The organism is Paenibacillus sp. FSL R5-0517 (assembly GCF_037974355.1).
Lineage (GTDB): Bacteria > Bacillota > Bacilli > Paenibacillales > Paenibacillaceae > Paenibacillus.
In genome coordinates, this window is the sequence record NZ_CP150235.1 from 1153428 (window position 1) to 1211098 (window position 57671).

At 47.3% G+C, this 57671-nt stretch carries 45 protein-coding genes (2 of these 45 cut by a window edge); 35 read left to right on the forward strand and 10 right to left on the reverse strand.

The window, feature by feature from the left end; all coding sequences use genetic code 11:
* Nucleotides 1–1431, reverse strand: partial view of a spore germination protein gene (locus MKX40_RS05110; RefSeq protein WP_339239945.1) — the 5' portion only. 78 nt of this gene lie to the left of the window's left edge; only the first 1431 of its 1509 coding nucleotides appear in the window; it begins with the start codon at nucleotides 1429–1431; its stop codon lies off the left edge, out of view.
* The gene (locus MKX40_RS05115) at nucleotides 1394–2524 is read right to left on the reverse strand and encodes an endospore germination permease (protein ID WP_339239947.1); all 1131 of its coding nucleotides are present in this window, start codon (nucleotides 2522–2524) and stop codon (nucleotides 1394–1396) included. Before MKX40_RS05115 ends, MKX40_RS05110 begins: the two co-directional genes overlap by 38 nt.
* A gap of 202 nt (nucleotides 2525–2726) precedes the next feature.
* Between MKX40_RS05115 and MKX40_RS05120 the strand changes: the two genes are divergently transcribed.
* The 5 genes from MKX40_RS05120 (at nucleotide 2727) to MKX40_RS05140 (ending at nucleotide 9726) form a co-directional block, all read left to right on the forward strand.
* Complete coding sequence (locus tag MKX40_RS05120) at nucleotides 2727–3620, forward strand: NAD(P)-dependent oxidoreductase (RefSeq protein WP_339239949.1); 894 nt, start codon at nucleotides 2727–2729, stop codon at nucleotides 3618–3620.
* A gap of 275 nt (nucleotides 3621–3895) precedes the next feature.
* The gene (locus MKX40_RS05125) at nucleotides 3896–4627 is read left to right on the forward strand and encodes a nuclease-related domain-containing protein (RefSeq protein WP_339239950.1); all 732 of its coding nucleotides are present in this window, start codon (nucleotides 3896–3898) and stop codon (nucleotides 4625–4627) included.
* Nucleotides 4628–4889: 262 nt separating this feature from the next.
* Entirely contained in the window at nucleotides 4890–5747 is an 858-nt protein-coding gene (locus MKX40_RS05130; protein ID WP_339239952.1) for a hypothetical protein, read from the forward strand.
* A 351-nt stretch (nucleotides 5748–6098) separates the two neighbouring features.
* Nucleotides 6099–7907, forward strand: coding sequence for an ABC transporter ATP-binding protein (locus tag MKX40_RS05135; RefSeq protein ID WP_339239953.1), 1809 nt, complete (start codon nucleotides 6099–6101; stop codon nucleotides 7905–7907).
* Entirely contained in the window at nucleotides 7888–9726 is a 1839-nt protein-coding gene (locus MKX40_RS05140) for an ABC transporter ATP-binding protein (protein WP_339239955.1), read from the forward strand. The genes MKX40_RS05135 and MKX40_RS05140 overlap by 20 nt, the downstream gene beginning before the upstream one ends.
* Nucleotides 9727–10512: 786 nt before the next feature.
* Here MKX40_RS05140 and MKX40_RS05145 read toward each other — a convergent pair.
* Entirely contained in the window at nucleotides 10513–12498 is a 1986-nt protein-coding gene (locus tag MKX40_RS05145; RefSeq protein WP_339239956.1) for a DUF4832 domain-containing protein, read from the reverse strand.
* Nucleotides 12499–13136: 638 nt separating this feature from the next.
* On the opposite strand from MKX40_RS05145, the gene MKX40_RS05150 reads away from it, so the two are divergent.
* The 5 genes from MKX40_RS05150 (at nucleotide 13137) to MKX40_RS05170 (ending at nucleotide 18728) form a co-directional block, all read left to right on the forward strand.
* Nucleotides 13137–14237, forward strand: a complete 1101-nt coding sequence (locus MKX40_RS05150) for a Gfo/Idh/MocA family oxidoreductase (protein WP_339239957.1) — start codon at nucleotides 13137–13139, stop codon at nucleotides 14235–14237.
* 11 nt (nucleotides 14238–14248) lie between these two features.
* The gene (locus tag MKX40_RS05155; RefSeq protein ID WP_339239958.1) at nucleotides 14249–15139 is read left to right on the forward strand and encodes a sugar ABC transporter permease; all 891 of its coding nucleotides are present in this window, start codon (nucleotides 14249–14251) and stop codon (nucleotides 15137–15139) included.
* Nucleotides 15140–15151: 12 nt separating this feature from the next.
* Nucleotides 15152–15985, forward strand: a complete 834-nt coding sequence (locus MKX40_RS05160; protein ID WP_339239959.1) for a carbohydrate ABC transporter permease — start codon at nucleotides 15152–15154, stop codon at nucleotides 15983–15985.
* Between the two features lie 70 nt (nucleotides 15986–16055).
* Nucleotides 16056–17405, forward strand: a complete 1350-nt coding sequence (locus MKX40_RS05165; RefSeq protein ID WP_339239960.1) for a sugar ABC transporter substrate-binding protein — start codon at nucleotides 16056–16058, stop codon at nucleotides 17403–17405.
* Nucleotides 17406–17699: 294 nt separating this feature from the next.
* Nucleotides 17700–18728, forward strand: coding sequence for a LacI family DNA-binding transcriptional regulator (locus tag MKX40_RS05170; protein WP_278296594.1), 1029 nt, complete (start codon nucleotides 17700–17702; stop codon nucleotides 18726–18728).
* A gap of 59 nt (nucleotides 18729–18787) precedes the next feature.
* Here the strand turns inward: MKX40_RS05170 and arr are convergent, their stop codons facing one another.
* Together arr and MKX40_RS05180 are read right to left on the reverse strand one after the other, a co-directional pair.
* Nucleotides 18788–19204, reverse strand: a complete 417-nt coding sequence (arr, locus tag MKX40_RS05175) for an NAD(+)--rifampin ADP-ribosyltransferase (protein ID WP_339239963.1) — start codon at nucleotides 19202–19204, stop codon at nucleotides 18788–18790.
* Nucleotides 19205–19448: 244 nt separating this feature from the next.
* Nucleotides 19449–20354: a helix-turn-helix domain-containing protein gene (locus MKX40_RS05180; RefSeq protein WP_339239964.1), complete on the reverse strand. Its 906-nt coding sequence runs from the start codon at nucleotides 20352–20354 to the stop codon at nucleotides 19449–19451.
* A gap of 187 nt (nucleotides 20355–20541) precedes the next feature.
* Here MKX40_RS05180 and MKX40_RS05185 point away from each other — a divergent pair, with 187 nt between their 5' ends.
* The 3 genes from MKX40_RS05185 (at nucleotide 20542) to MKX40_RS05195 (ending at nucleotide 23154) form a co-directional block, all read left to right on the forward strand.
* Nucleotides 20542–21183 carry a carbohydrate-binding family 9-like protein gene (locus tag MKX40_RS05185; protein ID WP_339239965.1) on the forward strand — a complete coding sequence of 214 codons (642 nt, stop codon included), beginning with the start codon at nucleotides 20542–20544 and terminating at the stop codon, nucleotides 21181–21183.
* Nucleotides 21184–21233: 50 nt separating this feature from the next.
* Nucleotides 21234–22079, forward strand: a complete 846-nt coding sequence (locus MKX40_RS05190; RefSeq protein WP_339239966.1) for a sugar phosphate isomerase/epimerase family protein — start codon at nucleotides 21234–21236, stop codon at nucleotides 22077–22079.
* A 61-nt stretch (nucleotides 22080–22140) separates the two neighbouring features.
* Nucleotides 22141–23154, forward strand: coding sequence for a Gfo/Idh/MocA family oxidoreductase (locus MKX40_RS05195; protein WP_339239967.1), 1014 nt, complete (start codon nucleotides 22141–22143; stop codon nucleotides 23152–23154).
* A 532-nt stretch (nucleotides 23155–23686) separates the two neighbouring features.
* Here the strand turns inward: MKX40_RS05195 and MKX40_RS05200 are convergent.
* Nucleotides 23687–25345, reverse strand: a complete 1659-nt coding sequence (locus MKX40_RS05200; RefSeq protein WP_339239968.1) for a bifunctional UDP-sugar hydrolase/5'-nucleotidase — start codon at nucleotides 25343–25345, stop codon at nucleotides 23687–23689.
* A gap of 195 nt (nucleotides 25346–25540) precedes the next feature.
* Here MKX40_RS05200 and MKX40_RS05205 point away from each other — a divergent pair, with 195 nt between their 5' ends.
* The 4 genes from MKX40_RS05205 to phnE (MKX40_RS05220) all read left to right on the forward strand — a co-directional run bounded on the left by MKX40_RS05205 (nucleotide 25541) and on the right by phnE (MKX40_RS05220) (nucleotide 29151).
* Nucleotides 25541–26524, forward strand: coding sequence for a phosphate/phosphite/phosphonate ABC transporter substrate-binding protein (locus MKX40_RS05205; protein WP_339239969.1), 984 nt, complete (start codon nucleotides 25541–25543; stop codon nucleotides 26522–26524).
* Between the two features lie 178 nt (nucleotides 26525–26702).
* On the forward strand, nucleotides 26703–27500 hold the full coding sequence (gene phnC, locus MKX40_RS05210) for a phosphonate ABC transporter ATP-binding protein (RefSeq protein ID WP_062837418.1): 798 nt from the start codon (nucleotides 26703–26705) through the stop codon (nucleotides 27498–27500).
* A complete protein-coding gene (gene phnE / locus MKX40_RS05215) occupies nucleotides 27497–28348 on the forward strand; it encodes a phosphonate ABC transporter, permease protein PhnE (RefSeq protein ID WP_339239970.1) in 852 nt (283 codons plus the stop codon). Before phnC ends, phnE (MKX40_RS05215) begins: the two co-directional genes overlap by 4 nt.
* Complete coding sequence (gene phnE / locus MKX40_RS05220) at nucleotides 28348–29151, forward strand: phosphonate ABC transporter, permease protein PhnE (RefSeq protein WP_036661541.1); 804 nt, start codon at nucleotides 28348–28350, stop codon at nucleotides 29149–29151. The genes phnE (MKX40_RS05215) and phnE (MKX40_RS05220) overlap by 1 nt, the downstream gene beginning before the upstream one ends.
* Nucleotides 29152–30283: 1132 nt before the next feature.
* On the opposite strand, the gene MKX40_RS05225 is transcribed toward phnE (MKX40_RS05220), so the two are convergent.
* On the reverse strand, nucleotides 30284–33031 hold the full coding sequence (locus MKX40_RS05225) for a DUF5689 domain-containing protein (protein WP_339242927.1): 2748 nt from the start codon (nucleotides 33029–33031) through the stop codon (nucleotides 30284–30286).
* A 257-nt stretch (nucleotides 33032–33288) separates the two neighbouring features.
* A complete protein-coding gene (locus tag MKX40_RS05230) occupies nucleotides 33289–33765 on the reverse strand; it encodes an RNA polymerase sigma factor (RefSeq protein ID WP_339239971.1) in 477 nt (158 codons plus the stop codon).
* Nucleotides 33766–33976: 211 nt separating this feature from the next.
* Here MKX40_RS05230 and MKX40_RS05235 point away from each other — a divergent pair, with 211 nt between their 5' ends.
* The 8 genes from MKX40_RS05235 (at nucleotide 33977) to MKX40_RS05270 (ending at nucleotide 46876) form a co-directional block, all read left to right on the forward strand.
* Nucleotides 33977–34690, forward strand: a complete 714-nt coding sequence (locus MKX40_RS05235) for a response regulator transcription factor (RefSeq protein ID WP_253430918.1) — start codon at nucleotides 33977–33979, stop codon at nucleotides 34688–34690.
* The gene (locus MKX40_RS05240) at nucleotides 34687–36153 is read left to right on the forward strand and encodes a HAMP domain-containing sensor histidine kinase (protein ID WP_339239973.1); all 1467 of its coding nucleotides are present in this window, start codon (nucleotides 34687–34689) and stop codon (nucleotides 36151–36153) included. Before MKX40_RS05235 ends, MKX40_RS05240 begins: the two co-directional genes overlap by 4 nt.
* Nucleotides 36150–37319 (forward strand): hypothetical protein, encoded by a 1170-nt coding sequence (locus MKX40_RS05245; RefSeq protein WP_339239974.1) that lies wholly within the window; start codon nucleotides 36150–36152, stop codon nucleotides 37317–37319. The genes MKX40_RS05240 and MKX40_RS05245 overlap by 4 nt, the downstream gene beginning before the upstream one ends.
* A gap of 202 nt (nucleotides 37320–37521) precedes the next feature.
* Nucleotides 37522–38205, forward strand: coding sequence for an ABC transporter ATP-binding protein (locus MKX40_RS05250; RefSeq protein ID WP_339239975.1), 684 nt, complete (start codon nucleotides 37522–37524; stop codon nucleotides 38203–38205).
* Nucleotides 38206–38223: 18 nt separating this feature from the next.
* Nucleotides 38224–39594 (forward strand): ABC transporter permease, encoded by a 1371-nt coding sequence (locus tag MKX40_RS05255; protein ID WP_339239977.1) that lies wholly within the window; start codon nucleotides 38224–38226, stop codon nucleotides 39592–39594.
* Nucleotides 39595–39622: 28 nt separating this feature from the next.
* A complete protein-coding gene (locus tag MKX40_RS05260) occupies nucleotides 39623–40699 on the forward strand; it encodes an efflux RND transporter periplasmic adaptor subunit (RefSeq protein WP_339239979.1) in 1077 nt (358 codons plus the stop codon).
* A gap of 525 nt (nucleotides 40700–41224) precedes the next feature.
* Nucleotides 41225–43669: a glycoside hydrolase family 6 protein gene (locus MKX40_RS05265; protein WP_339239980.1), complete on the forward strand. Its 2445-nt coding sequence runs from the start codon at nucleotides 41225–41227 to the stop codon at nucleotides 43667–43669.
* A 795-nt stretch (nucleotides 43670–44464) separates the two neighbouring features.
* A complete protein-coding gene (locus MKX40_RS05270; RefSeq protein WP_339239981.1) occupies nucleotides 44465–46876 on the forward strand; it encodes a rhamnogalacturonan lyase in 2412 nt (803 codons plus the stop codon).
* Between the two features lie 222 nt (nucleotides 46877–47098).
* Here the strand turns inward: MKX40_RS05270 and MKX40_RS05275 are convergent, their stop codons facing one another.
* On the reverse strand, nucleotides 47099–47725 hold the full coding sequence (locus MKX40_RS05275; RefSeq protein ID WP_339239982.1) for a histidine phosphatase family protein: 627 nt from the start codon (nucleotides 47723–47725) through the stop codon (nucleotides 47099–47101).
* A 181-nt stretch (nucleotides 47726–47906) separates the two neighbouring features.
* Between MKX40_RS05275 and MKX40_RS05280 the strand changes: the two genes are divergently transcribed.
* The 10 genes from MKX40_RS05280 (at nucleotide 47907) to MKX40_RS05325 (ending at nucleotide 56085) form a co-directional block, all read left to right on the forward strand.
* Nucleotides 47907–48920 carry an AraC family transcriptional regulator gene (locus MKX40_RS05280; protein WP_339239983.1) on the forward strand — a complete coding sequence of 338 codons (1014 nt, stop codon included), beginning with the start codon at nucleotides 47907–47909 and terminating at the stop codon, nucleotides 48918–48920.
* A 188-nt stretch (nucleotides 48921–49108) separates the two neighbouring features.
* Nucleotides 49109–50614: an alpha-glucosidase/alpha-galactosidase gene (locus MKX40_RS05285; RefSeq protein WP_339239984.1), complete on the forward strand. Its 1506-nt coding sequence runs from the start codon at nucleotides 49109–49111 to the stop codon at nucleotides 50612–50614.
* A gap of 270 nt (nucleotides 50615–50884) precedes the next feature.
* Entirely contained in the window at nucleotides 50885–51244 is a 360-nt protein-coding gene (locus MKX40_RS05290; protein ID WP_339239986.1) for a PadR family transcriptional regulator, read from the forward strand.
* The gene (locus MKX40_RS05295) at nucleotides 51241–51936 is read left to right on the forward strand and encodes a permease prefix domain 1-containing protein (RefSeq protein ID WP_339239988.1); all 696 of its coding nucleotides are present in this window, start codon (nucleotides 51241–51243) and stop codon (nucleotides 51934–51936) included. The genes MKX40_RS05290 and MKX40_RS05295 overlap by 4 nt, the downstream gene beginning before the upstream one ends.
* A complete protein-coding gene (locus tag MKX40_RS05300) occupies nucleotides 51933–52490 on the forward strand; it encodes a DUF4825 domain-containing protein (RefSeq protein ID WP_339239990.1) in 558 nt (185 codons plus the stop codon). The genes MKX40_RS05295 and MKX40_RS05300 overlap by 4 nt, the downstream gene beginning before the upstream one ends.
* A gap of 131 nt (nucleotides 52491–52621) precedes the next feature.
* Entirely contained in the window at nucleotides 52622–53392 is a 771-nt protein-coding gene (locus MKX40_RS05305) for an amino acid ABC transporter substrate-binding protein (RefSeq protein ID WP_036672520.1), read from the forward strand.
* A gap of 111 nt (nucleotides 53393–53503) precedes the next feature.
* Complete coding sequence (locus MKX40_RS05310; RefSeq protein ID WP_339239992.1) at nucleotides 53504–54163, forward strand: amino acid ABC transporter permease; 660 nt, start codon at nucleotides 53504–53506, stop codon at nucleotides 54161–54163.
* Nucleotides 54164–54196: 33 nt separating this feature from the next.
* Nucleotides 54197–54952, forward strand: a complete 756-nt coding sequence (locus MKX40_RS05315; RefSeq protein ID WP_339239993.1) for an amino acid ABC transporter ATP-binding protein — start codon at nucleotides 54197–54199, stop codon at nucleotides 54950–54952.
* Nucleotides 54953–55336: 384 nt separating this feature from the next.
* Entirely contained in the window at nucleotides 55337–55684 is a 348-nt protein-coding gene (locus MKX40_RS05320; protein WP_339239994.1) for a DUF4190 domain-containing protein, read from the forward strand.
* A 23-nt stretch (nucleotides 55685–55707) separates the two neighbouring features.
* A complete protein-coding gene (locus MKX40_RS05325; protein ID WP_339239995.1) occupies nucleotides 55708–56085 on the forward strand; it encodes a hypothetical protein in 378 nt (125 codons plus the stop codon).
* A gap of 107 nt (nucleotides 56086–56192) precedes the next feature.
* On the opposite strand, the gene MKX40_RS05330 is transcribed toward MKX40_RS05325, so the two are convergent.
* Nucleotides 56193–57671: the 3' portion of a YhgE/Pip domain-containing protein gene (locus MKX40_RS05330; RefSeq protein ID WP_339242929.1), read on the reverse strand. 708 nt of this gene lie beyond the right edge of the window; 1479 of the gene's 2187 nt are visible here — the last part of the coding sequence; its start codon lies beyond the right edge, outside the window; it ends in the stop codon at nucleotides 56193–56195.

Below are 57671 nucleotides of genomic sequence, written 5' to 3' on the forward strand. Positions count from 1 at the left end.
TTTGAATAAAGATGAGAGGGCTTGTTTGAAACTCAGTGGGGTTAAAGGCGTCAGATAGGGGATGCCAAATGACTTGAGATCAGTCAGGTAGATGAGAAACAAAATCATTGACAGAATGAACCCGTAGATGCCCAGTGTTACCCCTAAGACAAAACATAGAAAACGAAGAATCAGGATGGAACTTGTCATGACTTGATTGACAATGGTTGCTCCAGCAACCACCGTTACTGCAATAACGACAATCATCAACGGGGATACCATACCGGCACGGATGGCTGAGTCCCCGATAATCAAGCCACCCACGACCGTTAAGGTCTGACCGATGGCGCTTGGCAAACGAACCCCGGCTTCCCGGAACAATTCCATCAGCAACATGATTAGAAACATTTCTATGCCCGATTCCATAGGCAAACCCATCCGTCCAACAGATATTGTTGCCACGAGTGGAAAAGGAATCTGATCCATATGAAAAGAGGTTAACGCAATATAAAATCCGGGCAAAAATATGGTGACCAACAGACCGATAAACCTCAACATGCGACCTACATTGACAGGTAAAAAAGGAAAGCTGGCATCTTCTGGTGATTTGAGCAACAGAAACAGATTAACGGGTCCGATGATTGCACTGGGATTACCATCTACAATAAGAATGAAGCGACCATTGAGCAAGCATTCTGCTGCAAAGTCTGGCCTGCCGGTATAGTGAGTTAACGGAAATAAGGTGATCTTGGCAGGTGATAACAACTCTTCAAGTTCATTGGCCGTCATGATACGCTCTGTTTGGATTGTGCGTAGACGATGCTTGACTTCATCAATTAATTCCGAATTGGCAATGTTCTTGATATACATCAATGCTACCTTGGTGGCTGACCGTGAGCCAATAAGTTCGATATTGCAGGCTAATTGGTTGGTACGCAGTCTGGTACGAATCAAAGCGACATTCACTGCAAGAGGTTCGATAAAACCGTCCCTCGCTCCACGGATGGATACTTCTGTCGTGGATTCTTCCGGTGTCCGTGTAGGTATGTTGGAAATGTCTAGACTCCACATGGCTTGAAGAGAGGGGAGGCAGATGAGAATATGTCCTTCAAATACACGTAGGGACATGAGTTCAGTCCCATACGCCGGATCATTCAGATCAAGAGTGCTCCACTGGAGGCTGATATTTTTTTCGATGTCAGAAATGCGAACAAAATGAGTTGATTCATAGGTCCTTTTCAAATCTGGCAGAATGATATCATAGATGGCTTGAGTATCGACCATACCGCTGCAATAGCACATAATCAGCTTCATTTGCGAATCGCCAAATATATGTTTATCGATGATGACATCATCAGACCCGGCAAAAAAGGTTGTCAGATTGTGTTCGGTCATATGGAAAGGTGTATTCGGTTCAGGTTTTGTTGGTGTTGTTTTGGGTGGATTCGACATGTTGAGCAACCTCCTTGTCCTTTTTGTGAATGAGAGCGGCCAGCGTTAACAGGACAGTAACGATTGCCACATAAGCGAGCATGACGGGAAACTGGATATGGTCCACATAATAATCCACATAATCAATGCGCCACCACTGGATGGCAAAAGCGCACATAACGAATGAGATACAGAGAATGGTGATATATCGCTTCTTCGGTCTGCGGATATCCAGCAGGTCCACGATAAGATATATCGAGATGGCTACTCGGGCGAATGAACCGCTCAGCCATTGGTATATGGAGAGAAAATCCACGTGCTGAAACAACTTGCCGATATTCACAAGTTTCCATTGTTCATAGGGACTGTTTCGCTGTTTGGCAGCCTCTTCCGGGCCAAATTCCACAATGGCTCCCATGGTAGGTCCAATGGCCATACTGATCATGAAAATTCCAAGTAACAGGACATGCCACCAGCGCAGTTTGCTTTTGATCTCATGCTGGAATAACATTAGAATCCAAATCTCCATTAGTCCGGCAAGAGAATAGATCATACCCCGCATAATCGGAGCGAAGCCGTGTTCCATCATGGGGAATAACTGACCATAATCTTTATACTTCATATTGGCAGACATGACGAAGTAGCCAAGCAGAATAACTAGTGGCAGAAGGATGCTCGAAGTCATGGCAATAGAACGGATTCCTTTAGCTGCTGACCATGCTGCAACGAGTACACCGACTCCGGCTAACACATAGGTGGGTGTGAACGGTAGATAGGTAGATACCGTCCAGTTCGTTGTTTCATATAAAGTATGTGTCCCTAACGCAAGCAGCAAAATTGCAGCGGTTATGCGAAAAATCCACGATGGAATAATGCCAAACTCTCGGGTGATCCAATCGGTCAACCGCTGTCCACGCACGCGCCGAATAACGATAAACATCATGCATAGAAACAACATGAAGAGCGGTGCAGCTACAACAACTGACAACCAGCCGTCCCGACCAGCCTCTTCAAGAATTGCAGGAATGGACAAGACGTGACAGACCAGTCCGGCACTTAATAAAATGATGGAAAAGGATAGCCAGATCGTAATTTGACCTTTTTCCTGGCTCATGGCATTCACCGTCCGCTCAAGGTAGTTTCCGTTAGGTTGCACAGCATATGGGAAATTGATTCCTTTTTCAGATTTTTTCACAAAAAGCTGCAAACGAGATGGACGGACTAACCAGAAAGCTATAACATACAGATATAGCAATGTCGAAGACAAGCACTGAGCGAAGCATAGAGAAATAGGGAAAATAGGGAGGAAACCTGCGATGACAAATACAACGAAGGCACCTGGAGAGACGAAAGTTGGCTTTATTGGTACAGGCGTGATGGGGAAAAGCATGGCTGGGCACATCCAGCAAGCGGGATATCCGCTGCATGTGTACACGCGAACCGCTGCCAAGGCGGAAGCGTTAGTGAAAGAAGGCGCCGTATGGCATGATACACCAGGCAAACTGGCTGCCGCGTGTGATGTCATCATCACGATGGTGGGTTATCCCAAGGATGTGGAGGAGATCTATCTCGGTGAAGATGGTCTCGTAGCCAATGCTAAACCGGGGTCATATCTGATTGATATGACAACATCCAGTCCGCTTCTGGCGGCAAGAATCTCTGAAGCTGCGGAAGCCAAAGGACTGCATGCACTGGACGCGCCTGTATCGGGCGGCGATATCGGAGCGCAGAATGCCAAGCTGTCCATTATGGTTGGAGGAAGCTCGGCGGCCTTTGAAGCAGTGCGTCCGCTATTTGAGCAGATGGGCAGCAACATTGTGCTGCAAGGCAAGGCAGGAGCCGGGCAGCATACCAAAATGTGCAACCAGATTGCCATTGCCTCTGGCATGATGGGCGTATGCGAAGCACTCGCCTATGCCAAGACGTCTGGTCTGGACGCGGAGACCGTGCTGAAGAGCATTGCTACCGGGGCAGCCGGAAGCTGGTCACTCAGCAATCTCGGTCCGCGCATGATCGCAGGCGATTATGAGCCTGGATTCTATGTGAAACATTTTATCAAAGACATGGGTATTGCACTGGAGTCTGCAAAAGAGATGGGCATGAACACGCCTGGGCTGGCTCTGGCCGAATCCCTGTACCAGGAAATAGCGAATAATGGTCTGGAAGAGAAGGGGACACAGGTGCTCTACATCTATTATCTTCAGGCTTAACAACCAAGAGAACAGCAGCGCATTCTTTTTCGATTCAGGAAAGGTTGCGCTGTTTTTTTTATTTTACGGCTTATTTATGCGTCTAAAGTCACGGAATTGGTTAAATGTTCATATGTACTTTGCGTAATAGAGAGATTTTGGTCGTTAACCCTTTATTTTAACCCCTCTTTATCCGACATAAGTAATAGAAGTTTACATAATGAATGTGTCAAAGGATGTTATTCCTCCTGTAATGGTCACCCGTAACCCACACTATAATAGAACGGAGCTTGCCCATGTTCAAGAAAATCCTGTCTCTGTTCAAGACACAGCCAGAGCTTGCGAACCCGATTACAGCCTCCGCTTCAGCTTTACCATCGACGACAGCCATTCCTCCGCGTATGGTCCGCAGTAAACGCAAGAAAAAAGCGGAAGGGGACTGGACACGCCCGCCGGAGGAGCCTAGTACAGCAGATCAGCTGATGGGTCTTCCAAGTGAATATAAAGTGCTGAACGATCTACTTATTACCAATCCGAAGTCACGCTCTGGTTATTCGCAGATCGATCATGTTGTAATTGGACCTCGGGCCATCTTTGTAATCGAAACCCGAAATCTGACGACAGGTGAGATCCGCGGCGGAAGAAGAGAGGCCAATTGGTCGGTCAGCAGCAGCCGGGTCAAAATGTACAATCCACTCATGCAGCATCGTGCACATGTGGAAGCCATTCATGCACACCTCGGAGACTACAAAAGAGTGCGTCTCGTCTCCATGGTGACCTTCACGAACCGTTGCCGCATTAGTGTTGATCCTGCTGTAAGATATGTGAATTCGGATGAACTGATCATCTATGACCATGAATTGGTGGAGACAATTCAGCGCAAGACGGAACGACTTGAGTCTGAAGTTCCCGAGACTGTATTTCAAGAGAAGGATATTCAGGCGATTCACGCCCTTTTATCATCGGTGAACTCGACCGATCCTCAGATTCGGTCAGAACACATGGAGAAGGCCAAAGGAATTAAATAATCACACTTCATGAACACTGTTGTCCATACGGATGGCAGTGTTTTTGTGTCGATCTTGTCAGTTAATACACGAGTAGTAAAAGGCTTTAGACACAGGTATATCGTCGTATACACCCCATTTTTGACTTATGATACAATGTAGAACGTGTTCAGTTGTGAATCGATTATGTTATCCGAAAGGATATTTTTGTAAATAAGTTGTTCAAGGGTTGGAGTAGAGGTTAATGTTTCTCAGGAATATACATACGATAGGGGAAGATCATATGATGAAATGGAATGATACGATAAAGACGTTTACGGTCATGTTCAGTGTGGCAGCGATACTGACAGCTTGTGGTGGTGGAGCGAAAGAGACGTCATCAGAAACAAGCAGCTCGAATGCTGCTGTAACCGAAACGGTAGCAAACGGTTCGACTGCTGGTAAGGAGACAGGTTCAGACGCCAAAGAAACTTCTTCGACTGATGACGGTAAGATTGGAAAGGACTCTACACTGGAAGAGCTGAAGCAGCAGTATTCTGATCAACTTGGCTATATCCGTATACCGCTTAATGATCATCCGGTGCGCCGGGTTAGTGAAAATGATTCCAAAAATATAAATGTGGCCAACTATAGTGATGCTGTTGTGGACATGAACGCAGAGGTGCCGATTCATTCCGATTCACAGCGGTTGATTGATGATGCCTTTCCTTATTTCACAACTGTACAAGCACCTGATGAATCCTATGTTACTTGGGAAGAAGCAACCAATCTGGAGCGTGCCATGGTGAAAACGCTGTTTATCGCCCGTGAAGGTCTGTTGATTACGGATGATGCAATGAAAAATAAGGATTACAGCAGTACATCGTTCCAGGACTCTATGGATTTCTTCCGTGTGACAGCAAAATTCGAATCCATGGCACCTGTTGCTCAGCATCCGCGTGACATCACGCTTAGTACACTATACGACAAAGCCCGTACTTCGTGGGGCAAGCTTGCAGAGATGGACCCGGAGCAGGATGAAGCGGCGTTTGCCGAGATGTATAAGACGGCGAGAAGTGATGCCAATAATGCCATGGGGCTGCTCAATGTTCTGCTGTCTACAAATGAGGAAGAACGTGTAGAGGAGATCTACGGAAAGTGAAAGTAGTAAAGTCATAGTAGTGATGAACAGAATTGGAATGCGTTGAACGAATGAGCTATATGCCTAGGTCTCACATAGAACCCTGACTACCGGGATAATCGGTGGTTAGGGTTCTATGCGTTGTAGCGAAGGGGTGCTTCATTTTTTGCTGCCAAAATGATGATAAGTTTGTTGTTTGGGAAAAGTAGGGTAATAAGAATAGAAGCGGCATTGTAAAATACGCTATAATAACCATATGTGTACATAGAAATGATTACATATTGGACGCAGTGGAGAAATCAACATGTCTAATGGAGGCTCTGAGCTGGAACGTGTTATCGGTTTAGGGTGCTCCGAGCCGGAGGAATGCTTATGATCAAGCTGTTGTACTACTTGAAGAAATACCGAGTTGCCGCGATTGCAGCCCTGGTCATGATGTTAATTGAGCTTGCGGTGGAGCTGGCTCAGCCTTATCTGATCTCCAAGATCATTGATAATGGTATTCAGCAGGGAGACCTGTCTGTTGTCTGGTTATGGGGTGGTGTGCTGGTTGGCAGTGCTGTCGTGGCTTTTGCTGCCGGAATTGCCAGTTCGTTCTTTGCATCCCATGCGAGCCTGGGGTTTGGATACGATCTGCGGGAGAAGTTGTATGACAAAGTGCAAACGTTCTCTTATGCCGTCTTTAACCGGTTCGCGACATCGTCCCTGATTACCCGATTAACGGGAGATGTGACCCAGGTTCAGGACACGGTCTTCATGAGTCTGCGCTTCATGACACGTGTACCGCTGGTGGTCATTGGCAGCATGATTATGGCAGTGATCGTGAATCCGAGGTTGGGTTTGCTGCTGGTTGTCATGGTACCTGTACTGCTCATTGTTGTGGTGTGGATGATTAAAAAGGCAGCGCTGCTGTTCCGCAATGTGCAGCGCAGACTGGATGCCGTCAATGGAGTCATCCAGGAGAATCTGACAGGCATTCGGCTGATCCGTGTCTTCGTACGGATGGGCCATGAGATTGAACGCTTTGCCGGATTCAGCGGCAAGCTGATGAAAGGCACAATCTCCGCGCTGCGCCTGACGGAGACCACGATGCCGTTCATGCTGCTGATGATGAATGTCTGTATCATCGCCGTGTTATGGTTTGGACGAGTTGACATCGCCTCCGGTAATGCAACCGTAGGTGAAGTGGTTGCGGTCATTAACTATCTGCTTCGCACCATTGGTGCCATGTCTGCATTATCATGGATTCTGGTGACGTTCTCCAGAGCAAGCGCTTCGGCACAACGACTGAATGAAGTATTTAATACGGAGGATACGTCAGAGACTGAACAGAATAAGGCGGTATCAACGACTACACCAACTGCTGGATCTGTACAATCTTCGCATTTTCCGCAATCTGTATACTCAGCGAAGAAACAGCGCACTGTGCAGGGAGCGGTTGAATTCCGCAGCGTAGGTTTCAGTTATCCGAATAGTGAAATTACAGTGCTGGACAACATCACATTCACCGCAAAAGCGGGGGAACGTATTGCCATTATGGGAGCAACAGGCTCAGGCAAATCTTCACTGGTGCAGCTTATTCCACGGTTATACACGGAGGATCAAGGTAAGGTCCGGATTGATGGTACGGATGCAACAGAACTGGATCTGTCCATGCTGCGTGGTTCGATTGGTTATGTGCCTCAGGAGGTTGTGCTGTTTACCGGTTCCATACGGGAGAATATAGCCTGGGGCCGAGAAGATGCCACATTGGAAGAGATCGTGGAAGCCGCCAAGCGCGCCCAGATTCACGAAACAATTGAGAATTTACCCAACGGTTATGATACCTTGCTGGGTCAACGGGGCGTCAATCTCTCCGGTGGTCAGAAGCAGCGTCTTTCCATTGCGCGAGCACTGGTTCGCCGACCAAGTATTCTGATTCTGGACGATAGCACGAGCGCACTGGACGTGGCGACAGAAGGCAGACTGCTGGATGCACTGGAAGAATTGTCGTGTACGACGTTTATCATCACCCAGAAGATCAGTTCAACGACATCTGCGGATCTGATTCTGCTGCTGGATGATGGACAACTCATTGGACAGGGAAAACATGAAGACCTGATGGAATCATCAGGGCTGTATCGTCGAATTCATGAATCACAATACGGGGAGGGTGCACAGCATGTTCAAAGCATTCATTGAGCCTTTCCGTCAGCCGCCACCGCCGATTGACCCGGAGACGCTACGATCAGGCGGTGGTCGCAAACCCAAGGCAAGAGCGAAGAACTGGTCCGGTACACTTGGTCGGATCTGGACCTATCTGGCACGGCGCAAGGTCAAGCTGTCCATGGTATTGCTGATGGTTCTTGCCAGCTCCGCACTCGCTTTGCTTGGCCCCTACATGGTAGGAGTGGCCGTGGATGATTTCATCGCGGGTGAAGCCGGTTCAAGCTGGACACGGTTTCTGATTGGATTAACCGCAGTGTACGTCTTGTTCTCTCTAACATCCTGGTTACAAAACATATGGATGATCGAAATTGCACAGGAAACCGTGTTCCGCATGCGGTATGATCTGTTCTCCCATCTGCACAAGCTGCCGATTCCATTCTTCGGTAAACGCCAGCAGGGGGAGATTATGAGTCGGGTGACCAATGATATCGAGAATGTCAGCGGTACGCTGAACAGCTCAGCCATCCAGATTTTTTCGAGTGTATTAACACTACTAGGGACATTTGGCGTTATGCTGTGGCTCAGCCCGCTATTGACCCTGCTTACCTTTATCGTTGTGCCTTTGATGGCCATTGGTATGCGTTGGATTACACGCAGAACGGGACCACTCTTCAAGGAGCGTCAGCGCAATCTGGGTGAACTTAACGGTTATATTGAAGAGACGTTATCCGGACAAAAGATCATTAAGGCATTCTCCCAAGAGGAGCGGGTGATTCGCGGTTTTGAGGAACGGAATACCCGCATCCGGATTTCCGGATTCTGGGCACAGACCATCTCCGGTTTTATTCCGAAACTGATGAATGGATTGAATAATCTGAGCTTTGCAATTGTTGCGGGTATCGGTGGTATTCTGGCGATTCAGGGTTCCGTTACGGTCGGGGTGATCATTATCTTTGTGGAATATGCCCGTCAGTTTACCCGTCCGCTCAACGATCTGGCGAACCAGTGGAATACGTTATTGTCCGCAATTGCGGGGGCTGAGCGTGTATTCGAGGTGCTGGACGAAGATGAGGAAGCGAAGGATGAAGGGGCAGCGGTATCTCTGGATAAGGTGGAGGGAGCCGTTCGTTTCGACAAAGTATCCTTTGGATACGATGAAGGACGTAACATTTTGCATGACATCAGCTTTGAAGCCAAACCGGGTGAGATGATTGCCCTGGTAGGTCCGACCGGAGCGGGGAAAACAACATTGATTCAGCTGTTATCCCGTTTCTATGATCCGACAGGTGGAACATTAACGGTAGATGGTCGTGATATGACCACCATTCGACGTGAGAATCTGCGGTCTCATATGGCGTTTGTGCTTCAGGATTCCTTCCTGTTTCAGGGTACGATCCGGGAAAATATTCGGTTTGGCCGTCTGGACGCGACGGATGAAGAGGTGGAAGCCGCTTCACGGTTGGCGAATGCCCATTCGTTCATTGTGCGAATGAAGGATGGGTACGACAAAGTGCTCCAGGCCGACGGAAGTGGTATCAGTCAGGGACAGAAGCAGCTGCTCGCCATTGCCCGGGCAATTCTGGCGGACCCTTCCATCCTCGTTCTGGACGAAGCGACGAGTAGCATCGATACTGTTACGGAGATTAAAATCCAGGAAGGACTGCAACGTCTGATGCAGGGACGGACCAGTTTTGTCATTGCCCACAGACTGAACACGATCCGTCAGGCCAACCGAATTCTGGTGCTGAAGGATGGGCATCTACTGGAGCAAGGCTCGCATGATGCACTGCTGGAACAAGGCGGTTTCTACAGCGAGCTGTATTACAGCCAGTTGCGTAAAAAGGCGCAATAGAGCAATAAGTAAGGTGCAGCAGTAAGGGAAGGCAAGGTGACGAAGGAATACAGGAATCGGTCCTGCTGACGATCCCTTTGCGCTCAAGTTTGGGAAATGACTTGAGCTGTACCTTTTATTCTGGTGAGGACGTTAACGTGTACAAGGCTCAATATTGACAAAAGGATTGGAGACCCTAGAAGGGGGCCCTAATCCTTTTTTTATATGTGTGATATGAAATGGAGAGCGTTCGAAGTTGTCATATCGTCAACATACTCGATGTTACTACAATGCAGGCTCAGCAAAGGCTGTACCAATTTTAACGAACACGACAGACAGCTATTTGCCGAAATACAAAGGTTGTGAGATTCTAACGAACCACAGAGATGTTATTGACCTGAATGAGCGTATTTTAAGTTGATTCTGACCTGGGAATTTGAATATAAGGTTTCTGGTGTTCGTTACATTTTGAGATCATGCAAAAAACCTCGAATAAGGTGCCTGATGTTCATTAGCGTTCGGACCTACCCACGAGTTGCCCTTGTCGGAAGCTGAAGCTGAGGAAATCAAAGTATACGTTAAAAAGGGTTGACCTGAGGGAAAGCGAATTGCCGAGCTATTGTGGAGTTAGTCACTCGTGCAATCAGAGGAAGAGCCGGAAGGAGGGCATGAGGGTTATGCCTTCTTTCCGGCTCTTGTAATTTACACGTACAATGGCAAATGCACTGACGAATGCACCGACGAGTGCACTGACAAATGTACTGACAAATGCATCGCATTATACAACGCGGCATCTGAACCTGACATTTACTTTGTTACACTGCTCAGCTTAAATGCTCCGTCTGTCAGCTTATTCGTATTGGCGAAGTCCACGCCAGGCTGAGTTGTTGATGGATCGATGATCGCAATCGCAATATCATAGGTGCCAGCAGCAATACCGGAGACCGAAATGGAGTCGGTCAAGGTGTAGGTACCCGTTTTCCATGTGGTCAGATTAACGTTTGTAGTTTTCTTCGCAACAACGGTATTGCCGCTGCGGAGTTGAATCTCAACCGGCCAAGCAAACGGGAAATGCTGTACGCCTTTATTTTCCACCTTAATCGTTGTGGTAAACGTGCTTCCGCTAATGGTGGATGGATGCGATATTTCCTTCACGACAAAGTGGTAACCCATTCGTTTCTTGAGTGCATCGATATTGGCCTGTAATGCATGATTCAGCGGGAGTGAGGCCGGAGAATTCGGTCCAAGCCAGCTTGGTTTACTTAGCTCCGTTTGACGCAATGTTTCCGTAAATCCGCTACCGGAGGTTAAGGATGCCAACATTCCTGAGGCACCGCCATAAAATTCTCCACCAGAGATACGGGTTTCCCAGAAGTTCGGGTGTCCTGGTTGCTGCTGGCCAATGTCATCCCAATAGCCATTCTGGGTGCCCGTGTACCAACCCCAATCCGCATCGAAGCTGTCTTTATGTCCAAACACATCGTTGAACATGCCCATAACCATGCCTTTATTGTTGGTTTTCGCCAAGGCGATACTGCGGCGGATCAGAACCTGCATTTTGTCCTCTTTGCCAGCAAAGGCATCAATGTAATGCTGAACATACTTGTTCGAGATGTCATTGGTAGGGAAAGCGCCTGTGTAATTGGTTTCACCATTGGGTCCGACATAAGGCCACGTATGGAATTCTCCCCAGTGTCCGAGGGAACCAATCTGGACAAAAGCGACTGGACGATCATTGGTGTTGTACCTTGCCGCAATGGCTTCGATGGCTAATTGGTGCCGTTCTTGCAGATAGGTGGAGTTGTAGTTGGGGGAGAAGCCCATGTTGTTGCCTGTACCCATGCCTCCGGTTGTATCGTTGTATACGGTTCCGGGTGATTCTCCACGGGCCACCATGTCATTGTAGAGCCAGTCTGGAATATCCCGATGAGCCTGTCCTGTCGGGCTGTCCAGAATGAAGCGAAACACCACTTTGACGCCTTTACTTTTCCAGTAGGCAAAATTATTGGTGGCTTCAATCGCACTAAAATCATATGTGCCTTTGGTGGACTCCAGCTCCTTCCAGGTTACGCCGGCATATACGAGCCTGTGTGGCTGTGCATATGTCGTGCTCTTGGCCGAAGGCGCCCAGCCTTTGAATGGATTGTTGAGTGGGCTGTCCAGCTCTACAGGATTCACCACGGTATTGTTCCCCGTACCCCCACCAGACGAGGTCAGGAGATAAGCGGGCAGGTTTTTTCCAGCTGCGGGCAGTCTGGATGTATCCGAGCTGTTATCGATATACCCGACTCGCACTGTACTGCCTGCACTGATTTGCAGTGTCGAGAGAGGAATAGCAACCTCGATGATGGAGGAGCTACGGTAGAATTGGGAGCTGGTTAATGTGCTGTTGAAATTCCAGCTCCAGTCGGTCCCGCTGCCGCCATAGCGGTATAACCCCGTATTTTCAAGGAGCCACTCCACACCTGTAGTCCCCCAGCCCGCAGCCTGGTAACCGGTTGAAGTATTGTTATCGGTGTTAATCCAGAAGTTGCCCATCGCCGTACTCAGACCTGAGCCTTGAACGAGCAGATAGAGGTTGGTCCCATCATTCGTTACTTTGAGCGTCTGGGCTGTGCCACTATTGGTCGTGAGAGCACTAACGCTGCTCCAGTCGCTCACATTGCCATCAATGGTGATGGTAGCAGCAGAGGCTTTGGGTAAGGCTCCCGCAGGCAAAAGCAGGGTAATCATGAGCACAAAAGCCAAAAACAGTCCAAAGCTCCTCTTACTTCGATTAAATAATCTTGTCATGGTATACCTCCTGAATAATGGATTATGGATGATAACTCGTTCTGTCACACCTGCATGTCATGAGGGACAGTTAAGGAAGCTCAACTCCTTTCGAATCCGCATGGAGCGGTATGATAATGACGTTGTATGTAAGAATCATGGTAGTAAGTGAGGGTAAATGACTGAAAAGATGAGGGAATTAGTTTGCGGCAAATATAAAATGTGATATTAGTTCTTGAATTCCGCGTCTAAATTGCATTATAGGGGATGAATAGAGGAGATTCAACAGATTTTTTTCCAGAATTTATTGAGTTTTCTATTGAAAATAAAAGTGTCCCATTGAAAAATGAACAGTAATTTTTATAATTTTAATGTTATATTTGCCGCAATAAAAATAGAATTACAATAAATTATATGACATAGAAATAAAAATGTAAACGCTTAATTTAAGATGAATTCAGAGTTAAATAGTTTATTTGTATGCAAAAACTCTTAAAAATATGTTGCGGCAAAATAATTAAAAATCTAGCCAAAACCAATTGACAAGCAAATAAAACTATTTTACTATCGTTACATAGTCATCGTCTTGTTAGATTTCTTTACATCGAATTGGTGTCAAGGCATTTGCCGCAAATTTACGAGCAACGGAGAGTGTAAGCATGGGGAAGATAAAAATGGCTTTTATCGGTGTAGGAGACATGGGGTCACATCATTGCATTGGTTTTGATTTGCTCGAAGAGAGTGAGGTTCGTTATATCTGTGATATGAATGAGGCCAATGTGGCACGTACGCTGGCTGAACTTAAGAACAGTAACCCCACTATCGTTAGTGACTATCATGAACTGCTTGCCAAGGAAGATTTGGATGCGGTGGTCATCAGTGTGCCGAACTATCTGCATCGTGAAGTAGCGGTCGCTTTTTTGGAAGCTGGCAAGCATGTATTTCTGGAGAAACCGGTCGCCCATACCATTGAGGACTGTGATGCCATTATAGAAGCGGCGGAAGCCTCGGGACAGGTATTGCAGATCGGATTGGTTTATCGGTATTCGAATCTGTATCGCCGAATGGAGAAGGAATTGGAGAACGGCCGTCTTGGCGAAGTGAAATTGATGTGGTGCAAAGAATTCCGAGACCCGTTCCCACCTGCGGATTGGTTCTATGACAAAACCAAGTCCGGGGGAGCGATTGTAGAGAAGGATTGTCATCACTTCGATATTTTCAACTGGATGATCCAGGCGAAGCCTGTCCGCGTGTTTGCCTCTGGAGGCCAGCATGTGATGAAGCAAGGAGAGCGCAATCAGATTCAGAATTCATACAGTCACTATCCGACAAAAGAAATCTCGGATACCTCCATCGTCGACCATGCCTTTATCACCATTGATTATGATAACGGCAGCAAGGCCAATCTGGGCCTATGCATGTATCTGAAACCGCGCAATCTGATGGGAGAAGGGCTTGAGATTGGCTTGATCGGAGAGAATGGCGGTCAGATGGTGGCCCGTAATGACAAGACGATTGATATCGTTGGCGGGCAGGACTGGACGAAGGATCATCTGGAGATTGATGTGACGTCGGATTCCATTATGGGCGGTCATACGGGGGGACAGACTCAGCGTATTGATTTTCTTAAATGTGTACAGGAAGGCAAGCAGCCTTTTGCAAGTGCACAGGTTGGTCGTAACGCGTTGCTTATTGCCCTGGCGGCAGAGAAATCCATTTTGGAAGAACGGTATGTCTATTTAGAAGAAATTTCAGGCTGAGGGGTGTCATCATGAAAAGGTTGAGAAAATATGACACGCTGCTGTTCTTTCTCTTCATTTTGCCTTGGATCATTGGATTTATCACTTTTTTTATGATTCCTTTTGGAACCTCGGTATTCTATGCCTTTACGGATGCCAGACTTCCTGGAGCAACCAACTTCAACTTTGTCGGGATCGATAATTTTACACACATGATGGACGATCCCATCTTTTTGAAAAGTCTGCTGAACACGATGTATTTTGTAGTATTTGGTGTTCCGATTGTAACAGCAGGCATGCTTGGTCTGGCAATGCTGCTTAATTTTAATGTCAAAGGAATTGCCTTGTTCCGTACCTTCTTCTATTTGCCGACCTTGGTGCCGATTGTGGCAACGGTCATAATCTGGCGGCTGGTATTCAACTCCGAATTTGGCATCTTGAACGCTGGACTTGGCGCACTTGGTATAGGCAAAGTGGACTGGATTGGCGGGGAACATACGATTAAGCCGGTCATCATCATGCTTCAGGTCTGGATCTCCGGCAGCGGGGTACTGATCTTCCTGGCTGCACTGAAAAATGTACCCAGACATCTGTATGAAGCGGCAGCCATCGATGGTGCCAGCGGGATACGTCGATTTTTCCAGATTACGCTGCCCATGATCAGTCCTTCCATTCTGTTTGTCATCATTATTCAGACCATGTATAACTTTCAGATGTTTACGGAAGCACTCCTGTTATCCAAGGGTGGTCCGAACTACTCTGCCTATACATTTGTCTACAATATCTACAAGTCGGCCTTTACCGATCTGAAATTCAGCATGGCGATGACACAGTCCATTTTCCTGTTCGCCGTGATCTCACTTGTCACCCTGATCCTGATGAAATTATCAAACCGCTTTGTGTACTACGAGGGAGAACGATAGGAGGAGAGTTACATGAATAGCCGAAAAATAGCGGTAAAAACGTCCCAATATACGTTGCTGATCGCAGCGTTAATGCTATTCGCAGGGCCTCTTGTATGGATGCTCTCGACCATGCTGAAAACCAAAGCGGAAACGTATAAGGTACCTCCAACCATCCTGCCAGACACATTCAGTCTGGAAGCCTTTGAACGATTGTTCGCTGTACAGCCGATGATGTGGCAGTGGATTCAAAACTCATTGTTCATTTCCTTTTTTGTTGCAGCGGGAGCGGTGGTGTCCAGTTCACTTGTCGCTTACGGTTTCTCCCGCTTTGTGAACAGATACCGTAATATGTTGTTCCCGGTTGTACTTGTTACGTTGATGATTCCCCCGTCCATTATGATGATTCCCTCGTACGTCCTTTTTTCCAAGTTAAACTGGATTGACACCTGGTTGCCGCTCATTGTGCCAGCCTGGCTCGGAGGCGCCTATTATATCTTCCTGTTTCGCCAATTCTTCATGACCATTCCCCAGGAGCTGGATGAAGCTACATATCTCGATGGCGGCAATCGCTGGACGGTATATGCACGAGTGATTATGCCGCTGTCCAAACCCATTATTATGACAACCATCATTTTTGCCTTTGTGAATTCCTGGCTCGATTTTCTGGGGCCGTTCCTGTATATCAAAAATGCAGAAATGTTCACCCTGAGCGTAGGCTTGCAGCTCCTGATTGGTCAGACGAGCCAGGATCTGCCAGCACTTGCTGCGGGAGCATTCATCAGTATTGTTCCGATCGGTCTGCTATATCTGTTTGCACAACGTTATATCGTTGAGGGGGTGGTGCTCACGGGCACCAAAGGGTAGAGAGGCTGCCTGCTTTCCGGTTTTCAGGTGAACAGGACTTATTGATATGACTTAAAGGGGAGCTGTGTATATGAAAGCGAAGAGCAAACGGCTATTCAATGTGTGGGCACTTGTACTTGCTACAATGGTGGTCATCAGTGGATGTGCGAATGGAGGATCGTCGGAAAATGCCAACTCTGGAGGTTCCGGAAGCAGTGAAGGCTCAGGCGAGCCGGTAACCATCACGTACTCACAATGGGGGACGGCAGAAGAGCTTCATCGTACACAGGAACTGCTGGATCAGTTCATGAAGGCAAATACCGATATTAAGGTCAAACTGGAAGGCAAGGATTGGGGCAGCTATTGGGACGGACTGACAGCGAATGCGGCGGGGGGTACACTTCCGGACGTGTTCAAAACGAGTTATGCATACGTGGAGAAATACGCCGAACTGGGTATTTTCAAGGAATTGGATGGCTTGCTGGCGGAAAATCAGTTTGATCTGAACAATGTGGACAAAAGTCTGCTAGGTCTTCACCAGTATCAGGGTAAACAAGTATCCTTACCTATCGATGCCAACGTCATCGTATGGTATTACAACAAGGCGATCTTTGAGAATGAAACCACGAATCCTCATGATGCTCCCGTCCCTTCGCTCGAGCCCACATGGGATGAAATTACCGATATTGCAACCAAGCTGACGCTGGATAAGAACGGGAAAAGCGCAGACGAAGCGGGTTTTGATGCCGGAAACATCAAGCAGTGGGGCTTGTCCATTTCACCAGGATCAACGATGGATTGGTTTCTGGAGCCGGAACTGTGGTCCAATGGTGCGAAGCTGGTGAATGATGATGGTTCCCTTGCGCTTGAGACACCTGAAGCGATGGAAGTGCTGAACTATTTTATTGACTTGACCAAAAATAAAAAGATCAACACCACACCTGCACAGATTGAAGGTTTAGGTGGACAGGTGAATCTTGCGATTACGACATCCAAAGTAGCGATGAATCCGGGTGGTAGCTGGAATACAACCAACTACCAGGAGGCTGGCGTAGATTACGGCATCTCGTATTTACCAAAATTCAAAACAAACCAAACTGTTGTTCAGCCGGCAGGTCTTGCGATCAGTTCCAACACCAAGCATGAAGAGGCAGCATACAAGCTGCTTGCCTGGCTTGCGGGTCCGGATGGACAGACTGAACTTGCAAAGCAAGGCTATTCCATTCCGGCTAACAAGGCCGCAGCGGATGCTTATATCGCTACTGTAGGTGAAGATAATAAAATCTTCCTGGATGCTCAGCAGTATGGCATTGTATCCCCATTTACAACCAAGAAAACCGATCTGGTCTGGACGTACGGCGAGCAATCACTCAAACTTCCTCTCGCTGGGGACGGTGACCTAACCGCAGCATTGAAGGATTTGGCCTCCAAGATGCAATAAGCAGATAAAGAGGTGGAGAAATAGAAGGCTATAACCAATTGGCGGCAGTCGTGGGGAGATCGAGTTCCCTGGCTGCCGTTATTATGTTACGGAGACTGTGTTCTTTGTTGTAAGGGGCGGTTGGAAAGGAAAGGGAAGGGGGTGTCTTGTTGTTCGATGCCTCGTATCGCATTGACTTATGATGAGTTGAAATATAGAATTATATTTGCCGCAAATTTGGTTGTGCAGGAATGAAATTGCCCCAATACGAATGGAGTTTTAATACATAGATTAGAGGAAAGGTGGGGACTTCACATGGCAAAATTGAAGGATATTGCAGACCGCGTTGGTGTATCGATCTCTACCGTTTCACGTGTGATGAAGAACGATGTCAATCGATCGGTCAGCGATGAAACCCGCAAAAAGATCTGGGACACCGCTGAGGAGCTGGGTTATCGCTCACAGCGTCCGGCCAAGAAAAAGAAGACTGAACCTAAAACGGCCTATGCAATTGGTTGTGTGGTCGCCATTCCGCAGAACAAATACAACAGCCCTTATTTTTCAGTCATTATGGAAGGCATAGAGAAGCAGCTTGCTGAAGCGGGAATGCGACTGGAATTTGTGTATAGCATCGAGAACGATGGAGATACCGTACAATTGCAATCTCTGGTGAAGGAACATCGGATTGATGGCATGATTGTAGTGGAACGAATTGACCCGGAAGCTTATCGCTGGCTCAAAGCCAATGTACGGACTGTTGTTGGAGTGGACATTACGGACCCGGACATTCCAGTCGTTGGTTATGACCGTGAAGAGGCGGCGAGAGAGGCCACGAATCATCTGATTGAGCAAGGACATCGGATCATTGCCTACATTGGCGGTGCGGAGTACAAGAATGATTTTCGTGAGGAAAAACGTTTCCTTGGATACCAACGTGCGATGAATGGTGCGGGATTAACGATTGATGATCACTGGGTTATTGATGTGAAATGGGATGTTTCTCTGAGTTATGAATTGACCAAGCAGGCATTTACCAATAATGCGAATAGACCTACAGCCATTTTTGCCGCCAGTGATATGATGGCCATTGCAGCCATGCGCGCTGCAACAGAACAGGGACTCCGCATCCCGGAGGATATCGCCTTTTTTGGGGTGGATAATATTGAAATATCCGAATTCACCTCTCCGCCATTATCGACCATTCATGTACCGAAGCTGGAGATGGGCATGTTCGCGGTTAAACAGCTGCTCGATTATCTGGATCATCAATATGAAGTGGCTGTCAAAATGATCGTTCCGTACCGCTGCATATTCCGCCAATCTTCCAATGGCAAAATAGAATAGCTATCAACCCAAGAGTTCCCTTGTCCAAGTTGGACGAAGGGAACTTTTGATTTAAGAAATTAATCGTAGATCACATTTTTCCCTTCTTCACTTAGTTTCTTTAAAGAGGTGAGCATATGATTGATCTCTTCATCGGAGTGTCTTTCCCAGGAAGCTAATTCCGCTACTATTTTTAGAGGTGATTTAGATCGATATGAGCGTGTTGGATTGCCGGGGAATCTTTGATCCGTTAAGTTAGGATCATTTTCAAAATCTCCTAATGGTTCTACAATGTAGATTCTTTCTTTGGCATTCGTTTTTGCTAATTCAGCACCCCACTTAGCAGCATTTAATGTTCCGGTGAAGTAAATGTGGTTAGATTTTTTATCTTGGTAGTTGGATAAGTATTGCGGTTCTAATAAATCTCCAATGTTCAGTTCTGCTTTAGTACCATGAAAAAAAGGTCCATGATCTAATACATTTTTTGGGTCATTCATACGGATGCACCTCTTTTTTTAGATTTGTATTTTAGCAGTATAGTGTAGGAATCGCCAAAAAAACAGTCTATAAAAAACATAAAAATAACGTTACAATAGAAATAGAGAGAATGATATTGAGCGGAAATTACCTATATAGGCTGAATTAAAGGGTATGGTTTGGCACGGAAAAATGAACTATTTATGTTGTTCGTGATATTTCAAAAAGCAAGGAGCAGACTGCACTCGGCAGTCTGCTCCTTTTTTATAGCATTCTGGACAACTTCCGGTATTCCCGGGGGGAAATGCCTTCATATTTGCGGAACATGCGGCTGAAATAATGAATGTCCGGGTAACCACTTTGTACACCGACCGCCTCAATGGAATGATCGGTTTCCCGCAGCAACTTACGTGCCTCGCTTAGACGGATGGATTGAATGTATTCATTGGGCGGCATGCCCGCAATCTGTTTGAACAATTTGGCCATGTGATCCACACTCAGGTTTAATTGTTTGGCGATGCCTGAATTGGTCCACGGATTGGAAGGGGCGCCCTCTATACGTTTCATGAGCTCAAGCAGCTTCTCTCCGTGTACCGAATCATGGCGTGACGAACTTCGCCAGGATGAACGCAGCAGATGGGTCAATATTTGCAGCATCAAAGCTTTGCATACCAGCTCATATCCCGGTGGGCGCATCGTAAATTCATGTACCAATTGTTCCATAAGCTGCACGGTAGCTGGAGAAGGGGTATAGGTCGGGTTGAAGGATAGCGGCGTCATGCCTTCTGCGCAAGCTTCCACTGCGAATTTATGATGCAGAACAGTCTCTTCGTTCACAACCATATCGGCCTCGGTCTGAATGGTCAATTCGTTGAAGAAATCAAAATGAATGCCAATGAAACGTGCTTCCGGGCTGGAAACCACCTCATTCTGATGATAGACACCGGCAGGCAGCAAGATTAGCTGACCAGCCTTCAGATTAAAATTAATATCGTTCATATAAGTTGCAGCTTCGCCTTGAGAGACGTACAGAAGTTCAAAATCATACAAACGCCGCTTTGCCAGTTTGCCGGGAGGAAGGCTCTGGAATTGAGCATAATGCACGTTGGGGGACCATTCCTTGTAAGTGACGGTTCGTTGCAGAGGATATATCGCTTGTTGCAGAGACATAAGTTCCATCTCCTTTTTCAATGAGATTGGGCCAAATAGATCTAATTGAAACTAAACGGAATTGTGCAAATAATCTCTTTATCTCCTAAATAAATAATCACGTAATTTATTTATAATATATGTATTATCACATGTTCTTACGAGAGAGACAACATCACGGATTAAGCTAAAAAAGGAGAGGATGGACATGAACTCTCTCCCGGTGGAACGGAGCACGAGTTATTGCTGCGAACGACTCAGGTCCGTTGCACAGAATGGATTTCCCACGTCTACGGATTGGGAGCGATGTGTTCCAGTGGAACTGGTGGACACGGTAACAGGCAGACCACCTCATCAATCTACAGAAGTTCGATTTGGCTGGAGTCCCGAATACTTGCATATTCGCTTTGTATGCCAGGATGATCACGTCGTATCTGATTTCACGGAAAGGAACCAGCCATTATACGAGCAGGATGTGGTTGAACTGTTCATTGATGAACAGGGGGATGGCAGGAACTACATGGAACTTGAGATCAGTCCGCACAACGTGATATTTGATGCATTCATTCACAATAACGACGAAGGTTCAGCATTCCAGGCAGATGTAACCTGGCAGCTGAAGGGGTTGCATACGTCTGTGGAAGTGGATCGTCAGGGCCATCGGGTGTATCTGATCCATATTCCAGCGAGTAACTTCCAGTCGCCCCTGACTAAAGGGGTGTGCTGGAGGGTCAACGTGTACCGTATTGATGAGAATGTGCAGGGAGATCGGGAGTATCAGGCATGGCAGCCCACAGGGGCTGTAAACTTTCATCTACCTGCCCGGTTTGGTTATTTTCAATTGGGATAGCTGTGCATCACTGAAGAACAGGTTTGTATATTTTGGAGGAGGATATTCGGATGAAAAAAGGGATTAATATATGGTCGTTTCCAGGAGATGCCTCTATTACGGATTGTATTCAGACGGCGAAGCAAGCTGGCTTTGAGGGGATTGAACTATCCCTTAATGCAGAAGGTGAACTGAGTCTGTCTGCCACAGATCAGGAGGTTCGTGACATTCAGGGACGTCTGGAGGAAGCTGAACTCGAAATCGCGGGACTTGCAACCGGGTTGTACTGGGATTACCCGATGACGAGCGCTCGTCCGGAGATTCGCACGAAAGCACTGGATGTGTGTAAAAAACAGTTGGAACTTGCCGCGGCATTTGGTGTGGATACCATTCTGGTCATTCCGGGCGCGGTTGGTGTGGATTTCATTCCAGACAGCGAAGTGACGGATTATGAAGTTGCTTATGAACGGGCGCAAGAAGCCCTTGCGCACCTGCTGCCGTATGCGAAAAGTGCAGGCGTATCCATTGGCATTGAGAACGTATGGAACAAGTTTTTGGTATCACCGTTAGAACTGCGTGCCTTTATTGATTCTTTTGGCTCAGAGTATATAGGTTCATATTTCGATGTGGGCAATGTCGTGCAGAACGGTTACCCGGAGCAGTGGGTTCGCATTCTGGGTCATCGGATCAAAAAGGTGCACTTCAAGGATTACCGTCGTCAAGCGGGAGGGCTTCATGGATTTGTGGATCTGCTGGCTGGAGATGTGAATTATCCGGCGGTGATGCAGGCATTACAGGCTATTGGTTACGACAACTACGTGACTGCGGAGATGATTCCGCCTTACGCTCATCATTCGAAGCAGATCATATTCAATACATCCAAAGCGATGGATGCCATTCTTGGGCGTTCTCAGTAATAAATTCGGATAACAACGTTTATTGGCGTATTCATTCTATTTTGATATGGGAGGTTGAAATATGTTAAAAGTGGGATTGATCGGTTTTGGGTTTATGGGACGTATGCATTTTGACAACTATGTACGCCTTGCCTCCGAAGGGGAACCCGTGGAATTGGTAGCCATCTGCGATCTGAGAATAGAGGAATTGAAGCACGGTAAAGCAGCCGGTAATATGGCAACAGAGCAAGAGGTATATGATCTCACACCTTATCGTTTGTACGACAATATCGACGCGATGCTGGAGCAAGAGGAACTGGATATCATTGATATTACGCTGCCCACACCATTGCATGCTGAATTAACATGTTCCTTGCTGGAGAAAGGTTATCATGTACTGTGTGAGAAACCGGTTGCGCGCCATTCGGCGGAAGGCTGGAAGATGGCAGAAGCCGCCAAAGCGACAGGAAAAACACTGATGATTGGGCAATGTTTACGCTTCTGGCCAGCCTATGCCTATCTAAAATCCGTAGTAGAAGATGGTCGTTATGGAGCGGTCAACGCAGGTTATTTCTTCCGCGGTTCGGGTTTGCCTCAAGAGTGGTTCCTGGATGGGGAGAAAAGCGGGGGCTGCATATTAGATATGCACATTCATGATTCGGATATTATTCACTGGGTGTTTGGCAAACCGGATCAAGTATCCACGCTCGCTCGTAATGTTATTCCGGGAAGCGGCTATGATACCGTGTCTACCAATTATGTGTATCCTGATGGAAAAGTGCTGAATGCCCAAGCCGACTGGACGCTGGGGGGAGACTACGGGTTCTCGATGACGTATCGGGTGAATTTGGAGCAGGGGAATCTGGTCTTTGAGAATGGAGAGCTAAAAGTAAATCCCAACCATGGTCCTGGTTTCGTCGCGGAGCTGTCACCCGACTCGGGATATTATCACCAACTCAAATATTTTATCCAGTCTGTTCACACGGGCACGCCTGTATCTGTATGTACACCAGAGAGTGCAACAGGCACGCTTGAGTTAATTGAAGCCGAGATACGTTCAGCAGATGAGCACGGCACATTGGTTACGGTAAATTAGGGGCAGATTGAGAAGTCGTAGAGCTTGATATTGTAAAAATAAAGAAGGGGCTGTCCTTGTCATGAATATGACGGGACGCCCCTTTTAATCATCGAGGGGGTGGCTCGTTCCACTCGCTTACAATTACGGTGTGAGCAGAGAGAGGCGCAAAGGGATGAGCGCTAACGAATCGGAGACACGTTATTCAGGAGTATGAAGCAACTACGGAAATCTAAGGAACATGAGACGCCCTATTTAGAGATTTTGAGCCGTATATCGCGTTAATCGTCAGATTTTTAGGAAATAGCGTGTCTGGTGTTCCTTACAATTAAAAATGAGGGGCAGGAGGGACAAATAAGACTTCCTAGGTTCCTTAGAATAAGAAACAAGCATTCAAGCAGCCTTAAAACAAGAAACGGCCGACAAGCCCACAAGCAGCTCACACGCTAACTTGTATGCCAAATCTTTTTAAAGCCGCCTAAACCCTCCTAAATCATTCTAGATCATTCTAAATCCTTCGAAATTACCTACCCGAGTCCATCGACAGTAGCAGTCATTCCCCCTTGCGACCAACAACCCGCCAGTTATCCGCCTGCTCCACTGTTAACGGTTGGTGTCTGCGGATGTAATCCTCTACCAGTGCGGCCATATCTGTCGCGCCTTCGTGCAACACTTTTTTACCTGGATACATCGCATAATCTCCACCGCCAGCAGCACGGTAGCTGTTCATCACCACAGAGTACATGCCATCCATGTCCATTGGCTTGCCTTCACGTTCCAGCTTCACAACTCGACTACCTACAGGCCGGGAGATATCCAACTCGTATTCCATACCAGCCCACATATCGTAATTATAATGCTGAGGTTTGGGTTCCATATAAGCCGGATTGACTGCCACCTCGCCAGAAGCATTTACTTCAAAGTAACGAGCTGTTTGTTCCAACGCCTCCCGGACATCCTGACCACTCAGCTCCAGCACGGTCAGAGTATTAGGATAGATAAAGTTGGATAACACGTCCCGTACGGTGATGTGACTCCCGAAACCACGGGCTTCTTCACTTAGCATGGCGGTATTGGAGAGCTGCGCTCCAGTCGCTTCCATCTGCACTTGATGTACAAAAGCAATAAAAGGATGCGCCTTAAGCCGCAGAGCCGTTGCATTGGAGATGGACAAATCCCCAGCAACCTCGCCAATCGGTTGATCCAGCCATGCTTGTGCTTCAGCTTCCAGCTCGTCCGTAAGCTTCATAACTGTAGCATCAGGTTCGACCTCATTATGTTCATCCAGAAGTAAAAACCGGGCCTTCTTATCTGTAATCTTCCATTTCCCGCCCGATGATTGCTCCAACTGAACGGATACATGCCCCGCACCATTTCCGCTGAATCCCGGCTGAATGACGGTTACACCATGGATAGTAGCGGTAAGCTGACGATGCTGATGTCCGGTAAGCAGCACATCGATGCCTTCGATGTCCCGACAGATGGCATAGCCTTGATTTTCTCCAGTTAACCGTTCGGCAGGCTCTCCTGTTTCCAGATCACTCTCAAACCCGCCATGATAACTGACAACCATTACATCTGGTTGTTCATGCTCGCGTATATAGTTAACCCATGTACGAATGGTCTCCAAGGCATCAAGGAACTGCAAACCTTCAATATTCTTCGGATGCTCCCAGTTCGGGATATAATGTGTCGTTGCACCCAAGAGTGCAATTCGAACACCGGAGGAGAGTGTCTTCATTAGATAGGGAGGGCCGAAGGCTGGCAGAGCTGCACCTGTTGGAAGATCTCTCGAAGATTCTGATTCATTGGCTCTGTCGTGCTCAGCATGAACAATGTTGGCTGACAGCCAAGGGAAGTTGGAAGCTTCAACTGCTCGGCGCAGCAGATCCTGACCATAGTTGAACTCGTGGTTACCCATCACCGCAGCATCATAACCGAGTTCATTCAGAACTGTGATGAAGGGATGCCCTTCGTTGTTGGAAATCTGTGAAGCTGCATAAGAGGCCAAGGGTGATCCTTGCAGCAGATCCCCGTTATCCACCAGCATCAGTTCAGGTGAACGCTCGCGTTCCTTACGAATCAGGGAAGCCAGCAAGGCAAGCCCAGCCGGGCGGTACGCATTGGTATTGTAATGAATGGGGCGAATTGCCCCGTGCAGATCACTGGTATACAGAATATCGAAGCTTGCCGTAGGGTGTATGGATGTCATTTTACAATCTCCTCTAATATATAAGTTCTTCCCATATCTTCAACCATAATGAGCCTATTTTAACAGACTACAAGTCGCGCTGACAGCCTGACAGGAAACTTTACAAAACTCCAAATTTCGTTTCACATCGCGCAAATATTTGGCAATTATAGTAGACAAGTACTGAAAAATAGAAACTCTTTGGAGGGTGTTCGTTTGAAGAAGTCTGCTTTATTCTTACCATTGTTGATTTTGGTTCTGTTTCTGAGTGCTTGTGGGTCTAGCAGTAGTACAACAGGTTCGGCTAACGGGGGTAATGCGAGTCCGAATGCATCCGGTACGTCTACGGCAGAGACAGAGAAAGCTGTCGAAGGTTATGTGCCAACGGAATTGACGGTTCAATTTGTTCCTTCCCAGAATGCAGATACGCTTGAAGCCAAAGCGAAACCGCTGGAGAAGCTGCTTGGTGACAAACTGGGCATTCCGGTAAAAGTCAGCGTATCCACCGACTACAACACAATTATTGAAGCAATGGCTTCCAACAAAGTAGACGTAGGTTTCTTGCCTCCAACAGCTTATGTACTGGCAAAAGAAAAAGGCGCTGCACAAGTTATTCTGCAAGCACAACGTTTTGGTGTAAATGATGAGACAGGTGCTCCAACCGAACAGTTGGCGGATTCCTATAAATCCATGTTTATCGTGAAAAAAGATTCGCCGATTCAATCCATCGAAGACCTAAAAGGTAAAAAAGTTGCTTACCAAAACGTAACGTCTTCCGCAGGTTATGTATGGCCAGCAGGTCTGTTGCTCGACAGAGGCATTGATCCATTGAAAGATGTAACACCTGTAACGTTGAAAGGTCATGACCAAGGTGTGATCGCTGTATTGAACGGCGATGTTGATGCGGCAGCTATCTTCCAAGATGCCCGCAACACGGTAGCCAAAGACTATCCGACTGTATTTGAAGATACACGTGTACTGGCGTTCACTGAGCCTATTCCTAACGATACCATTGCCGTTCGTACAGACATGAATGCTGATTGGACTGCGAAGATCAAACAAGCCTTCATCGATATCGGTAAAGATACGGAAGGTCACCAGATCATCAAAGAAATCTATACGCATGAAGGTTATGTAGAATCCGATGATAGCAAGTTTGAGATCGTTCGTCAGTATGGCGAAAAAGTGAAAGGTGAATAATTTGGATCCAAAAGTAGTTCGGGATCTGTTCACTTTGTAGTCGCTCTCTTGGATGGGAACAGCTTAATCGTAGCAATGGACAGGCCAGTTCAGCGTGATCTACGCTGCGCTGGCTTGTGCCATTATAGCAAGGACTTAGGTATGGTTGATCATTATGAATGAAAGAAGGATTATTGCCATGATTGAGCTTCATAACGTTACCAAAACTTACGCTAACGGCACCAAGGGCCTGGATAATATTAATCTAAAATTTGAGCAGGGGGAATTCATTGCTGTAGTGGGTCTGTCGGGTGCGGGTAAATCAACTCTCCTGCGATCCATTAATCGGCTGCACGACATTAGTGAGGGCGAGATTCTGATTAACGGAAGTTCCATCACGAAGGCACAGGGCAAACGGCTACGCATGATCAGACGTGACATCGGCATGATTTTCCAAAGCTTCAATCTGGTGAAGCGGTCTAGTGTACTCCGTAATGTACTTGCTGGACGCGTTGGATACCATTCCACCATGCGTACCATTCTGGGTCGTTTTCCCAAAGAGGATATTGAACTTGCATTTACGGCGCTGGATCGGGTTAACATCTCGGAGAAAGCCTATTCCCGTGCAGATCAGCTATCCGGTGGACAACAGCAGCGTGTGGCTATTGCCCGTGTACTGGCACAGGAAGCAAAAATCATTCTGGCTGACGAACCAGTTGCTTCACTCGACCCGCTTACAACGAAACAGGTCATGGATGACCTGAAACGCATTAATCAAGACCTTGGGATTACCACGATTGTCAATCTTCACTTTATTGATCTTGCGAGAGAGTATGCGACCCGTATTGTCGGATTGCGAGCAGGCGAGGTCGTATTCGATGGCCCGGTGGAAGAGGCAACGGATGAGCGTTTTGCAGAAATATACGGCAGACCGATTCTCGCTGACGAATTGCTGGACAAGCAGGCTGTGCATGAGCAGGGAGAAGTTGTGGTATGAAGGGGCAGTCCAACGTTCCACTTCAGAATGTAGGCGGAGTGGGGAAGGAACCTGGTTCCAGCCCGGCTCAGGTTGTGAATCGCCCGAAACCGCCTGGGCGTACGAAACATCTGCTCACCCTAGTGATCATTCTGCTCCTTCTGTGGGCCAGTGCCAAGCAGACGGATGCCAGCTTTACGGAGTTGTATGAAGGTTTCCCCAACATGCTGGATTTACTGAAGGAGATGTTCCCACCTCGGTGGAGTTACTTTGATAATATCGTGCAAGGCATGCTGGAAACGATCCGAATGGCCCTGATCGGAACAACCATTGGTGCCATTATTGCAATCCCGATCTCGATCATCTGTGCCGGTAACCTGATGCCGAGTCGCTGGATCTATTATCCGGCGCGCTTTCTGCTGAACCTGATTCGGACTGTACCGGATCTGCTGCTTGCTGCTCTATTTGTAGCTGTGTTTGGTCTGGGTCCAATCCCCGGAATCTTGGCACTGGCTGTGTTCTCGGTTGGTCTGATTGCGAAGCTCACGTATGAGACGCTGGAAACCATTGATCAGGGGCCGCTGGAAGCGATGACGGCTGTGGGTATGAACCGGATTCAGCTCATTGTATATGGCGTGGTGCCGCAATTGGCTGCTCAGTTCACATCCTATGTGCTGTATGCCTTCGAAATTAATATACGTGCTGCTGCCATTCTCGGACTGGTGGGAGCCGGAGGAATTGGACTCTATTATGAGGCCACACTTGGATTCCTGGAGTATGACAAGACCAGCGTAATCATTCTGTTTACCCTCGTCATTGTTCTGGTCATTGATTATGTAAGTACTAAGCTGCGGGAGAAATTGCTATGATGAAAAATGAAACAAGCCGCATCCGGCCAAAACCACGGAAGAACCCGCTACGCTGGGTCATTGTGTTACTGCTAATCCTTGTATATGTCTGGGCTCTCGCTGGTGTACCATTCACTGGCTTTAAGGAAACCGCTGCTCAGATTATGAAGGCTATTGTAGCCGGAATATTCTCACCGGATTGGGATTTTGTATACTTGCCAGAGGGAGAAGACCTACTTCGGGGACTGCTCGATACACTGGCGATTTCCGTGTTGGGTACCGTAATCTCGGCAGTACTCTGTATCCCGTTTGCATTCTGGTCTGCCCGCAATATGAGTGGGCATCGTTCCATCTCGGGTGCAGGGAAAATGGTACTCAGCTTCATCCGCACGTTCCCTGAGATTATTATGGCCTTGTTGTTCATTAAGGCCGTAGGCCCAGGTTCGTTCGCAGGGGTACTCGCCCTTGGATTACACTCCATCGGCATGTTGGGTAAATTGTACGCAGATGAAGTCGAGAATATCGACTACGGCCCATCTGAGGCGCTGCTTGCCTCCGGAGCCAATCGCATGCAGCAGTTGTGGTTCGCCATTTTGCCGCAGGTTATGCCAGGATTCCTGAACTATACGTTGTATCGGTTCGAGATTAATGTACGTTCTGCGACTATACTCGGCGTAATTGGAGCAGGGGGGATTGGAACCCCGCTGATTTTTGCACTTAGCACACGGAACTGGCCGCGAGTAGGTATAATCCTGCTGGGAATTATCGTGATGATCACGATTATCGACTTGATCTCAGGGTATATTCGTAAGAAGCTGGTGTAGGCTAATGTGAGGCTACGAGGCATAAAGATAGTGGTGCCATAAAGTATATTAGATAATTAAGTAAGGTTAGACGATAGAGTAAGAGGAGAGGGCTATTCGCTGCCAGAAATATGGCCAGGGATAGTCTTTTTTTGTGTCTGCAAATCAACAACAGAATGTTTTATTGCCGTGCTGATCATTATTCATAAGGATGTTCAAAGAATATGCAGACCGAGGATTGAATTAATTTCCAATGACATGTAGTATTAATAGATTCCTATATAAAGGGAATTAAGGATATTAATCAATATTCCTCATAGATAACCATTACAAGTAATCAGTTTTTCAAAAGGAAGGTGACTTATGGAAATATTTTATTATATATGGATTGGGTTTATCGTGCTCCTGTTACTCTACAGAATGTTCTTTCAGAAGTTTAAAAAGCATAACATAGAGAATATTGGACTCAGTGCAATCCTAATCGTTTTCACGGGAAGAAGTTATCCGTATCCCCACATAAACTGGATTTTTGTTATCAGTGTTATCGCCGTGGCTGTTTATGCTGCTGTATGGAACAGTATTCTAGGTTGGAAGAAATGGAATGGGCCTGAACGTTTGAAATGAACCTACGTTCTGCATTGCTTTTACAATATGTAACCAAAGTAGCGTCGCAGGAGCTGGTCTAACGAACTTGAGAGTCCTTATTTGGTAACATGAGGCGTCACTGGCATTCTAACGAATCGTAGTGACGCTATTTGTTGAGTCTAACCTGAATTAACCCTCTTGGAGCGGAAATATAGTTAAATAGCGACACTGAGGTTCGTTAGATTTTAGAATTCCGTCAAAATGGCTGAATAAGATCTGTCAGATTCGTTAGCCGCGTTAAGGGGGAAGGGTATCACGTGAAATTCCCAATACATAAGCGCACGAGGCAATGAGCCGAGAAGCCCACGATCCCAAGAGCGTCAGCCCCTGAGATTCATAAGTAACAAGTCACTTTAGCGTCATGAGTGAATTGGTACCGTATAAGTCAAAGTATTCCGATGTTCCTCTGCTCAACTAAAAAAAACCGAAACCAGGTTGCCCTGAATCAGGCAATGTTGGTTTCGGTTTTTTAGTAGCTTGGTTAAAAGTCAGGCTTCTTTATTAAGACCTAGCTAGCCAAAGGCAACGCTTTGGTTACTTGAACTGTAATTGTCTCTGTGCTGGTTACGCCTGCGGCGTTGATCAGCTCAGCGCGGTACGTGTATGTTCCGTTAGCACGACCGGACAATTCCGTAACCGCACTTTGAGAAGCGGGTGTAGCGGCTTTCAATGCTTGTGTATCAATCAATACATCATTCTCATAGAGACGGTATTCGGTAGCGTTCGTACCCCACCAGAGGTTCATAGATACGCTGTAGTTGCCATCACCATCCCAGTTGTTTTGGGACAATGTTGCTTTGTCTGGAGTGGCATTGGTTACTTGTACTGTCAGTACCTCACTGCGTGTTGTGCCTTTGTCATTGGTCAGCTCGGCAACGTAAGTATACGTGCCATTCGTTTTGCCAGTAATGGCGGTTTTAGCAAACTGTGAAGAAGGTGTAGCCGCAGTCAACTTCTGCGTATCAATGAGAACGCCGTTCTCATACAGTTTGTATTCAGAACCATTTTCGCCCCACCAGAGGTTCATGCTTACGTTATACGCACCTTCGAACAGGCCAGTCGTATATCCATTATCAGAAGAAAGCACCGGTTTACCCGGCGCTTCTGCAGCTGGAGTGGAAGGCTGTTCGCCTCCACCTTGATCCTCAGCAGGTACAAAATCATTCAAGCTTCTAGGTTTCAATTGATATACGTCTTTGAAAATAGCAGAAACGCCTGTGATATCAATTTTGTCCCCAGCAGTATAAGGGAAGGAAGTATCTGTCACACCTGTACGGGTGTCTACACGGATGTGTGTAGTTGCTCCGTCCGCAGCCACTGCGTCAAATTCGAAAGATCCAGCCGGTGTAGCACTGATGATATTCTCAATCGTTACATCTTTCAATTGAACCAGTTGACCCTGGTTCGCATCTGTAATGGCTGTAACTTCAATTGGAGCAGGTACGGAAGCCGTACCTGTTTTCTCAATCGCAACGATGTCGGTAAGCTCGAACTCGCTGTTATAGATGGTTGTTGCTGCCGTTACTTTCACCGTGTCACCTGCATGAAAGCCACTTGTGTGTTGGAAGACATAAATTCCGGCAGTTTCATCTTGAAGATAAAAGGCTTGTCCACCGAATGCACCTGGTTCTGTCGTTACAACACCTTCGATGGTTACGGTCGTACCGACAGCTTTGGTGCGTGCTTCAGCAACGGTAATCGCTGCTGGAATCGGTCCTTCTTCTTCCGGAAGCTGTTCAGCTGGCACATTGCCAACAGTCACGGCATTGGTAATCAGGTTACTGCCGTTCAGACGGAGACGCAGGCTTGCAGCGCCAGTTGTACCCGGTTTGATACGTACATTCAGATCTTTGATCCCGCGACCTTGGCTATCCGAGGTTACACTGAATGTGGAGCTGTAACCGTACGATGTCGGCCAACTACCACTTTCATTCTGAATCATGGCTACCTGTGTTCCGCCAGTCAGATAGATACCAGCACTATAACCGGATACGGTTGTGTTTGGAGCCATGTTCTCCACAACGACACGAATCTGGAAGTCTTCTGCATTCGGAAGCGTATCCTGTTTCACGAAGCTGTAAGAAGCATTTGCGCTGGATGCAGGGCCGCCGTAAGAACCAGCCTTGAACGTGGAACGATCGTACCACTTGTATCCGGCAGCAGGTGCGGCCCAAGGTTCAGCCTGTGGTTCTGTAGAAGCAGCCGGCTCTTCGAATGGCAACAGCGCTGTAGCTGTATCCAGTTCAAGTCCGTTTACTTGAGTGAAGTCCGTGTAGTTCTCTTGTGTAGCAAGCCAGTTCACCGTGTTCACGAGCAATACGGCATCATCGACTTCTTTGAATCCGTCATAGGTTGTTTTGCGTGTGCCCGTCTCTTCACGCAAGTATTTAGGCGATGCATCTTCTACTGGAGAGGAGTCACCGATGAAGGCAGCCTTACCTGCTCCAAGCTTGGATACGGCTACGTAAGGACCTTCTTCGATCCCGCCGCCGTTGTATACGCCTTGGTCCACCGCGTTGTTCCATTTTGCGTTGGTTTTTGGCAGGTACACAATGCCTTTTGCCTTTTCCGGATCAGTGATTGCGAGGGTTGAGCCGGCATGCATGGCTACAGCCGACACACCTTCTGTGATGCCGAAGGCTTGATCTGCCGGTACAATGATATTGGCATTGATATCGCCAAGTGCGTTATAGCGGAATCGTACGCCAAAATTATCGGACAACCAGTCCGAGCTGGTGATGTTTTGCATGGCTTCAGAATTACGCTCATCTGTGCTCATGCCTTTGGCTGGATCTTCGAATGCTCCACGACGATAGCCGTTGATAACTTCAGAGCCATCCCAGCGGTTTTTATTACGGTCTGCATTATAGTGATCTCCAACGAAGAAGATGCTGCCGCCTGTTTCAACATATTGTTTGAGTGCTGCCTGTTCGGATGTTTTGAAAGGAATTTGAGGCTCTGCAATAACGAATACGTTATACTCTTTCAGATCATCATAGGTAAATGGAGTCGTCTTGCGAAGTTCTTTGACATAATAACCATCATTCGCGAGTGCATTCCCGAAGTCAGAGAAACCTCCATCGATGACCCAGTCTGCTGCTCCAGCCGTCTGGCCGTGTGAGTTGTCGAACAATACTTTCTTGCCTGCATTTTGGTTCACAACCTTCGCTTGGATGAATGGTGCCGGGTCTGTCGGTCCTTCCGCATGAACCGATGCATCTCCGTTCCATAATCCGATCTGAAGCGGCAAAGCCATGGACAATGCGAGGAGTGATTTTAGAAATACTCCGCGCATACCTGTTAATTTACCCAACCAAATCCCTCCCAGATATTAGTTAATTCATGAGTTCGTCCATATTCTACCACATGAAAATCTCACATAGTCATAACAATTTGTAAAAATTAACTCGATATTTGTAAAATTGGGTCTTTTGACATATCCATAGGTATTTCGGTCCTGTCTTAACACTCCCATCCGGCGTCACTGTTGATTTTGCATAAAAAAAGCCATCTCTATGAGATGACTTTGGCCCGAATTCGATTGACGGCATGGAAGACAGAAGACTTAATCATGCCTTCACTGCGATTCACCAGCTCTGCTGTTTCCTTGATGGAGTATCCGTGGATGAGGCGAAGTTCTAATATTTTTCGGTGTTCCGTGTTGTTGATATGGGAGACAAGATCATGAACGCCTTCATTAATTTCAAGTTGGGGTGTATCGAGGTGATGGGTAGGTACCTCCAGACGGCTGTCACGTTTAAGTGTACGGGTTCGCCTGCGGAAACTGTCCATGGCAAGGTTTCGGGCAATCCGTTTGAGATAATAGAGGAGTCGATCTTCAGGGATATCTACGGTCACATTCATCAGTCGAATGAAGCAATCCTGAGCCAGATCTTCTGCGTCTTGTGGCTGTTTGACGATATGGGATAGATACCGTGTGATTTCTGATTTATAGTTGACATAAGCATCGTTGATTTGTGCATTGTTCATATGATGTGAATCCCCCTTGGATACAGATCAGGCTTGGGTCCGGTCTGGTATGAGTCTCTTATGATCCAAGTATATCGGGAGGTTGTTTCCAAACGGTTCAGAGTTGTATCGAAGTTGTAACATTTCGTGCTTCCCTCTATTCAAGCACAAGGCTTGGGATACAAAATATAGGCAGATGAAATTCATAGAGCAGGGAGATTACGAGGGTATCATGAGACCAAAAGAGATTTTAATTATTGAGGACGAGGAGTCCATTCGAGATATTTTGTCCTATTCGTTACGCAAGGAAGGATTTGAGATCAAGGAAGCAGCTACGGGTAAAGAGGGGTTGAATCTGCTTCGGGATTCGAAGCCGGATCTGATCCTGCTGGATCTGATGCTGCCGGATATGAGCGGTTTTGATGTGTGTCGGCAACTGTCTGTGAACTCCAAGATACCCGTCATCATGATCACTGCGAAGTCTGACATGCTGGACAAGGTACTTGGCATGGAGCTTGGGGCGGATGATTATATCACGAAACCTTTTGATATCCGTGAGGTGGTTGCGCGCATTCGGGCGATCTTTCGCCGGATTGATCTCATCAGCGAGACACTGGAGAATCAGTCCTATGAGGTGGTCAGGCTTGGCAAGCATATTGAGATTCGCAAGGATGAACGGGAAGTGTGGAAAGACGGGGAACGCGCAGGACTCACCAATAAGGAATATGACCTGTTGTTATTTCTCGTGACCCATCATCGTAAGGTACATACACGTTCTGAACTGCTGGACAAGGTATGGGGATTTGATTTTGCAGGAGATACCCGAACGGTGGATATTCATATACAACGGATTCGCAAGAAATTGGATAGTGGTGTGCAGGGCATTTCGATGATAGAGACTGTATTTGGTGTAGGGTATAAGCTGAATATTCAGGTGCAGACATGAAGTGGACCATCCAGTTCAAAATGGTGGTGCTCTTCTCGGTCATCGTCTTTATCGGATTCTCCGTTCTGCTGATTCTGTCCAATAAGGTGGCACAGGAGAATATGTACCGGGAAGTGCATGAGGACATGGTGCAATCGAAGAAAAATCTGGATATCGCGCTGAATCAGTACTTCCTGATTCATAACAAACGCATGAGCAGAGACTCGCTCGAAGCAGGAAGCCGCGAGCTTGCGGAGCAGATTGGTTCAGCCGTTGGGGGAAAAATTACCGTATATCGCCCTGATGCTTCACCATACGGATCTACTGGCAGTGAAGCTAATGTCGCTATGCGGTCTGACCATCCTGATGTGAAGGCGGCCATACAATCCAAGATCGCGTATACCACAGTTGTGGATAAAGGTCGGGTCACCTCCAGTCTGTCCTTTCCGCTTCAGATGGATCAACAATTGATCGGAATTGTGCAGATGGAGAAGGATTACACGGATTTGTTCAAACGCAACCTGCGTTTTCAAAATACGATCAAACTGTTCGCGGCGGTGATTTTCGTATTTGTATTTATCGCCTCCATCTTTATTTCCCGGAAAATCACCCAACCTATCCGTGTACTCACGAAACGTTCTGCGGAAGTGGCTCAGGGGAGTTTGAATGCAGACATTCAGATAACCACTAAGGATGAGATTGGTGAACTGGCTTCAAGCTTCACCATCATGATTGATCGTGTGCGGGAGCAGATTGATGTGATTGAGCGAGAACGGGACGAAGTGAATCAAGTACAGGCGCGAAGCAAAGTCTTTTTTGACAATGTGACACATGAACTGAAGACACCACTAACGACCATTCTGGGATACGCCCAGATTTTGCGGGATAACGGATTTACCGATCAGGATTTTTTTGACAAAGGCATGAATTATATTATCAAGGAAAGCCAGCGTCTCAACACGATGGTTGCGGATATCCTGGAGGTCTCGGTCTCCTCTGCGGTCATTCAGGCGTACCGATTCGAACGTATCGATGTATCGGATGTTATTCGTGAAGCTTGTGAAGACATGTCGATTAAGGCGGGCAAGTACAATATAGGCATTCACTATGAGCTGGAGGAACATCAGTATCTACAGGGAGATCGGGACAAGCTGAAGGAGGTATTCCTCAACGTTCTGGATAATTCGGTTAAATATAGTGATGTCAATTCAATCATTGAAGTACAATCCTTCCGGTTAGGTGAGACCATCGCTATTGTGATTCGTGATCAGGGGGAAGGAATCGGAGCTGAAGCACTCCAGCATGTATTTGAACCCTTTTACCAGGATAAAGGAATCAACAGGGTGGAGAAGGGCAGCGCAGGACTGGGCTTGTCTATTGTGAAGAACATCGTGGAGCGTCATGGAGGAACAGTGGAGATGAAGAGCATCATGCGGCAAGGGACACAAGTAAATATCAGTCTTCCGGGGGAAATGAACGCATGAGACATCCAGGATTCTGGCGAAAGCACCGTGACAAATTGATGTTGTCAGGGCTGTTAATCGCATTTGTCAGTGGAATTTTCGGAATCGGCAGTCTGTTCAGTATGGGGAATCTCAAACCAAGAACGGTGATTATGCCAAGCGAGCAATTCAACAGCCGTCTGGCGCCGCCGCCCAGCAGTACGATTCAAGTCGAGTCGGCAACAAAGATTCCGAATGACTTCGCAATCTATGATTTTGAAGTGGTAGACCGAAATACAATTATATTAAATCAACCGGAACCTTCCTATTCAGGGCTGCGGCTGTCTCTCCTGCATCTGGATGATAATGAAGTGAAAAATATTGCAACGAATACGGATTACGGTGTAGTCATCAGCCCGGATCACAAGAAGTTGATATACTCCCAATATCGGGCGGGTCAAGCGCAGAAGACGACGTATGAGTATATGATTCAGAGCGGGGAACGTCGCAAACTTTCGAACGATAACTCGTATTACAGAGTGTTTACAGGGAATGAATCCTACATCGGTCAGGATGATCTCTTATTCAAACAAGTCGATCTAAAGCAGGAAACGAGTCAGACCATCTACACGCATGATGAGCTGATGGGCATGTTTGCTGGAACAGGACAAGGACGAGAAAAAGGATCGAGTGATACATTTATCGTTATGGATGTCTTTGAGGTCAGTGAAGATCTGAAGCAGTTCTATATGCTGGTGATGTTGAAAGAAAACTATGCCATATATCGTGTGTCGCTTGAGGATGCGCATGAAGTGAAGGCATATGCGGCAATGGAAGAGATTCAACAGTACAAGTTACTGAAGAACGGGGACATGCTCATCCAGGGAACGATCAATAAGGTGCAGGGATTATATCGGTATCGTGCAGAACAGAAGCAATATGAACTGGTCCTGAAAGGGTCCATCTGGAGCTTCGAACTGGATGCAGATCAATCGCGAATTGCTTATTTTTTGCCAATGGATAATCAGAATCAGAAGAATGAATTGCATATTGCCTATCTGAATGACAGCAAGCTTTCGTCAGATACGGTGATCTACCGTAATATTGATAGCTTCATCAAACTCAGATGGAATGATGACGAACTATTTGCAGTAGGAAGCACCATGGATAAAAGTGAAATGTACCGCTTTAGTTTCAGAGCCTGGTAAGCTATGGAAGGCATATGAAGATAAGACCTTGGTCTGGATGAGGCTGGCGACAGCTCCCATGCGGACAAGGTCTTTTTGTTATGACAATTTACAAATTGGATACAACTCCGGTCAGCCTGGATACATCTCCACTCTATACTAAAAGGGAATATGCTACGCGAATCTATACATACTTGGCAAGTAGAAAGGAAGACATGCAGTAATGCTTCAAGTTGATCAATTATCCCACTCGTTCCGTAATAGCCAGGGAATCGTACCGGTGCTTCAAGACATCAACCTGACGATTGCAGAAGGCAAGATGGTGGCGCTGCTGGGAAGTTCAGGTTCAGGCAAGTCCACGCTGCTGAATCTGATGGCGGGGCTGATGAAGCCGGATCAAGGCAGGATTCTGATTGCGGGACAAGATATTGTTCGTTTCAGTGAGAATCGCCTGGCTGAGTTCAGGCGCAGTCATATCGGATTTATTTTCCAGTCGTATGAGCTGCTGTCCAATCTCACGATTCGGGAAAATGTAGAGTTACCGTTGGTGTTCATGGGGATCAGCCCTTCGAAGCGCAAAGCAAAAGCATTGAAACTATTGGATCAGGTTGGACTAAGTGAAAAAGCAAACTTGTTCCCGTCCCAGTTGTCGGGCGGTCAACAACAACGTGTCAGTATTGCACGCTCACTCATTACCGAACCCTCGGTGATCTTCGCAGATGAGCCTACCGGGAATCTGGATACCGAGACAGAGGAAGAGATTATTGCAATTTTGCAGCAGCTTAACCGGGAGCTGAATACCACCTTTGTTATTGTGACACATGAAGCAGAAGTCGCGGAACAGATGCAGGTTGTACTTACATTGCAACATGGAATATTGGTTGAAGAGGCTGTAAGGGAAGTTTGAGGCAAAAGGAGAGGAAATGTGAGAATACGGGATGTAGCACGTATGGCCTGGGGACAGATCATTCGCAGGAAAATGGTCACGCTGCTGTGCATGATGGGGTTGTCCATCGGTTCTGCCGCCATGATCATTGCACTTAGCGTGGGGCAGTCCGTACAGGCCTATAGCGAGAAAACATTGAACGACAATTACAAGATGGATGAGATCACAATTACGCCCAATGAAGGCATACGTACGGGGAACGGCAAGGGGGGCGGTCAGAGCTCGACATTTGAACGCGGTGCGCTGACGCTGGAGAAGATTCAGATTATTCAGAGAATTCCCCATGTGGTTGCTGTGGCACCCATGTTAAAGCTGGATTCGTTGGAGATGGTGCTTCCGGATGGTCGCAGTACATACGTTGAAGTTATTGGCACGGAACTGCAGACCCTGGGCGGGTTCGGATATAAATATGCCGAGGGACGTGCGGCGGAGGATGGTCGTATGGCGGTGACCAGCTATGGGGCCGCATTCGGACTTGTAGACCCGAAAGTAACTCAGAAGTTATTCGAGCAGTTGAATGCTGATCCATATAACAATGAGCTCCTGCAGCAGTATACGGAAATGTCATCCAAGCAGGATCAGTTGGTTCAGCAGCGTGTCCAGTTCCGATATGAAGATTATGCGGATGCGAGTAAAACCAAAATGAGTGGCTCTGTACGTGTATCAGGCGAGCTTACGAAACCTTCCAACATGGATGAGATGAGTGCTCAGGGCGACAAAAAAGTATATCTGCCGCTGGACACAGCACGTGCATTGCAGGATGAGCTTGGATTGCAACAGGCGGATAGTAGTGCAGCCAAGCGTCTGAACTCAGCCTTGGTCAAAGTGGAGGATAAACGCTATGTATCCCAGGTTGAAGAACAGATCCAGAAGCTGACGTTAAATACACAGAGCAATCTCTTCCAGGAGGAAGCAATGGCTGGCCAACTGGCGATGTATCAACAAGCGGCATTGGGCATCGGTGGTTTTATCATGTTGCTGGCCTCGTTGTCCATTGTTGTAGCGATGATCATGTCTACGCATCAACGGCGCAAGCAGATTGGTGTAATGAAGGTGCTGGGGGCGAATCTGTGGCAGATCCGCCAGATGTTTATAACGGAAGCAGCGATGCTTGGATTAATGGGCGGCATGGCAGGTGTTGGAATTGCCTTTGCTGCCCTCGACGGGGTGAACAGTCTGCTCGCGAGTCAGATGGCAGATCAGGTCAATGGTCCGATGACCGTGGTTATTCAGCAGTCCGCTCTGCCGCTCGGCATCGTGTTTGCTGTGCTGGTCGGTGTTGTATCGGGAATATATCCGGCAATTAGCGCATCGCGGACCAACGCATTAACTGTGATCAAATCAATGTAATTTTATCAGCGAAAGGGAAATTGGGCACATGAAGAAATGGATTAAAATCATCATCACGGTTGTACTTTTGGCAGGTGTGGGGTACTGGCTGTATGAAAAGTACAAACCAAAACCGGAGGCACCTGTTGAGATCCCGCCGCCAATTACGTTTGATGTTACACAAGAAACGATGACGCAAACGATTCAGGTAAAAGGGAAATCCGTATATACCGATCAGACGGATATCTATGCTCCATATGCTTCGAACATCCAGCAGTGGCATGTGAAAAGTGGTGAGCAGGTGAGCAAGGGGGATATCCTGTTTACACTCGACACGTCCACGTTACAAACGGAAGTCGAGCAATTGCAGAGCGATCTGGAGAAAGCCCAGCTTGAAAATAAGATGAATCAGGTTAGCCTGGATCAGGCGAATATGAGCGAACCGCTTGGCGTGACGGAAGAAGAGCGCAAGAAGGCATTTGCGGACCGGGAAGCCAAACGCCTGACGTATGAATTGAATCAAAAAGCACTGGTCCTGAGGGAGAAGGAGATACAGAAAAAGCAGGCCGTGATGAGCAAGTCCACTGTGTATGCTTCCGCCTCCGGTATATTTCAGATGAATGAAGAGGACAGCAAGACACGTGCAGTGACGGAAGGACAGCTAATCGGGTCCATTACCAATATCAGCAAACTGAAATTCATGACGATTGTTGGTGAAGAAGAGATGTTCAGACTTAAGGTGGGTATGCCGGTTAAGGTACGAATGACAGCGCAGAAAGACCTGCAATTCACCGGGAAGGTAAGCAAGGTGTCCAAGTTCGCCCGGAAGAGTACCGATACCGACCTCAAGCAGGCTTCCCAGTTTGACGTGGTCATTGATCTGAAGCCGGATGCAAGGATGTATGGAGGCGTGAGTCTGGAAGGCGATATCGAGACGATGCGTAAGGATAAAGTGACGGTTGTGTCCAGCTTGGCCATCATGCGGGATCAGACCGAACCTTACGTCCTGTTAGACAAAGGGAACGGACTGACAGAGCCGCTGACCATTAAGGCTGGAATGGAATCGGGGGACAAGACGGAAGTGGTAAGCGGGTTAAAACCGGGAGATGTCGTTGTTCTGCCCTAGACAAACGGGTGAAATTCGACCTTGATCAACACGAGGTTCATTGTGGTATAAGGCCAGAATGAGCCTCTGGTGTGATTAGGGGCAAGGGGTGTCCAGATTCCTGCCTGAATTATGGAAAAAAATATAATTAAATTTATTTAATTCAATTTACAGTAATATTTACATGTCGTATAATCATACATAAGGAGGTGACACCGAACATCAAGTTTGTAGATGGGCAGGCGATGGCCTTTTTTTAAACCGCTTAAAGAAAGCGCTTACCGAAGCGGAAGATTCAAGTATCCTGTAAATCCATCTCCACACTTCTTCATGTCTAACACACAATCACCCACACCCACCACATTATACTCATTCTCATGGTTCGCCCTCACACAATTTGTTTGTTCAAGTTTCCAGTTATACAACCATTTCTTATGGAGGTGATACAACCAACTCATCCGAACGTTCTCTTCGTGCTAAGCATCATCATGACACAGAGGATCAGACATGAGTACAACCCAATCTAACTAAAGGAAAGGTGGAACTATGAAGACTACATTGAAAACCAGATCAAGAGGTAAGAAGATCCTGCGCAAAGGAGTAAAGCAAATGTTGGCGGCAACACTGCTGGCGGCGGGGATTTTCCCGGGAATGTCTCCGGGCCTGACTCAGGCGGCTGAAGCACATGTGGATAATCCATTTGTAGGGGCAACAGCTTATTTGAATGAGGACTATTCGGCTCTTGTGGATACGTCCATTGCGTTGACCAATGATGCATCGCTGAAGGCACAGATGGAGACGGTCAAATCGTATCCAACCGCAGTGTGGATTGACCGGATTGCTGCGATCTATGGCGGTACGGACAATGCGGGTCGCAAAAGCGTTGAGGAACATCTCGATGCTGTTCTTGCCCAAAAGAAACCCGGGACACCAATAACGGCTTCATTCGTTATCTATAACTTGCCAGGTCGGGATTGTCATGCCCTTGCTTCGAATGGTGAACTTCCACTAACACAGGCTGCACTACAGACGTATAAAACGGATTATATTGATGTGATTGCAGATATCTTCGCAGATCCGAAGTATCAGGATATTCGCATTATCGCTGTCATTGAACCGGACAGTCTGCCTAACCTTGTGACCAACCTGAGTACACCAGCTTGTGGTCAAGCCAGCTCAACAGGTATCTATGAGGCCGGTGTGAAGTATGCATTGGACAAGCTGCACGCGATTCCGAATGTGTACAACTATCTGGATATCGGTCACTCCGGCTGGCTTGGATGGGATAACAACCGTTCTGCGGCAGTTGCGTTATATACGGACGTAGTTAATGATACTGCGGCAGGTCTGCAGAGTGCAGATGGCTTCATTACGAACACGGCGAATACCACACCGCTGGGAGAGCCGAACCTGTCCAACCCGGATCTCAATATCGGTGGACAACCGATTAAATCAGCCAAGTTTTATGAGTGGAATCCGTATTTTGACGAAACCGATTTCACCGCCGCGCTGTATACCGATTTCGTACAAGCCGGCTGGCCAAGCAGCACAGGTTTCCTGATCGATACTAGCCGGAACGGCTGGGGCGGGGTAGACCGTCCAACATCGGCTACGGGCAGCAACATCAACGATTATGTAAATTCCGGACGTGTAGATCGCCGGGAGCATCGAGGGAACTGGTGTAATGCCAGTGGAGCTGGCATAGGGGAAGTCCCTAAGGCAGCGCCAGGACCAGCGCATCTGGATGCGTATGTCTGGGTGAAACCTCCGGGTGAATCCGATGGCTCCAGTTCCGAAATTCCGAATAACGAAGGCAAAGGTTTCGACCGGATGTGTGACCCGACCTTCACCACTCGGGATGGTGTACTAACAGGTGCATTGCCCAATGCTCCGGTATCGGGTCACTGGTTCCATGATCAATTCGTGGCACTGGTGAAGAACTCATTCCCTGTGCTGCCTGCAAGTAATGGTGGAGGCAATCCTCCGGGAGGTAATACAGCTCCGGCTGCACCCACAACTTTGACGGCTACTGCCGGTAACGCTCAGGTCTCCTTGACGTGGACGGCTTCTGCAGGTGCGACCAGTTATAGCGTGAAGCGGGGACTGAGCGCATCAGGTCCATTCACAACGATCGCAGCCAATGTGAGTGGAACATCCTACACCAATACTGGCTTGATCAATGGTACAACCTATTATTATGTGGTCACGGCAACCAATGCTGTAGGTGAAAGTGTTAATTCTGCCACAGCAATTGCTACACCGGTTGCAGGGGTAACGGCGCCAGCTGCACCGACTGCGCTCACAGCAACCGCAGGTAATGCACAGGTGAGTCTGACGTGGACTGCCTCTACAGGTGCAGCAAGTTATAATGTGAAACGGGCGCTGAGTGCAGCAGGTCCGTTCACAACAATCGCGACGAATGTGAGTGGTACGTCATACACCAACACTTCCCTGACGAACGGAACAACGTATCATTATGTGGTAAGTGCAGTGAACACAGCAGGGCAAAGTGCCAATTCTGCTGTAGCTTCCGCGACACCTCAAAGTGTCGTTGTACCGACAAGTGATCTTGTCCTGCAATATCGTGCTGGAGATACCAATGCGCTGGACAGCCAGATCAAACCGTATTTCAACATTAAAAATCTGGGCAGTACTGCTGTGAATCTGAGTGATCTGAAGATCCGGTATTACTTCTCCAAAGAAGGATCGGCTGCAATGGATTCAGCCATTGATTACGCTCAAGTTGGCGGAGCCAATATTCAGCGCACCTTCACAGACTCGTATGTAGAGCTGAGCTTCACAGCTGGCGCTGGCAGCATTCAGGCTGGTGGACAGACTGGCGATATCCAGCTTCGCATGTACAAAACAGACTGGTCCAACTTTGACGAGACGAATGATTACTCCTTCGATCCAACGAAAACATCCTATCAGGATTGGAACAAGGTAACACTCTATCAAGGTGGAAACCTGGTATGGGGCATTGAGCCTTAAACTTTATTTGTAACTGTCTTAACCGCGATCCTCAGTGTGTTAGAGGATCGCGGTTTTTTGCTATGCATTACAAGAGTCATTCTAGATTGAAGTTCTCACTTGAACAATGTATGTATAATCGCTTGAAGATCCGTAATTAGGGATGTAAGAGCGGGCGTATCAGGCTGGGCTGTCCTCTGTTCATGAAAATGAGCAGGGGACAGCCCTATTTCTTTTCTAACGAACAGAGGACACGCTATTCAGTTGAATTGATGCATTTGATAAATCTAACGAATCGTAGACACGCTATTTAGTTAATTTGGGTAGATTTTGATCCTCTTAGACTCGTTTTGGTCCAAATAAGGTTACTGAGATTCGTTAGGATTCGTTGTTGCAGTTTCACCACCTAATAGGGTGCGTGGGATTCGTTAGAAAAACTTGGCGGTGAGTGGGAATCATGCTTCAGCTTGAATCGTTCATCGGTTTGATTTCCAAAATGACTCCTAAAAACACTGAATATTGATCGTTTTGGACGGATATTTGCCTAGGGTCTGGCAGGCAGGATGTCTATAATAGAACCGGATGGGCGGGATCACCTCGCTCAGATTGGAAAGAGAATGAAAGGAGGACCGCACTCTGGTAGTCGGGCAAGCTGATTTCTCTTTTTTAATTTTGTAAGCGTAATCATTAAAGTTTGGAATCAGTCGTTGAAGAGGTCTACATGGGTGATTGAATGCCTGTACGGGTAATTGAATGCTCAATCATCATCGAAGTGTATCAGCATCATCTATTCTGTCTCAAGGAGCGTGAAGGTGGATGAACTCAGAAACAACAGTGCCGGTACATAAGGGATCGGCTTCAGGTCAGCAATCCGGTCGCAGGAAGGCACGGTTGCCACTTGCAGCCAAGGTGCTCTCTTCGGCACTCAGCGTAGCTTTGCTTATTGGAGGAACAGCGGGAGTCACTGGAGCCGAAGCTTCGAATGGAAATAGTACAACGGAGAGTGGCCTGCAATCACATAAGGGGGGCAGTCACTTGAAAGAGATTCAACTGGAATATCTGGATCGCGGTCTGGTAGCTGCATCAACATCCGAAGGTGTTTTTCTTAGCTGGAGATTGCTTGGTGACGAGGCCACAGGGTATAGCGATAAAGGGCTGACAGGTACGGACTTTAACGTCTATCGTGATGGCAAAAAGATCACTACGGTTACGGATAGCACCAACTATGTAGATGCCAAAGGTAAATCTTCTTCCCGTTATGAAGTGGCAGCGGTGAACAAAAAGGGTAAGGAGAGCAAACGCAGTGCATCCGTCAAACCTTGGGCGAACGGCTACGTGGATATTCCACTGCAAAAACCGGCCGATGGGGTGACGCCTGCCGGCGAAGCCTATACGTATTCCGCCAATGACATGAGCGTGGGTGATGTGGACGGGGATGGCCAATATGAGTTTTTTGTGAAATGGGACCCTTCCAATGCCAAGGATGTATCGCAAAAAGGATACACGGGTAAAACCTACGTAGATGCTTACACCCTGGACGGACAATTGCTGTACCGGATTGATCTTGGAGTCAACATTCGCGCAGGTGCTCATTATACACAGATGCTTGTTTACGATTTTGACGGGGATGGCAAGGCTGAGATGATGTTCAAGACTGCTCCGGGCACGAAAATAATCCAATATAACAAAAAAGGAAAAGTGACATCCGAGAAGTATATCACCTTACCGAAGGAAGACCGCAAGGCAGGCGTGAAGAACGAGGATGATTATCGTTTAAGTGCTGACGGTTACTACGATCACGTGGTGGATATGTTCAGAAACTGGCATAAACACGAAGAGGTAGTGAAGGGCAACTGGCCTGCGACATTGGAAGAGGCATTTGGAATGGAGAAAAAGTATAACTATCCATTATCTCAGCAGGATGCCGAGAGCTTGGCCGATTACTTCATTGATGTCTACGCGGTAGAACGCAGCAACCGAAATGAGTTGCGCAAGTTCGAAGGCTTTATCGTGGACGGACCGGAGTACGTTACGGTATTTGAAGGGAAATCAGGCAAAGAGCTGGAGACGATCCCCTACGAACCTGAACGTCATGATGATGGCTTGATGTGGGGCGATTATGCTATGGCACGGATTGAACCGGGCAATCGGGTGGACCGTTTCCTGGCGGGCGTGGCTTATCTGGATGGCAAGAAACCATCTGCAATCTTTGCACGCGGATACTATACACGTTCGACCATGGTTGCTTATAACTGGGATGGCAAGAAGCTGAAAAAGGAATGGAAAGTGGACAGCGGCTGGACACCGATGAAGAACCCGTTCAATGATGGGCCGCATGGCGTGGATGGCACAGATCCGGAGTATGGCTCCATTACAACCCAAGGCGCGCACTATTTCAGTGTGGCGGATGTGGATGGAGACGGCAAACAGGAGATCATCTATGGCTCAGCCACAATTGATCATGATGGTAGCGTACTGTATAGCTCCACAGACCTGATGCCAGCCGAAAGTGCTGCACCGGGAACGATTGCCCGTCTGGGTCATGGGGATGCCCTTCATGTGGCAGATATCGACCCGGATCGTCCGGGACTCGAGATCTTCATGGTTCACGAGGGTGGTCCGTGGGCTCCATATGGCTACTCCTTGCGGGATGCGAAGACCGGAGAAGTGATCTATGGCGGATACACAGGGAAAGATACGGGACGCGGCATGGTGGGGGATGTTGATCCAACCCGTCGCGGTCTGGAGACATGGGCTGTAGGCTTATGGACAGCACAGGGTCAGAAAATCAGTGATCAAGCCCCGGGAACGAATATGAATATCCGTTGGTCTGGTGATATGACGACACAGATCGTAGACGGTGCGATTGATGTTACTCCAACCATCAAGGATTGGAATCGTGGCACGTTGCTGACGGCAACAGGCACATTGACTAACAATTACACCAAAGGTACACCTTCTCTTGTAGCTGATATCTTCGGGGATTGGCGGGAAGAGATGCTGGTGAGAACCACCGACAGCTCAGCAATCCGCATCTATCTGAGTACCGAGAAGACAGACCGCAAGTTGTACACGCTGATGCATGATGCGATGTATCGCGTGGGCATTGCTGGACAGAACAGTGGATACAACCAGCCTTCCTATCCGTCCTTCTATATGGCATCGGATATCGACTGGTCGAAGGTAACGCTGCCCAAATTCTACACGCCAGGGAAGGGCGGAAAGTAAGCAGGCTGATCAGCAGTAGTAAGATAGCGTAGAACTGATTTGGATCAGACTGTAACCTAAAGCAGCATCAATGGATATGAGCGGTACTGAAGCATTTTGAAGTATTCTAAAGCTCTGGAGTCTCCCGTGTGTCTCGGCACATGGAGACTTCAGAGCTTTTTTACATGAGAATCTGAGGGAGTTGGGAATAGAGCTTGGCATGTTCGGGCGATCCGCGTTACATCATTCTTGTTTATCCGTTAAGTCCAGATGCGCGGTAGAAGCGAACGCTTCAATGGTGTATTTACCTTGATCATGGATCAAGGTGGTGATGGAGCATTCGGGGATCAATTGGTTCTGCATCGCTATAAAATCGGGATGCCAGACATTAAGCTCGCGCTCGGTGAAGGTTTGCACCAGGAAATCCGTAATGAGTCCACCATGTGTAACCACAATAATGTTACTGTTCTCCTGCTCTTCATTCGTCAATTCGGTTAAGCGGGAGGCCAGACGTTCACCAGCCTGTTTGGCCGAGTCTCCCACAGGTGGAATGTAATCTGGGTCAGACGTGCATCGATCCCACATCGCAATGAATTCTTCGAATGACTGATCGGGGCCATCTCCCCAATTGGCACGTTCACGCAGGCGAGGCTCTACTATTATGGGGGATTGAGTATGGCTGGCAATCATACTTGCAGTTTCTTGGGCACGCCGAAGTGGGCTGGTAAGAATTTTAGTAACAGGAAAGGCAGCTCTGGCAAAATGAAGTGCTGTGGCTTCGGCTTGTAAAACCCCTTCGGAAGTGAGGGGGACATCACCGATTTGTCGTTCTTTAAGTCCGTGTCTTACCAGATGAAAGGTGATACTCATGCGTAGGAACCTCCTTTAAGTATAGATAATTCACATAAATGATTAGATCATATACTAATTATATATTTATCTAATTATAAAATACAATCATCATTTGAGTCAGGACGTTTATATCCAACCTACATAATTGTTACAATGGAGAAAAGTGAGGATCGATCGTTGAAGGACTGGAGGTATGGACATGAGCATCTCGAAGCGCTGGACAGGAAGCCTGTATCAGGAGGCATTGCGAACAGAGGATTGTGGGCCGCGTTTTTATGCGTACTATTATAAGCAATGGGACAACTACCGTATGTCCTATCACCATCATGATTCCATGGAGATTATGTATATTATTTCGGGAATGTGTCGTGTGGACGTACTGATGCCGGATGGGAGCTCGGAACAGGCTGTTCTGAAAAAAGGGCAGTTCATTATGCTCGATGCCGGCGTCCCGCACCGTCTGCTGGTGGAAGATGGCGTGCCTTGCCGGATGCTCAATGTAGAGTTTGGATTCTCGGGAACACCAGCCGGTCAGCTGTCCATTCGACAGCTCGTACAGGAAGAGGAAGAAGTCCACACTTTGCTGGCCAATGCCTCGCCATATCTGGTACTGCCTGACCCGGAAGAGGTGTATTACATTATGAAAAGTCTGGTGTTGGAGCTCGATCAGCGTGGTCTATTGGAGCAGGGAAGATCCTCTGGCCCATTAGGCGTTATTCCCAGAGAGGACCGTGCACAACATCGCGAAGCCCGGAATCTGTCGTCCCCGGAACAGGGAATGCTGGTGCGCACGTTGTTCATCCAGTTGATCGTCCGTGTAGCACGTCTGCGCGGAGAAATGAACCGGAGTGCGCCAGATCAGGCGGAGCTGTATGTCAAACGAACAATCGAATTCATGCATCACAATATGGACCGCAATATTCAGATGAAGGACATTGCCGCAGCCGTCAATCTGCATCCGGGTTATTTGCATCGCATTTTCCGTCAGCACACGCAGCGTACACCAACCGATTACCTGACCATGCTTCGGATGGAGAAGGCCAAGATGCTGCTACAGCAGACGAATATTCCGATTTCTGAGATCTCCGACTATGTTGGAGTAGGGAGTCGTCAGTATTTTCATATGTTATTCAAAAAATATACCGGCTGTACGCCTGTTGAATTTCGCTCCTCGATGGAACGACATGTGAGTCAATATCCGAAGGATGAATGAGTCATTTGCAGTAATTTCGAAAACAAGTGTATTAGTGGATCTGGTGTTTAAAAGTTAGGATTTTTGACAACAGGGACTTGAACAGGTCATGATTTTGATAACGCTTCCCCTATTGGCGTTGGTACAATGATTTCATGAAGAGAGTCATTAACCGAAGCGAAATATTCGGATAAGGGGAGGATATAAACATGTCGTTTAAAGTGGCGTTTATCGGGGCAGGAAGTATCGGATTCACTCGGGGATTGCTGCGGGATTTGCTCACGGTACCGGAGTTTAACAACATCGAAATTGCGTTCTGCGATATTAGCCAGCACAATCTGGACATGGTGACGGAGCTGTGTCAGCGGGATATCCGTGAGAATGGATTGAATATTCAGATTCATCCGACAACGGATCGGAAAGAAGCGTTAAAAGATGCGAAGTATGTACTGTGTACGATTCGTGTTGGTGGACTGGAAGCTTTTGCAACGGATGTGGATATTCCACTTAAATATGGGGTAGACCAATGTGTCGGCGATACGCTGTGTGCAGGTGGCATCATGTACGGACAACGCGGAATTGCCGAGATGCTGGACATTTGTAAAGATATTCGTGAACAGAGCGCACCGGATGTACTTCTCTTGAACTATTCCAATCCGATGGCGATGCTCACATGGGCATGCAATAAGTATGGCGGTGTGCGGACGATCGGACTGTGTCATGGCGTACAGCATGGTCATCATCAGATTGCGGAAGCTTTTGGCTTGAAAAAGAGTGAAGTGGATATTATCTGTGCCGGCATCAACCATCAGACCTGGTATATTCAGGCTTCTCATGAAGGCAAAGATCTTACAGGTGACCTGCTCGAAGCCTTCGAAAAACATCCCGAGTACAGCCGCACCGAGAAAGTGCGGATCGATATGCTGCGCCGCTTCGGATATTACAGTACAGAATCGAATGGTCATCTGAGTGAATATGTGCCGTGGTACCGCAAACGTCCGGAAGAGATTAACGAATGGATCGACTTGGGCAACTGGATCAACGGAGAGACAGGTGGGTATCTGCGGGTATGCACCGAGGGGCGCAACTGGTTTGAGACGGATTTCCCTAACTGGATGAAGGATGAACCGATGCAATTTATTCCCGAAAAACGGGGCGAGGAGCATGGTTCGTACATTATCGAAGGGCTGGAGACCGGACGTGTCTATCGCGGACATTTTAATACCGTTAATCAAGGAGTCATCTCGAACCTGCCGGACGATGCGATTATTGAAGCACCAGGATATGTGGATCGCAACGGCATTTCTATGCCACATGTAGGTGATCTGCCACTAGGACCAGCCGCGGTATGTAATGTGAGTATTTCCGTGCAACGTCTGGCAGTTGAAGCTGCGGTGAACGGAGACGACCAATTACTTCGTCAGGCGTTCATGATGGACCCGCTCGTAGGTGCCGTATGTAATCCAAAAGAGATCTGGCAGATGGTCGATGAGATGTTGGTTGCACAGGCTCAGTGGCTGCCACAGTACGGGGATGCGATTGCTGCCGCAGAAGCAAGACTTGCTGCGGGTAATCTTATTCCGACGAAGGAGTATGAAGGTGCAGCACGTCTTAAGGTGAAAACCGTTGAAGAGATGCAACAGGATCGTGATGCTGCCAACAAAAACGCAGGTGAATCCGATAAAGGCAAGGATCGTGAGAAAGTGCAGCAATAGACAAAACGAGTATAGGGCTTCTCCATAATTGGAGGAGCCCTGTTTTATTTTTTTGGACGCCGCGGACAAAGGCTAAAGTAACGTTCACATCGTACTTATGAATTGTATTATAACCACCTCTTTATTCCTTCCATGCGAAAAGCAAGAGAGGAATATTGCAACGTTGCTCACTTTGAGGCATATTTACCATGTGATGCATATTACCTTTACAGACATAGTAATATGTCTTATAGTATACGAAGGATGGAAGAAAGTTGGTGAATTTTGCAGATGGATGTTCAAGTAATTAACAGTGATCTGATTCGGGGCAATATTGACCCCATCATTCTGAGTGTACTTATACCTTCTGATAACTATGGTTACAGCATTATTAAGGAGATCTATCGCAAGAGTGGAGAGCAGTTTGAATTGAAGGAACCTACGCTTTATTCCAGTTTGAAGAGGCTGGAGAAGAGTGGATATGTGGAGTCTTACTGGGGGGAAGAGACGCAGGGAGGACGACGCAAATATTACCGGATTACAGTGCAAGGCCTCGAAGCCTATAGAGAGCAGGTTCAAGCTTGGCAGGCAGCCAAGGCACTGATTGATTGTATGATTGTCACTGGAGAAAAAGGAGATGAAGACCTATGAGATTGGAAGCTCGCATCACCCGTCATGTGAATCGTCTGTTCGCTCACGCACCAGATACATTGGATAATCGGGAATTAAAAGAAGAGATTCACAGTAATCTCGCTGCGCGGATTGACGATTATATCTCGCAGGGGATGAGTGAAGATAAGGCGTTCCAGACCGCCATTCAGCATATCGCTGGTATGGATCAAGTGATGAGTGACCATCGGAGAGTGCAACGTGTTCCGTACTGGACAGCGTTATTACAGTCTGCTCTGATATATTGCCTTATAGCCTGGATCATAACCATTCCAACGAGAGTGGTGATGCAAGGCTCCGCCATAAACAACCTGCTTATGCTCGTGAGCCTCCTTGTTGGGGGATCATATGTATTGTATATGTTGACCAACAGGACGAATGATCCGGCAACTTCAGTGAAAACTACAGTGATTCAAACCGATGCCTTTATGCGGTGGAATCGCAGAATTTGGTGGTTATGGGCGGTGTTCATGATTGTACTATGGGGAACACAGGCGGCGTTGCGATTTGGAAGCAACATCTGGTTTAATCGACCCATTCAGGTGGATGGACCTTATCAGTTTGCTATGATGGCCATTGCCTTTGCTATCCCGCTACTGAGCGTTATTATTCCTTTGGTAGTGCATCGGGCGTATCGGATCATTAGCAAATATGAAGTGAGTGATGTGTCATGAGAGGGAAAAATATATGGATTATTGCACTCGTTGTTCTCGGTGTGGTTGGCCTTGTGTTCGTGGAGGGTTTCGTTAATCCGAGGATCGAGGCACAGCAGGATCAGTATGAAGCAGAGCAGAATGATCCGCTGACGCATGATTTTGCCGCTTTAGTGAAATATCGCAGTCCCTACATGGGTGATAATTCCAACCTTAGTCATTTGAATCAAGCCTTACCTTTACAAGAAAGATTGAATGGTTACCAACTGTACCCGGAGACGTTCACGGCTCAAGTGAATTATAGCTTGGATACGCACGAGATGGATACAGAGGAACTTGAGCGAATACTGGTATATAATGCGATTGCGAACTTTGTGATGATCGATAATCTGGAGCAGGTTGTCTACCAGTTAGAGAATACCAGCTATACCTTACGTCGTGAATCTGCCCAACAATGGACAGGTACGGAATTAGAGAAGCTTCAGAACGTGGAGCTATGGAATTCGATTGTACGCGAGAAGCTCGTGGAAATGGCACAAGTGAAAGCAGCTTTTTCACAAATTGTTGACAATTAAGTTGCATGAAATAGAAGGAAATAGGCAAGAGACTCGACTCTTCTTCCATGCTATGTTATTATAAATCTCTGATAACGTGGTAACGAACTAAAGCGTTTGGTTTTGGTTATAGACATGGAGGGGTTCGAGAGATGAGAAAAAAAGCGATTCTACTATTATTCATTAGTATATGTGTATTGATTGTAGCGGGTTGTTCCAGTTCCGCAAGCAAAGACGATAACACGATTGTTGTAGGCATTGACGATAAGTTTGCTCCAATGGGTTTCCGGGACGAGCAGAATGAAATTGTTGGTTTTGATATTGATTACGCACGAGCTGCAGCGGAGAAAATGGGTAAAGAAATCACATTCCAGCCGATCGACTGGTCTTCCAAAGAATCAGAGCTGAACAGTGGTCGAATCGACATGATCTGGAACGGATACACCATTACGGATGAGCGCAAGGAGAAAGTGCTCTTCACGAAGCCTTACCTGGAAAACAGTCAGGTCGCGATTACCTTGGCAGACTCGCCAATTACAAAGCTGGATGAACTTGATGGTAAAAATGTGGGATTACAGGCATTGTCCTCAGCGGCAGATGCACTGGCAGCTAGTCCCCTGAAGGATAAAGTAAAAGCTTCCGAATTCAAGGATAACGTGCTTGCTCTGACTGACTTGAAAACAAAACGTCTGGATGCGGTCATCATCGATGAAGTGGTCGCGAGATACTACATGTCCAAGGAAGAGGGAACATTCAAACTGCTGGATGAATCTCTTGCACCGGAACAATATGGAATAGGTATCAAAAAAGGCAATGAAGAGCTTCTGAATCAGCTGCAAAAAGCGCTGGATGAGCTCAATGCAGATGGAACAGCAGCTAAAATCTCCACCCAATGGTTGGGTGAAGACAAGGTTCTGAAATAGGCAGGTTACACACCTGATATATAGTTTGAACAAAACGGACCCCGTATTCCACGCTGGAGCGATACATGCCCCAGAGGAATGCGGGGTTAACAGATTAGAGGAGATAAAATAATGAGTTGGGATTATATATTGACCATTTTAAAACCTATGCTAGAGGGTGCACAGACCACCATTTTCATGTTCTTACTGGCGATCGTGTTATCTGTACCGCTTGGATTTGCGGTCACGCTCGCGATGAGAAGCCAGATTAAACCACTGGCGTGGATTGCTCATACCTACGTCTACGTGATGCGAGGAACACCACTGCTGCTCCAAATTCTATTCTTCTGCTTCGGTTTACCGTTGCTTCCGGTGATTGGAGAGTACCTGGTGTTTGATCGCTTTGTAGCAGCGGGGATTGCATTCATCCTGAACTATGCGGCGTACTTTGCTGAAATCTTCAGGGGCGGACTGCTGTCCATTGATAAAGGGCAACATGAGGCGGCAAAGGTCCTTGGATTGACGAAGTGGCAGACGATGACCAAAGTCATTATTCCTCAGATGATTCGTGTAGTGTTGCCTGCAACGGCCAATGAGTCCATTACTCTGATCAAGGATACGGCACTGCTCTATGCCGTGGCTGTACCCGAGCTGTTGTATTACGCCCAAGCGGCAGTGAATCGGGATTTGCAGTTAATCCCGTTCTTCGTAGCGGCGATTATGTATCTGCTCATGACTCTCGTGCTTACTTTGCTGTTCAAGGCGCTGGAGAAGCGGTTTTCATATGAATAAAATAAAACTGATCAATCAAAGGACTGTCTGCATATGACACATATAATAGAAGTAAATCAGTTGAGAAAATCATTCGGCACACTTGATGTGCTGAAGCAGGTATCCTTCAATGTGGAACCAGGCGAAGTAATTGCCGTGATTGGGCCCTCGGGTTCAGGTAAAAGTACGATGCTGCGCAGCCTGATTCATCTGGAGGATATCTCGGGCGGAACGATTCGCATTCAGGATCAGACATTGGTCGATAATGGTCGTTACGCGGGTGCCGCAGATATTCGCAAGATGACGGATCGTATGGGTATGGTATTCCAGCATTTCAACCTGTTCCCACACCTGACCGTACAGGCTAATCTGGAACTCGCACCGAAGACTTTGAAAAAAGAAAGTTCAAGTGTCATCCGGTACCGCAGTCTGGAATTACTCGGCAAAGTAGGACTGTCGGACAAGGCAGACGCGTATCCAGCCAATCTGTCCGGTGGACAGAAACAACGTGTAGCTATTGCCCGCGCACTCATGATGCAGCCTGACATTCTTCTGTTTGATGAGCCGACATCGGCCCTCGATCCGGAGCTGACCGGGGAAGTGTTACGCGTAATCAAACAACTTGCGCAGGAAAATATGACGATGATGATTGTCACGCATGAGATGGGCTTCGCCCGTGATGTTGCGGATCGTGTGTTCTTCATGGATAACGGGGAAATCGCAGAGGCGGGACCGCCAGAACAGATCTTCGGCAATCCAAAGCTTGCACGTACTCGGACATTTTTGCAGCGGGTGGAAGTGGAAGGATAGAAGACATTGCATCTAAGAAATGTGGAAAGAACGCAATCCTATGAGTAGTAAGGGATTGCGTTCTTTTTTAATAATAGCTTATGTCCACAGGTATGTATTCCAGATAATTAATACCATGGTCAACACGATATAAGTCACTACATTCCAATGTGTTCGAATTGCATAAGTGGTGTAACTCATAATTCCAAACAAAAAATACTAAAACACAACGAGTTCTAAACTTTATATTCTAGAAGTACAATGTTTAAGCTTACGCTTCAACTATGTGTTCAGAGGATGGATACAATAAAATTAATAACAACTCGCTATTTACAAAATATGGTACACTCATTCCCTCTAAAACATTATAATGAACATACTTATTAAACAGGGAGGGGTTCTACGTTGGAACATCGCGATCGCGAAAATGATGTGAATCGTTATTATAACGACACACTTCCACCACCACCTTATGTAATACCAAAAACCAATAGTAAATCGATTGCAGCTCTTGTTTTGGGCATATTGTCCATCGTAATTCCATACGTGGGATTACTGATTGGTATTGTTGCCATCATCATTGCCTCTATATCGCTCAAAGAAATGAAGACCCGCATGGAACAGGGCAGAGGATTAGCCATTGCTGGCCTTGTCTGTGGAATTATCAGTGTAGCGTTGTATGTATTACTGATTACGCTCGCGCTGTTATTTTCTTTTGCTGTCTCGAGTTCTGATATGTACTCTACATACTAGGAAAAGGAATAGGAAGAATATAAATGCTATTGATCACTAGAAAATCTATATACCGTTTAGCTGAACCATACAGAGAACCTGATATGCTGGCCTGTTACGCCATTTCACAGACGATTTCATCACCGACGAGTAAAGCGATTTTACTAATCAATAGAGACAGATTAAAAGTTCTCTTTCTCAATGTATTTTCCTCGAAAGTTGTAGAAATAATTGATTTTGCTTTGGATGATCTGAAAAATCAAAAATTAAAATCTGGAATGGGGCTCTCCGCTATATGGTCATTCCAGCTCAATGGTACCCATTGGCGATTTAGCATTATCAAGAAAATGCTTACCCTTGGCTCCATGCAAGGTGATTTTCTGAGTTTTCTGAACCAACACATTGTGAAGGATCTTGGCTAAACTCAATATCAAAACTAACAAAAAGACAAAGGCATATCCCTTTAGCCCAGACTTGCGAACATCCAGCGAGTCAGGACAAGGGGATATGCCTTGTCTATTTTTTCATACTACGCGTGAAGTGCAACTTCATTGCTCACGTTTTCGTTCTCTGTGGTACGGTGCATCAGGAAGTACGTTAGAGTTCCTCCAAGACCAATTACCGCAAAGATGCACAGTATACCGAGCTGATCCCAAGCCACGCCGAACTGTCCGCTTGAGATAACTGCTTTATAACCTGTTACCGAATAGGTCATAGGCAGCCATGGATTAAACACCTTCAACCAGTTTGGAATCAGTTCGAGCGGGAAGGTACCCGCGCTGGTCGTAAGCTGGAAGATCAACATCAGAATTGCGAGGAATCGTCCCGGATTTTCCAACCAAGTCACCAGTGCCTGAATGATGTACATGAAGCTTAGGCTGGTCACAAAGCTGAACAAGAGGAACAACGGAACGCTCTGAACATTCAGACCCAAGCCGTACAATACGAGCCACGAAGCAAGTAGGGATTGCACAGCACTCATAAGTGTGAAAGCCAGCGTTTTACTCACAAAACGATTCCAGCCACTTGCCTCGCTAACCGTGCTGCCGCGTGTTGGCACAACCAACGTGGCGATCAATGCCCCGACAAACAGCCCCAGTGACAGGAAGTATGGCGAGAATCCTGTACCATAATTGGGTACCTCATTATATTTATGCTCATCGACCTGAACAGGCTCCGCATACATCGTTACCAGTTCATCGGTCTTTTTCACACTCCCCGTCTGCTCAGCCGCTTCATTCAGCTTGGTGGCAAGTTCACCAGAGCCATCCGTTAACGTCAACGTACCTTCTTTTAACTGACCGGCACCGTCATCCAGCTTATGTGAGCCATCTGCAAGTGTTGAGATTCCGTCTGTGAGCTGGCTTACACCCGCAACCAACTTGCCTGCACCAGCATCCAATTGACCTGAACCGTCCGCAAGTTTAGCTGCTCCAGACGCTGCTTCGGATAATTTGGAATTGAATTGCTGTAGGCCCATCGCAAGCTTTTCGTGTCCGGCGGATAATTGCGTAGCACCTTGTACCAGTTGTTGTTCACCCTGTACCAACTGGCTGCTGCCTTGATGCAGTTGCTGCTGTGCAGCGTACAGGTTTTGGCTGCCTGCGACCAACTGCTGTCCGCCCTGATACACTTGTTCACTGCCAGCGGCTACGGCCTGACTTGCTGCCAGGAGCTGCTGAACAGCAGGACTTGCGGCCAGTTCCGGACTGGCTTCAGCCAATTGGGCGAGCCCTTGTGCAACCGCTTTGGCACCCTCGCTAACTTTGCCGCTGCCCTCAACAGAGCTTTGCAGTCCAGCATTCAGCTTCGCACTACCTTCCTCGGAAGCCGCAAGTCCTGCATCCAGCTTAGCCGCGCCTTCTTGAGCAGATTGAAGACCAGCCTGTAACTGTTTGCCGCCCATTTCGGCCTGGGTTGCTCCATCACTCAGCTTCGTGCCTGCTGCTGCGAGTTGGGATAGCCCACTGGAAAGGGCACTTGCGCCAGTATGAAGATCACCTGTGCC

What these genes read in the sequence shown, in the direction of transcription:
- arr (WP_339239963.1), bottom strand. Translation starts at nt 19,204, where the DNA reads ATGAATGACCCAAAAAATGTATTAGATCATGGACCTTTTTTTCATGGT.
- MKX40_RS05120 (WP_339239949.1), top strand. Translation starts at nt 2,727, where the DNA reads ATGACAAATACAACGAAGGCACCTGGAGAGACGAAAGTTGGCTTTATT.
- MKX40_RS05310 (WP_339239992.1), top strand. Translation starts at nt 53,504, where the DNA reads ATGAGTTGGGATTATATATTGACCATTTTAAAACCTATGCTAGAGGGT.
- MKX40_RS05160 (WP_339239959.1), top strand. Translation starts at nt 15,152, where the DNA reads ATGAATAGCCGAAAAATAGCGGTAAAAACGTCCCAATATACGTTGCTG.
- MKX40_RS05190 (WP_339239966.1), top strand. Translation starts at nt 21,234, where the DNA reads ATGAAAAAAGGGATTAATATATGGTCGTTTCCAGGAGATGCCTCTATT.
- MKX40_RS05275 (WP_339239982.1), bottom strand. Translation starts at nt 47,725, where the DNA reads ATGAGTATCACCTTTCATCTGGTAAGACACGGACTTAAAGAACGACAA.
- MKX40_RS05250 (WP_339239975.1), top strand. Translation starts at nt 37,522, where the DNA reads ATGCTTCAAGTTGATCAATTATCCCACTCGTTCCGTAATAGCCAGGGA.
- MKX40_RS05170 (WP_278296594.1), top strand. Translation starts at nt 17,700, where the DNA reads ATGGCAAAATTGAAGGATATTGCAGACCGCGTTGGTGTATCGATCTCT.
- phnC (WP_062837418.1), top strand. Translation starts at nt 26,703, where the DNA reads ATGATTGAGCTTCATAACGTTACCAAAACTTACGCTAACGGCACCAAG.
- MKX40_RS05225 (WP_339242927.1), bottom strand. Translation starts at nt 33,031, where the DNA reads ATGGCTTTGCCGCTTCAGATCGGATTATGGAACGGAGATGCATCGGTT.
- MKX40_RS05235 (WP_253430918.1), top strand. Translation starts at nt 33,977, where the DNA reads ATGAGACCAAAAGAGATTTTAATTATTGAGGACGAGGAGTCCATTCGA.
- phnE (WP_036661541.1), top strand. Translation starts at nt 28,348, where the DNA reads ATGAAAAATGAAACAAGCCGCATCCGGCCAAAACCACGGAAGAACCCG.
- MKX40_RS05125 (WP_339239950.1), top strand. Translation starts at nt 3,896, where the DNA reads ATGTTCAAGAAAATCCTGTCTCTGTTCAAGACACAGCCAGAGCTTGCG.
- MKX40_RS05270 (WP_339239981.1), top strand. Translation starts at nt 44,465, where the DNA reads ATGAACTCAGAAACAACAGTGCCGGTACATAAGGGATCGGCTTCAGGT.
- MKX40_RS05195 (WP_339239967.1), top strand. Translation starts at nt 22,141, where the DNA reads ATGTTAAAAGTGGGATTGATCGGTTTTGGGTTTATGGGACGTATGCAT.
- MKX40_RS05280 (WP_339239983.1), top strand. Translation starts at nt 47,907, where the DNA reads ATGAGCATCTCGAAGCGCTGGACAGGAAGCCTGTATCAGGAGGCATTG.
- MKX40_RS05115 (WP_339239947.1), bottom strand. Translation starts at nt 2,524, where the DNA reads ATGAGCCAGGAAAAAGGTCAAATTACGATCTGGCTATCCTTTTCCATC.
- MKX40_RS05290 (WP_339239986.1), top strand. Translation starts at nt 50,885, where the DNA reads ATGGATGTTCAAGTAATTAACAGTGATCTGATTCGGGGCAATATTGAC.
- MKX40_RS05305 (WP_036672520.1), top strand. Translation starts at nt 52,622, where the DNA reads ATGAGAAAAAAAGCGATTCTACTATTATTCATTAGTATATGTGTATTG.
- MKX40_RS05230 (WP_339239971.1), bottom strand. Translation starts at nt 33,765, where the DNA reads ATGAACAATGCACAAATCAACGATGCTTATGTCAACTATAAATCAGAA.
- MKX40_RS05150 (WP_339239957.1), top strand. Translation starts at nt 13,137, where the DNA reads ATGGGGAAGATAAAAATGGCTTTTATCGGTGTAGGAGACATGGGGTCA.
- MKX40_RS05135 (WP_339239953.1), top strand. Translation starts at nt 6,099, where the DNA reads ATGATCAAGCTGTTGTACTACTTGAAGAAATACCGAGTTGCCGCGATT.
- MKX40_RS05300 (WP_339239990.1), top strand. Translation starts at nt 51,933, where the DNA reads ATGAGAGGGAAAAATATATGGATTATTGCACTCGTTGTTCTCGGTGTG.
- MKX40_RS05200 (WP_339239968.1), bottom strand. Translation starts at nt 25,345, where the DNA reads ATGACATCCATACACCCTACGGCAAGCTTCGATATTCTGTATACCAGT.
- MKX40_RS05325 (WP_339239995.1), top strand. Translation starts at nt 55,708, where the DNA reads ATGCTATTGATCACTAGAAAATCTATATACCGTTTAGCTGAACCATAC.
- MKX40_RS05165 (WP_339239960.1), top strand. Translation starts at nt 16,056, where the DNA reads ATGAAAGCGAAGAGCAAACGGCTATTCAATGTGTGGGCACTTGTACTT.
- MKX40_RS05185 (WP_339239965.1), top strand. Translation starts at nt 20,542, where the DNA reads ATGAACTCTCTCCCGGTGGAACGGAGCACGAGTTATTGCTGCGAACGA.
- MKX40_RS05140 (WP_339239955.1), top strand. Translation starts at nt 7,888, where the DNA reads ATGTTCAAAGCATTCATTGAGCCTTTCCGTCAGCCGCCACCGCCGATT.
- MKX40_RS05145 (WP_339239956.1), bottom strand. Translation starts at nt 12,498, where the DNA reads ATGACAAGATTATTTAATCGAAGTAAGAGGAGCTTTGGACTGTTTTTG.
- MKX40_RS05155 (WP_339239958.1), top strand. Translation starts at nt 14,249, where the DNA reads ATGAAAAGGTTGAGAAAATATGACACGCTGCTGTTCTTTCTCTTCATT.
- phnE (WP_339239970.1), top strand. Translation starts at nt 27,497, where the DNA reads ATGAAGGGGCAGTCCAACGTTCCACTTCAGAATGTAGGCGGAGTGGGG.
- MKX40_RS05180 (WP_339239964.1), bottom strand. Translation starts at nt 20,354, where the DNA reads ATGTCTCTGCAACAAGCGATATATCCTCTGCAACGAACCGTCACTTAC.
- MKX40_RS05265 (WP_339239980.1), top strand. Translation starts at nt 41,225, where the DNA reads ATGAAGACTACATTGAAAACCAGATCAAGAGGTAAGAAGATCCTGCGC.
- MKX40_RS05295 (WP_339239988.1), top strand. Translation starts at nt 51,241, where the DNA reads ATGAGATTGGAAGCTCGCATCACCCGTCATGTGAATCGTCTGTTCGCT.
- MKX40_RS05240 (WP_339239973.1), top strand. Translation starts at nt 34,687, where the DNA reads ATGAAGTGGACCATCCAGTTCAAAATGGTGGTGCTCTTCTCGGTCATC.
- MKX40_RS05130 (WP_339239952.1), top strand. Translation starts at nt 4,890, where the DNA reads ATGATGAAATGGAATGATACGATAAAGACGTTTACGGTCATGTTCAGT.
- MKX40_RS05285 (WP_339239984.1), top strand. Translation starts at nt 49,109, where the DNA reads ATGTCGTTTAAAGTGGCGTTTATCGGGGCAGGAAGTATCGGATTCACT.
- MKX40_RS05245 (WP_339239974.1), top strand. Translation starts at nt 36,150, where the DNA reads ATGAGACATCCAGGATTCTGGCGAAAGCACCGTGACAAATTGATGTTG.
- MKX40_RS05260 (WP_339239979.1), top strand. Translation starts at nt 39,623, where the DNA reads ATGAAGAAATGGATTAAAATCATCATCACGGTTGTACTTTTGGCAGGT.
- MKX40_RS05315 (WP_339239993.1), top strand. Translation starts at nt 54,197, where the DNA reads ATGACACATATAATAGAAGTAAATCAGTTGAGAAAATCATTCGGCACA.